The sequence below is a fragment of the Mesorhizobium sp. M8A.F.Ca.ET.207.01.1.1 genome (genome assembly GCF_004794715.1).
Taxonomy (GTDB): domain Bacteria; phylum Pseudomonadota; class Alphaproteobacteria; order Rhizobiales; family Rhizobiaceae; genus Mesorhizobium.
In genome coordinates this window covers 113,004-165,782 of record NZ_SRUS01000009.1, presented here as the reverse complement: position 1 = coordinate 165,782, position 52,779 = coordinate 113,004, and the positions used below count along the sequence as shown (strand labels likewise).

Annotated in this window: 65 protein-coding genes (2 of these 65 running past the window's edge); 31 read left to right on the top strand and 34 right to left on the bottom strand. The window is 64.0% G+C overall.

The window, feature by feature from the left end; all coding sequences use genetic code 11:
• A protein-coding gene (gene phaR, locus EN850_RS25245; protein WP_127277280.1) for a polyhydroxyalkanoate synthesis repressor PhaR crosses the window boundary here: on the top strand, positions 1-69 show its end. It extends 540 nt beyond the left edge of the window; 69 of the gene's 609 nt are visible here — the last part of the coding sequence; its start codon lies off the left edge, out of view; the stop codon is at positions 67-69.
• A 95-nt stretch (positions 70-164) separates the two neighbouring features.
• Here the strand turns inward: phaR and EN850_RS25240 are convergent, their stop codons facing one another.
• Positions 165-584: a rhodanese-like domain-containing protein gene (locus EN850_RS25240; protein ID WP_136092504.1), complete on the bottom strand. Its 420-nt coding sequence runs from the start codon at positions 582-584 to the stop codon at positions 165-167.
• A gap of 108 nt (positions 585-692) precedes the next feature.
• Between EN850_RS25240 and ftrA the strand changes: the two genes are divergently transcribed.
• Positions 693-1,691, top strand: coding sequence for a transcriptional regulator FtrA (gene ftrA / locus EN850_RS25235; protein ID WP_135882262.1), 999 nt, complete (start codon positions 693-695; stop codon positions 1,689-1,691).
• Positions 1,692-1,706: 15 nt separating this feature from the next.
• Here ftrA and EN850_RS25230 read toward each other — a convergent pair whose 3' ends face one another.
• Positions 1,707-2,849, bottom strand: coding sequence for a citrate synthase (locus EN850_RS25230; RefSeq protein ID WP_127872112.1), 1,143 nt, complete (start codon positions 2,847-2,849; stop codon positions 1,707-1,709).
• A gap of 93 nt (positions 2,850-2,942) precedes the next feature.
• Here EN850_RS25230 and EN850_RS25225 point away from each other — a divergent pair, with 93 nt between their 5' ends.
• From EN850_RS25225 to EN850_RS25205, 5 genes are all read left to right on the top strand, one after another.
• Entirely contained in the window at positions 2,943-4,031 is a 1,089-nt protein-coding gene (locus EN850_RS25225; protein WP_136092503.1) for a citrate synthase/methylcitrate synthase, read from the top strand.
• A gap of 249 nt (positions 4,032-4,280) precedes the next feature.
• Complete coding sequence (locus tag EN850_RS25220; RefSeq protein ID WP_127277270.1) at positions 4,281-5,411, top strand: patatin-like phospholipase family protein; 1,131 nt, start codon at positions 4,281-4,283, stop codon at positions 5,409-5,411.
• Between the two features lie 827 nt (positions 5,412-6,238).
• Positions 6,239-7,411, top strand: a complete 1,173-nt coding sequence (locus tag EN850_RS25215) for an efflux RND transporter periplasmic adaptor subunit (RefSeq protein ID WP_135919965.1) — start codon at positions 6,239-6,241, stop codon at positions 7,409-7,411.
• 79 nt (positions 7,412-7,490) lie between these two features.
• A complete protein-coding gene (locus tag EN850_RS25210) occupies positions 7,491-10,661 on the top strand; it encodes an efflux RND transporter permease subunit (protein ID WP_136092502.1) in 3,171 nt (1,056 codons plus the stop codon).
• A gap of 119 nt (positions 10,662-10,780) precedes the next feature.
• A complete protein-coding gene (locus tag EN850_RS25205) occupies positions 10,781-10,939 on the top strand; it encodes a DUF3309 family protein (RefSeq protein ID WP_127278628.1) in 159 nt (52 codons plus the stop codon).
• Positions 10,940-10,989: 50 nt separating this feature from the next.
• Here the strand turns inward: EN850_RS25205 and EN850_RS25200 are convergent, their stop codons facing one another.
• Positions 10,990-11,949, bottom strand: a complete 960-nt coding sequence (locus tag EN850_RS25200; RefSeq protein WP_136092501.1) for an SDR family oxidoreductase — start codon at positions 11,947-11,949, stop codon at positions 10,990-10,992.
• Between the two features lie 95 nt (positions 11,950-12,044).
• On the opposite strand from EN850_RS25200, the gene EN850_RS25195 reads away from it, so the two are divergent.
• A complete protein-coding gene (locus EN850_RS25195; RefSeq protein ID WP_136092500.1) occupies positions 12,045-12,959 on the top strand; it encodes a LysR family transcriptional regulator in 915 nt (304 codons plus the stop codon).
• Here EN850_RS25195 and EN850_RS25190 read toward each other — a convergent pair.
• From EN850_RS25190 to EN850_RS25180, 3 genes are all read right to left on the bottom strand, one after another.
• A complete protein-coding gene (locus EN850_RS25190) occupies positions 12,917-14,098 on the bottom strand; it encodes an MFS transporter (RefSeq protein WP_127278625.1) in 1,182 nt (393 codons plus the stop codon). The genes EN850_RS25195 and EN850_RS25190 overlap by 43 nt on opposite strands.
• Before the next feature lie 98 nt (positions 14,099-14,196).
• Positions 14,197-14,505 (bottom strand): DUF1244 domain-containing protein, encoded by a 309-nt coding sequence (locus EN850_RS25185; protein WP_127278624.1) that lies wholly within the window; start codon positions 14,503-14,505, stop codon positions 14,197-14,199.
• An 11-nt stretch (positions 14,506-14,516) separates the two neighbouring features.
• Positions 14,517-15,314, bottom strand: a complete 798-nt coding sequence (locus EN850_RS25180; protein ID WP_127278623.1) for an N-formylglutamate amidohydrolase — start codon at positions 15,312-15,314, stop codon at positions 14,517-14,519.
• Between the two features lie 287 nt (positions 15,315-15,601).
• On the opposite strand from EN850_RS25180, the gene EN850_RS25175 reads away from it, so the two are divergent.
• The 3 genes from EN850_RS25175 (at position 15,602) to EN850_RS25165 (ending at position 18,431) form a co-directional block, all read left to right on the top strand.
• A complete protein-coding gene (locus EN850_RS25175; RefSeq protein ID WP_245464385.1) occupies positions 15,602-16,048 on the top strand; it encodes a DUF1036 domain-containing protein in 447 nt (148 codons plus the stop codon).
• Positions 16,045-17,478, top strand: coding sequence for a pyruvate kinase (gene pyk, locus EN850_RS25170; protein WP_135882164.1), 1,434 nt, complete (start codon positions 16,045-16,047; stop codon positions 17,476-17,478). The genes EN850_RS25175 and pyk overlap by 4 nt, the downstream gene beginning before the upstream one ends.
• Positions 17,479-17,798: 320 nt before the next feature.
• A complete protein-coding gene (locus tag EN850_RS25165) occupies positions 17,799-18,431 on the top strand; it encodes a L,D-transpeptidase (protein WP_348642449.1) in 633 nt (210 codons plus the stop codon).
• A gap of 33 nt (positions 18,432-18,464) precedes the next feature.
• On the opposite strand, the gene EN850_RS25160 is transcribed toward EN850_RS25165, so the two are convergent.
• The 4 genes from EN850_RS25160 to ykgO all read right to left on the bottom strand — a co-directional run bounded on the left by EN850_RS25160 (position 18,465) and on the right by ykgO (position 20,966).
• The gene (locus tag EN850_RS25160; protein ID WP_127278619.1) at positions 18,465-18,929 is read right to left on the bottom strand and encodes a hypothetical protein; all 465 of its coding nucleotides are present in this window, start codon (positions 18,927-18,929) and stop codon (positions 18,465-18,467) included.
• Positions 18,930-18,971: 42 nt separating this feature from the next.
• Positions 18,972-20,039, bottom strand: coding sequence for an alpha/beta hydrolase (locus tag EN850_RS25155; RefSeq protein ID WP_127278618.1), 1,068 nt, complete (start codon positions 20,037-20,039; stop codon positions 18,972-18,974).
• Positions 20,040-20,122: 83 nt separating this feature from the next.
• Complete coding sequence (locus tag EN850_RS25150; RefSeq protein WP_135863162.1) at positions 20,123-20,731, bottom strand: hypothetical protein; 609 nt, start codon at positions 20,729-20,731, stop codon at positions 20,123-20,125.
• 109 nt (positions 20,732-20,840) lie between these two features.
• Positions 20,841-20,966 (bottom strand): type B 50S ribosomal protein L36, encoded by a 126-nt coding sequence (ykgO, locus tag EN850_RS25145; protein WP_006203764.1) that lies wholly within the window; start codon positions 20,964-20,966, stop codon positions 20,841-20,843.
• A gap of 243 nt (positions 20,967-21,209) precedes the next feature.
• On the opposite strand from ykgO, the gene EN850_RS25140 reads away from it, so the two are divergent.
• Positions 21,210-21,629: a lysozyme inhibitor LprI family protein gene (locus tag EN850_RS25140; protein ID WP_127281106.1), complete on the top strand. Its 420-nt coding sequence runs from the start codon at positions 21,210-21,212 to the stop codon at positions 21,627-21,629.
• Between the two features lie 16 nt (positions 21,630-21,645).
• Here EN850_RS25140 and EN850_RS25135 read toward each other — a convergent pair whose 3' ends face one another.
• The 11 genes from EN850_RS25135 to EN850_RS25085 form a co-directional block, all read right to left on the bottom strand.
• Positions 21,646-22,722 (bottom strand): 5-(carboxyamino)imidazole ribonucleotide synthase, encoded by a 1,077-nt coding sequence (locus EN850_RS25135; protein WP_136092498.1) that lies wholly within the window; start codon positions 22,720-22,722, stop codon positions 21,646-21,648.
• A complete protein-coding gene (purE, locus tag EN850_RS25130; protein WP_135863157.1) occupies positions 22,719-23,216 on the bottom strand; it encodes a 5-(carboxyamino)imidazole ribonucleotide mutase in 498 nt (165 codons plus the stop codon). Before purE ends, EN850_RS25135 begins: the two co-directional genes overlap by 4 nt.
• 98 nt (positions 23,217-23,314) lie before the next feature.
• Positions 23,315-24,223 (bottom strand): anti-sigma factor, encoded by a 909-nt coding sequence (locus EN850_RS25125; protein WP_127278471.1) that lies wholly within the window; start codon positions 24,221-24,223, stop codon positions 23,315-23,317.
• On the bottom strand, positions 24,220-24,759 hold the full coding sequence (locus EN850_RS25120; protein WP_135882158.1) for a sigma-70 family RNA polymerase sigma factor: 540 nt from the start codon (positions 24,757-24,759) through the stop codon (positions 24,220-24,222). The genes EN850_RS25125 and EN850_RS25120 overlap by 4 nt, the downstream gene beginning before the upstream one ends.
• A 46-nt stretch (positions 24,760-24,805) precedes the next feature.
• Positions 24,806-25,129, bottom strand: coding sequence for a hypothetical protein (locus tag EN850_RS25115; protein ID WP_127278469.1), 324 nt, complete (start codon positions 25,127-25,129; stop codon positions 24,806-24,808).
• 19 nt (positions 25,130-25,148) lie between these two features.
• On the bottom strand, positions 25,149-26,354 hold the full coding sequence (locus EN850_RS25110) for an aminotransferase class V-fold PLP-dependent enzyme (protein WP_136092497.1): 1,206 nt from the start codon (positions 26,352-26,354) through the stop codon (positions 25,149-25,151).
• A gap of 25 nt (positions 26,355-26,379) precedes the next feature.
• A complete protein-coding gene (locus tag EN850_RS25105) occupies positions 26,380-26,841 on the bottom strand; it encodes a RidA family protein (RefSeq protein WP_135919987.1) in 462 nt (153 codons plus the stop codon).
• Positions 26,842-26,878: 37 nt separating this feature from the next.
• Positions 26,879-27,673, bottom strand: a complete 795-nt coding sequence (locus tag EN850_RS25100) for an amino acid ABC transporter ATP-binding protein (protein WP_136092496.1) — start codon at positions 27,671-27,673, stop codon at positions 26,879-26,881.
• 4 nt (positions 27,674-27,677) lie between these two features.
• Positions 27,678-28,328: an amino acid ABC transporter permease gene (locus EN850_RS25095; protein ID WP_127278465.1), complete on the bottom strand. Its 651-nt coding sequence runs from the start codon at positions 28,326-28,328 to the stop codon at positions 27,678-27,680.
• Position 28,329: 1 nt separating this feature from the next.
• Entirely contained in the window at positions 28,330-28,995 is a 666-nt protein-coding gene (locus tag EN850_RS25090) for an amino acid ABC transporter permease (protein ID WP_135882154.1), read from the bottom strand.
• Positions 28,996-29,068: 73 nt separating this feature from the next.
• A complete protein-coding gene (locus tag EN850_RS25085) occupies positions 29,069-29,899 on the bottom strand; it encodes a transporter substrate-binding domain-containing protein (RefSeq protein ID WP_171892286.1) in 831 nt (276 codons plus the stop codon).
• 169 nt (positions 29,900-30,068) lie between these two features.
• Between EN850_RS25085 and EN850_RS25080 the strand changes: the two genes are divergently transcribed.
• Complete coding sequence (locus tag EN850_RS25080; protein WP_127278463.1) at positions 30,069-30,857, top strand: IclR family transcriptional regulator; 789 nt, start codon at positions 30,069-30,071, stop codon at positions 30,855-30,857.
• A gap of 19 nt (positions 30,858-30,876) precedes the next feature.
• Here EN850_RS25080 and EN850_RS25075 read toward each other — a convergent pair whose 3' ends face one another.
• Complete coding sequence (locus EN850_RS25075) at positions 30,877-31,080, bottom strand: YdcH family protein (RefSeq protein ID WP_127278462.1); 204 nt, start codon at positions 31,078-31,080, stop codon at positions 30,877-30,879.
• 238 nt (positions 31,081-31,318) lie between these two features.
• On the opposite strand from EN850_RS25075, the gene EN850_RS25070 reads away from it, so the two are divergent.
• From EN850_RS25070 to EN850_RS25050, 5 genes are all read left to right on the top strand, one after another.
• A complete protein-coding gene (locus EN850_RS25070) occupies positions 31,319-31,498 on the top strand; it encodes a YdcH family protein (RefSeq protein WP_127278461.1) in 180 nt (59 codons plus the stop codon).
• Positions 31,499-31,847: 349 nt separating this feature from the next.
• A complete protein-coding gene (gene ispG, locus EN850_RS25065) occupies positions 31,848-33,101 on the top strand; it encodes a flavodoxin-dependent (E)-4-hydroxy-3-methylbut-2-enyl-diphosphate synthase (protein ID WP_127872170.1) in 1,254 nt (417 codons plus the stop codon).
• A 5-nt stretch (positions 33,102-33,106) separates the two neighbouring features.
• Positions 33,107-33,961, top strand: coding sequence for a lytic transglycosylase domain-containing protein (locus EN850_RS25060; RefSeq protein ID WP_136092495.1), 855 nt, complete (start codon positions 33,107-33,109; stop codon positions 33,959-33,961).
• A gap of 57 nt (positions 33,962-34,018) precedes the next feature.
• Complete coding sequence (locus EN850_RS37255) at positions 34,019-34,120, top strand: hypothetical protein (protein WP_245491608.1); 102 nt, start codon at positions 34,019-34,021, stop codon at positions 34,118-34,120.
• The gene (locus tag EN850_RS25050) at positions 34,086-34,922 is read left to right on the top strand and encodes a Stf0 family sulfotransferase (RefSeq protein WP_246689272.1); all 837 of its coding nucleotides are present in this window, start codon (positions 34,086-34,088) and stop codon (positions 34,920-34,922) included. The genes EN850_RS37255 and EN850_RS25050 overlap by 35 nt, the downstream gene beginning before the upstream one ends.
• 15 nt (positions 34,923-34,937) lie before the next feature.
• Here the strand turns inward: EN850_RS25050 and EN850_RS25045 are convergent, their stop codons facing one another.
• Positions 34,938-37,271 carry a response regulator gene (locus EN850_RS25045; protein WP_136092494.1) on the bottom strand — a complete coding sequence of 778 codons (2,334 nt, stop codon included), beginning with the start codon at positions 37,269-37,271 and terminating at the stop codon, positions 34,938-34,940.
• A 172-nt stretch (positions 37,272-37,443) separates the two neighbouring features.
• Positions 37,444-38,361 (bottom strand): polyprenyl synthetase family protein, encoded by a 918-nt coding sequence (locus tag EN850_RS25040; protein ID WP_136092493.1) that lies wholly within the window; start codon positions 38,359-38,361, stop codon positions 37,444-37,446.
• 222 nt (positions 38,362-38,583) lie between these two features.
• Here EN850_RS25040 and EN850_RS25035 point away from each other — a divergent pair, with 222 nt between their 5' ends.
• The 3 genes from EN850_RS25035 (at position 38,584) to EN850_RS25025 (ending at position 40,320) form a co-directional block, all read left to right on the top strand.
• A complete protein-coding gene (locus EN850_RS25035; protein WP_136092492.1) occupies positions 38,584-39,345 on the top strand; it encodes a transglycosylase domain-containing protein in 762 nt (253 codons plus the stop codon).
• 141 nt (positions 39,346-39,486) lie between these two features.
• The gene (gene rpmF, locus EN850_RS25030; RefSeq protein ID WP_008834724.1) at positions 39,487-39,669 is read left to right on the top strand and encodes a 50S ribosomal protein L32; all 183 of its coding nucleotides are present in this window, start codon (positions 39,487-39,489) and stop codon (positions 39,667-39,669) included.
• A 249-nt stretch (positions 39,670-39,918) separates the two neighbouring features.
• Entirely contained in the window at positions 39,919-40,320 is a 402-nt protein-coding gene (locus EN850_RS25025) for a hypothetical protein (protein ID WP_127278211.1), read from the top strand.
• A gap of 3 nt (positions 40,321-40,323) precedes the next feature.
• Here the strand turns inward: EN850_RS25025 and EN850_RS25020 are convergent, their stop codons facing one another.
• From EN850_RS25020 to EN850_RS25010, 3 genes are all read right to left on the bottom strand, one after another.
• Positions 40,324-40,755, bottom strand: coding sequence for a heme-binding protein (locus EN850_RS25020; RefSeq protein WP_136092491.1), 432 nt, complete (start codon positions 40,753-40,755; stop codon positions 40,324-40,326).
• Positions 40,756-40,916: 161 nt separating this feature from the next.
• Positions 40,917-41,150, bottom strand: a complete 234-nt coding sequence (locus EN850_RS25015; protein ID WP_135863133.1) for a hypothetical protein — start codon at positions 41,148-41,150, stop codon at positions 40,917-40,919.
• 76 nt (positions 41,151-41,226) lie between these two features.
• Complete coding sequence (locus EN850_RS25010) at positions 41,227-41,748, bottom strand: helix-turn-helix domain-containing protein (protein WP_027141872.1); 522 nt, start codon at positions 41,746-41,748, stop codon at positions 41,227-41,229.
• Between the two features lie 94 nt (positions 41,749-41,842).
• On the opposite strand from EN850_RS25010, the gene EN850_RS25005 reads away from it, so the two are divergent.
• From EN850_RS25005 to EN850_RS24985, 5 genes are all read left to right on the top strand, one after another.
• On the top strand, positions 41,843-42,679 hold the full coding sequence (locus EN850_RS25005) for an alpha/beta hydrolase (protein WP_136092490.1): 837 nt from the start codon (positions 41,843-41,845) through the stop codon (positions 42,677-42,679).
• Between the two features lie 89 nt (positions 42,680-42,768).
• Positions 42,769-43,425, top strand: coding sequence for a glutathione S-transferase family protein (locus EN850_RS25000; RefSeq protein ID WP_136092489.1), 657 nt, complete (start codon positions 42,769-42,771; stop codon positions 43,423-43,425).
• Positions 43,426-43,430: 5 nt separating this feature from the next.
• A complete protein-coding gene (locus EN850_RS24995) occupies positions 43,431-43,754 on the top strand; it encodes a metalloregulator ArsR/SmtB family transcription factor (RefSeq protein WP_127278217.1) in 324 nt (107 codons plus the stop codon).
• A gap of 13 nt (positions 43,755-43,767) precedes the next feature.
• Positions 43,768-43,923 (top strand): hypothetical protein, encoded by a 156-nt coding sequence (locus EN850_RS36470; protein ID WP_189521848.1) that lies wholly within the window; start codon positions 43,768-43,770, stop codon positions 43,921-43,923.
• 50 nt (positions 43,924-43,973) lie between these two features.
• Positions 43,974-44,384 carry an SRPBCC family protein gene (locus EN850_RS24985; RefSeq protein WP_246689271.1) on the top strand — a complete coding sequence of 137 codons (411 nt, stop codon included), beginning with the start codon at positions 43,974-43,976 and terminating at the stop codon, positions 44,382-44,384.
• Positions 44,385-44,416: 32 nt separating this feature from the next.
• Here the strand turns inward: EN850_RS24985 and EN850_RS24980 are convergent, their stop codons facing one another.
• The 3 genes from EN850_RS24980 to EN850_RS24970 form a co-directional block, all read right to left on the bottom strand.
• Positions 44,417-44,680, bottom strand: coding sequence for a metalloregulator ArsR/SmtB family transcription factor (locus tag EN850_RS24980; RefSeq protein ID WP_019861642.1), 264 nt, complete (start codon positions 44,678-44,680; stop codon positions 44,417-44,419).
• 31 nt (positions 44,681-44,711) lie between these two features.
• Positions 44,712-45,959: an MFS transporter gene (locus EN850_RS24975; protein ID WP_135882146.1), complete on the bottom strand. Its 1,248-nt coding sequence runs from the start codon at positions 45,957-45,959 to the stop codon at positions 44,712-44,714.
• Positions 45,960-46,047: 88 nt separating this feature from the next.
• Positions 46,048-46,242 carry a DUF1192 domain-containing protein gene (locus EN850_RS24970; protein ID WP_027141877.1) on the bottom strand — a complete coding sequence of 65 codons (195 nt, stop codon included), beginning with the start codon at positions 46,240-46,242 and terminating at the stop codon, positions 46,048-46,050.
• 121 nt (positions 46,243-46,363) lie between these two features.
• On the opposite strand from EN850_RS24970, the gene EN850_RS24965 reads away from it, so the two are divergent.
• From EN850_RS24965 to EN850_RS24950, 4 genes are all read left to right on the top strand, one after another.
• Complete coding sequence (locus EN850_RS24965) at positions 46,364-47,374, top strand: NAD(P)H-quinone oxidoreductase (protein ID WP_135917167.1); 1,011 nt, start codon at positions 46,364-46,366, stop codon at positions 47,372-47,374.
• A gap of 181 nt (positions 47,375-47,555) precedes the next feature.
• Positions 47,556-47,696 carry a DUF1127 domain-containing protein gene (locus EN850_RS24960; RefSeq protein ID WP_064987068.1) on the top strand — a complete coding sequence of 47 codons (141 nt, stop codon included), beginning with the start codon at positions 47,556-47,558 and terminating at the stop codon, positions 47,694-47,696.
• Between the two features lie 262 nt (positions 47,697-47,958).
• Positions 47,959-49,041 carry a helix-turn-helix transcriptional regulator gene (locus EN850_RS24955; RefSeq protein ID WP_135917168.1) on the top strand — a complete coding sequence of 361 codons (1,083 nt, stop codon included), beginning with the start codon at positions 47,959-47,961 and terminating at the stop codon, positions 49,039-49,041.
• Between the two features lie 145 nt (positions 49,042-49,186).
• Positions 49,187-49,882, top strand: a complete 696-nt coding sequence (locus EN850_RS24950; protein ID WP_015315358.1) for a DUF1013 domain-containing protein — start codon at positions 49,187-49,189, stop codon at positions 49,880-49,882.
• A 64-nt stretch (positions 49,883-49,946) separates the two neighbouring features.
• Here EN850_RS24950 and EN850_RS24945 read toward each other — a convergent pair whose 3' ends face one another.
• The 4 genes from EN850_RS24945 to EN850_RS24930 all read right to left on the bottom strand — a co-directional run bounded on the left by EN850_RS24945 (position 49,947) and on the right by EN850_RS24930 (position 52,051).
• A complete protein-coding gene (locus EN850_RS24945) occupies positions 49,947-50,666 on the bottom strand; it encodes a YafY family protein (protein WP_013529238.1) in 720 nt (239 codons plus the stop codon).
• Between the two features lie 72 nt (positions 50,667-50,738).
• Complete coding sequence (locus EN850_RS24940) at positions 50,739-51,146, bottom strand: hypothetical protein (RefSeq protein ID WP_136092487.1); 408 nt, start codon at positions 51,144-51,146, stop codon at positions 50,739-50,741.
• 65 nt (positions 51,147-51,211) lie between these two features.
• The gene (locus tag EN850_RS24935; protein ID WP_136092486.1) at positions 51,212-51,802 is read right to left on the bottom strand and encodes a DJ-1/PfpI family protein; all 591 of its coding nucleotides are present in this window, start codon (positions 51,800-51,802) and stop codon (positions 51,212-51,214) included.
• Positions 51,803-51,883: 81 nt separating this feature from the next.
• Positions 51,884-52,051, bottom strand: a complete 168-nt coding sequence (locus EN850_RS24930) for a hypothetical protein (protein WP_136092485.1) — start codon at positions 52,049-52,051, stop codon at positions 51,884-51,886.
• A 265-nt stretch (positions 52,052-52,316) separates the two neighbouring features.
• Between EN850_RS24930 and EN850_RS24925 the strand changes: the two genes are divergently transcribed.
• Positions 52,317-52,779, top strand: the 5' portion of a protein-coding gene (locus EN850_RS24925; RefSeq protein ID WP_135917171.1) for a ring-cleaving dioxygenase. It continues 491 nt past the right edge of the window; 463 of the gene's 954 nt are visible here — the first part of the coding sequence; the start codon lies at positions 52,317-52,319; its stop codon lies beyond the right edge, outside the window.

The window sequence follows — 52,779 nt, the reverse complement described above, 5'->3', positions numbered from 1 at the left end:
CCCGACGATCTGCAGCAGCTGAAGGACCAGATCGCTGCCATGCAGCGCAAGCTCGACACAATGTCGTAGGGGCGGGGTCCAGGCCAAAATCCGCCGGTGTCTTATCGGTCGATGGTCGACTGCCACAGGTCGCGGATTTCGTCGGGTAGCCCGTCCAATGGGCATCATGGGCGCAGAACACCAGGCTCCTTGCCCGAAGCGAAGGGCAGGTCCTCATCCTGCCAGCCTGAAATGCCACCGATCATGATCTTGACCGGAAGACCGAGGCTGGCCAGTTTGAAGGCTGCCCGATCCGCGCCATTGCAGTGTGGGCCGGCGCAATAGACCACGAACAGCGTGCCTGACGGCCATTCTCCCATCCGCCCGGCCGATATCTCGCGGTGCGGCAGATGCAGCGCGCCCGGCACGTGGCGGCGTTCATAGGCTTGCGGCGATCCGACGACGTGCAGAAGCACGAAGTCCGGCTTTCCGCCACGCAGTGTCGCGGCGACATCGGAACAATCGGTTTCCACGGAAAGCCGGCGCAGGAAATGGTCCCGGGCAATCTCCGGCAATGCCGCCGGTATGTCTGTCACATAGCTCATCAAATTTCTCCATCTCTGATGGAGCTGTTCTCCATCGCTGATAGGTCTGAGGTAGCGCAGCGAGCCGGGCGATTGCAGCTGGCAGCTTTGCCATATATCGTCAAGATCATGCCAAACATGTCGCTTGCCAGTCCGCCCCCTGCCAACCCGCTTGTCGTCGCAATCGCCTATGACGGGCTGTGCACGTTCGAATTTGGCGTGGCGGCCGAGGTGTTCGCCTTGCCCAGGCCTGAGATGGGCCCGGATTGGTACCGTTTTGCCGTTGCCGGCATAGACGCCGGTGAAATGCGTGCGATGGGCGGCGTGCGCATCCTCGCCGATGGCGGACCTGACTTGATCAGCGAGGCCGGCACGGTCATCGTGCCGGGATGGCGCGGTGTGGATTGTCCTGTGCCGCCTTTGCTGATCGACGCACTTCGCAAGGCGAGCGAGCGGGGTGCGCGGGTTCTTTCCATCTGCTCGGGCGTCTTCGTGCTTGCCGCGGCCGGCCTGCTCAAGGGCAAGAAGGCAACCACGCATTGGCGCTACGGCGAAAGGCTGAAGGAGCGGTATCCCGACATCACGGTGGTACCCGATGTCTTGTACATCGACGAGGGCAATGTGCTGACATCGGCCGGCAGCGCGGCCGGCATCGACCTGTGCCTGCATCTGGTTCGGCGCGATTTCGGCACCAAGGCGGCCAACATGGTGGCGCGCCGCCTGGTCGTGCCGCCGCACCGCGACGGCGGCCAGGCGCAATATGTCGAGAGCTCGGTGCCCGAACCTCACGAGCGCAGTCGGCTTGGACCGTTGATAGACAGGATGCGCGCCGACATTTCCGCCGACTATCCGGTCGCCACCCTGGCCGGCCTGGCCGGGATGAGCGAGCGGACATTTCTACGCCGGTTCGCTGCCGCAACCGGCGTCACGCCGGCAAGCTGGCTCCTGTCCGAACGGCTTTCGCGGGCGCGTACGCTGCTCGAAGATACAAGCTTGCCGATCGACCGCGTTGCCGAGACGGCCGGATTTGGCGCGGCGGCGACGTTGCGGCATCATTTCCGCCGGCGGTTCGCCACGACCCCCGCCGCATACCGGGCGCGGTTCGGGGCCAACGCCAACTCTGGCTGACAACGTCTCAGGCCGTCACGTCAACAATCCCTCATAGCGGCCGCGCGGCCTGATGATGCTGCCGCTCACGATCTGTTCGACCATGTGCGCGGCCCAGCCGACGCTGCGTCCAAGCGCGAAGAGCTGGAACGGCGCATCGCGCGGCAGGCCAAGGCCGCGCGTCAGCACGGCAAGGGCAAAGTCGATATTCGCTGGAGCGCCGGTCGCGGCGATGGCGGCGGTTTCCAACGACCGCAATGTCTCGTCATTGTTGTCGATGGCCGCCAGAAGCGCCGTGGCGCGGGGATCGCCCTCGGGATAGAGTTGGTGGCCGAAACCCGGCAGCGGCCGGTCGTGGCCGAGCCAGCGCCGGATCGCGGCATCGGATCCATGACTTGCGGCGTCCTCCGCCAGTTGCATAACCGCCTCGCCGGCGCCGCCGTGGCGCGGGCCGGACAGCGTCGCCAGGCCCGCGAGCAGGCACGCGGCGGGCGAGGCGCCGGTCGAGGCCGCGACGCGGGCCGCGAAGGTCGATGCGTTGAGTTCGTGATCGGCGAGCAGGACAAGGGCACGGCGGATTGCTTCCGCGCCATCATCGTCCACCGACCAGCCCCGTGCCAATCGCCGATGCACTGGTTCCGGTCCCGCCACGGCACCGAGGGCGCCGGCCAGCACGCCGATCGCGTGCGCCGCGTCGGCGCATAGCGAGGCGGCACTTCGTCCCAGCGAAGGCCGCGCCTGGCCGGCAAGCAAGGCGAGTTGCGCAAAGGCCGGGGCGCGGCCGATCTGGCGCGCCGCATCCGGCGACGGCGTTTCGAAACGGACGGGGCGAGGCAGAGCCCAGAGCAGCCCAGCGGTTTCTTCCAGCGTGGCATGGTCGGACAGCGCTGCGGCGTCCCGGCCTCGATAGATGAGGTGGCCGTGCCAGACGGTCGAAACCGAAGTGACAATCGACGGCTCGCCCCAGGCGATCGCGCTCTCGGCGATGGCCGAGGGGCTGCGCCCGCGCGCCCTTCGCGTTGCCAGCGCCGCGATGTCGTCGGCGCGGTACTGGCTGCGGCGCGGATCGTCCCGATCCGGGCGCATGCCGATGCGTCCGCGGCTGACATAGGCATAGAGCGTCTGCGGCCTCACGCGCAGCCGTTCCAGCGCCTCTTCCCGCGACAACCATTCGGACATTTGGGTCTCTGATATTGATTCTATTGATCAAGATTGATGTAGATGGTGCCCACCCTTATCTCCCATCGGGAAAAGCTTCAAGGAGACAAGGCTATGGCGAATGGGCTCGATGATGTGGTGGCGGCCGAAACCGTGCTGTCCGATGTGGATGGTCTAGGCGGTCGCCTGACGATCCGTGGCCATTCGCTTGGGGAATTGGCAGGGCGATGGAGCTACGCCCAGGTCGTCCACCTGCTGCTGGACGGGTTCTTCGACGATCTGCCTGGCGATGCCGAACTGGCGGCAAAACTGGGTGAGGCTCGCGTCGAGGTGTTTGACCGGCTCGCGCCCGCGCTGCCCTTGCTGGCACCGCTCGACATCTACAGCGCCATGCGTGCGGGCATGGCACTGCTGCCGGATGGCGAGACGCTGACGGACGCCTTGCGGCTGATCGCGGCGCCGGCGGTGCTGACGCCGGCCCTGCTGCGCCTGCAGCGCGGCGAGCAGCCGATCGCAGCCGACAGCAAGGCGGATCATGCCGCCGACATGTTGAGGATGCTCAGGGGATCGGTTCCGTCGCCGGCCTTGGCCAAGGCGCTCGACACCTATCTGGTGACCGTGTGTGATCACGGGCTCAATGCGTCGACCTTCGCCACCCGCGTCGTCGCCTCGACCTTGGCCGGCCTGACATCGTCGGTGCTGGCGGGCCTCGGCGCGCTCAAGGGACCGCTGCATGGCGGCGCGCCCGGCCCGGTCATCGATATGCTCGACGCGATCGCCGCGCATGGCGATGCGGCCGGCTGGCTGCGCAATGAGATCGCGCAGGGCAGGCGCATCATGGGCTTCGGCCATCGCATCTACCGTGTGCGCGATCCGCGCGCTGATGTGCTGAAAGCGGTGGTGCGCAAGCTGGGCGGCGAGGGCGACACCGGCCGCCGGCTGGCCTTCGCCGAGACGGTCGAGCAGGCGGCGCTCGAGGTGCTTCGGATCGCCAAGCCACAGCGCTCGCTGCAGACCAACGTCGAATTCTACACAGCGCTTGTCCTGGAAGCGGCGGGCTTTCCGCCGCAAGCTTTCAGCAATGTCTTCGCCGCCGGGCGCGTTTCCGGTTGGGTCGCGCATGCGCGTGAGCAGCAGACGACCGGACGGCTGATCCGTCCGCAGTCACGCTATGTCGGGCCGGTGCCGGATCTCGTCGCCTAGCTCCAGTCTGCCAGGGTTCATGCCTGCTCCAGTCGGCCAGGGTTCATGCCTGTTTCGAAAGCTACGGCCTCTCCGCTTTGCAGCGGAGGGGCTTTTTCGACATGACCGAAATTTCATGTGATCACGCGACCGTGTTCGTGTTCTTGCCTTGGTCCGTCCTTATATGCTGCACTGCAACATAAGCCGGCGACAGCTGCTTCCTTTCAATGACGTAGGGGCAGGCCGGCGCATCAGGATGACAGGAACGCCATGACGAAGAACGGCAAGGCGGAGGAAAAGAAGAAGATCAACATCGCGCTTCAGGGCGGCGGCTCGCACGGCGCCTTCTCCTGGGGCGTGCTCGACCGACTGCTGGAGGACGGCAGGCTGGAGATATCGGCCGTTTCCGGCACCAGCGCCGGCGCCATGAACGCGGTGGCGCTGGCTGACGGCTTTGTCCGCGGCGGAGTCGAGGGCGCGCGCAAGAAGCTGGACGATTTCTGGCATGCGGTGGCGGCGAAGGGCCGGTTCAGCCCGGTGCAGCGCATGCCGTGGGATGTTGCCTGGGGCAACTGGTCGATCGAGAACACGCCGGGCTATGTCTTCTTCGACACCATGTCGCGGGTGTTCTCGCCCTATGTCGCCAATCCGCTCGGCCTCAATCCGCTGCGCGACGTCGTCGCGCGGGAGATCGACTTCAAGAATGTCCGCGCCTGCAAGTCGATGGAACTGTTCATCTCCGCCACCAATGTCGAGACAGGGCAATTGCGGGTGTTTTCCGATGGCGAGATCGACCTCGATACGGTGATGGCCTCGGCCTGCCTGCCGCAATTGTTCCGTGCCGTCGAGATCAAGGGTGTGCCCTACTGGGATGGCGGTTATGGCGGCAATCCGGCGCTCTACCCGTTCTTCAAGACGGCGGCGACCGAGGACGTGCTTCTGGTGCAGATCAATCCGGTGGTGCGCGAGGGGACACCTAGAAGCGCCAACGAGATCCAGAACCGCATCGACGAGATCACCTTCAATGCCGGGCTGCTGCGCGAATTCCGCTCGATCGCCTTCGTCAAGGAACTGATCGCCGCCGGGCGTCTGCCGCATGGCGAATACCGCGACATCCGCATGCATCGCATCGATGCCGACGAGGCGTTCAAGGATCTGTCGGCATCCTCGAAGGTCAATGCCGAGTGGGCCTTCCTGACCTATCTGCGCGACCTCGGCCGCACCGCCGCCAGCGATTGGCTGGAGGAGAATTACGATGCGGTCGGCAAGCATGCAACGCTCGATCTTTCGGGCGAACTCGATGACGGGTTCAAGCCGATGCGCGGTCCCGCACCGGGCCGTCGGGTGAAGGAATTTCTCGCCGTTCGCAAGAACCCGGAGGCGGAGCGCCGTCGGGCCTGAACCTGACGGAACTGGCTTCAAGAGGGGGCAGCGTTTGCCGGCACTCGTGGCGAAGCTTCCGGAGCAGCGCCTGGTTCAGCGTTGGTGTGACAGCAACCTTGGCGTGCGGGAGAGCCGTCATCATGCTGACGTCTGTTGCCACTGACGATCGGATGGCGCCGGCCCCGGGGGCGTTCTGAGGCATCGGGCGCAACGCTCGATCCAGAATTGCGAATGGGACGAAACACACCCGGCGTTCTCGCGCCAGTCTCGCGCCGACCCCGTCGTCGCGCGTATCAGGACACGATGAGCGGGACGTAATACTGTCAGCGCATTGGTGTTTTCAGCATCTGGTTCGACCTCGGCGCATCGGGATCGGCACGCCTGATCCGAAGCAGCTGCCGCGCCTTTTCCCGAGCGATTCCAGGATCTTGGCCCGGCGTTGTGGCGCCGCAGCCCCTAGTCCCTCGCCGATAGCGGCGACGCGGATTGTCGGTTCGTGCCTGCACTTCAATCAGCGAAGCGAAGCGGATCGCGGCTCTATGCTGGAGACGGCCATGGCGATCAGGGCTGGTCGCCCGTGGCCTCCGTTTCAGGCCGGATCGTGAGCCGGCGGGCCGCTTCGTCAAGTAGACTGGCAAGTCACGAAGAACCGTTTCATGGCGGCCACAGCTTGTGCGGCTACGCAATGCTGCTGCAACTTTCGGACTATATTGCGGTGCAACTTTGATGTAGAAGCGCGCTCGCCGATCACGGCAATTTGAACCCGGTCAGGCGCGCACCCATATCGGCGACGCGCCCGCATCATAAGACGCGGTGCTGGCCGAACCCGCAGTGGAAAAATGACGATGCCTAAAATCAGGTTTCACAAGCTTGCAGCCATTGTTGTGCTCATCGGTTTCGCGGCGTGGATGGCGACAGGCGAGTTCTCATCGGTTGGCAGCGTAGCGGCCAACAAGGCCAAGGCAGCCGAGGTCGAGGGCAAGGCGCCGGACGCGAGCAAGCCGAAGACGGCGGAAGCCGAACCCAAGGCCACGCTGCGCACCGTCGCGGTGGTGACACCGCCGCGCAAGACCTATGCGCGCGCCATCCGCATTTCCGGGCTGACCGAGGCCGACAAGCGCGCGGTACTGGCAACCCGCGTTGCCGGCGTCATCGACAAGCTGCCTGTCAAGCAAGGCGATCACGTCAAGACCGGCGACCTTGTGCTGATGCTCGCCGCCGAGGAAAAGATCTCGATGGTCGACAATGCCAAGCAGCTCGTGGCGCAGCGCAGGGCCGAGCTCGATGCGGCCGAGCGGCTGGCCAAGACAGGTAATTTGCCGAAGCTGCAGCTCGACACCGCCCGCTCCAATCTAACCCAGGCGCAATCCCAGCTGGACACCGCGCAGGCCGAGCTCGACCGCAACGAAGTGAAGGCTCCGTTTGACGGCGTCATCGACCGGGTGCCGGTGGAACTGGGCAGCTCCGTCATGCAGGGCGGCGAGGTGGCCACCATCCTCAAGCTCGATCCGGTGATCGCGCGCGGCGAGATCAGCGAGCGCGACCTCGGCTATCTCAAGATCGGTGACAAGGCCAGCGTTCGGCTGGTCAGCGGCCAGACCGTCGAAGGCACCGTGCGCTATATCAGCCGCGACGCCTCGTCGGCGACCCGCACCTTCCGCGTCGAGATCGCCATCCCCAATGCCGATGGCTCGGTGCCGGCCGGCATGACGGCGGAAATCCAGCTCAGCGCGTTGCCGACCGACGCCGTGCTTTTGCCGCGCTCGGTGGTGACGCTGGGCGACAAGGGCGATCTCGGCATCCGCGCCGTGGGCAAGGACAACAAGGTGGCGTTCTTCCCGATCGACCTGGTCGACGACACGCCGACCGGTCTCGTGCTTGGCGGCATCCCGGCGGATGCGCGCATCATCGTCGCCGGCCAGGAACTGGTGAAGGAAGGCGATGAGGTTAAGCCCGTCGAGGCCGACCAGGCGACCATCAACAAGCTGATCGGCGATGCCACCGCCGGGACGCAGTAGCGCCGGCGCCGGCGCCGGGCCTTTGCCCGGCGACAGCGTGTCCGTTCGCCACTCCCGAAGCCAACAGCAGGCATAAGTCATGGATATCGTCAGACTCGCAATCAACAATGCCCGCCTGACCATCTCGGTCCTGGTCTTCCTGCTGATTGCAGGCTGGGTCGCCTATCAGTCGACGCCGAAGGAAGCGGAGCCCGACGTTCCGATTCCGATGATGTATGTCAGCCTGATCTATCAAGGCATTTCGCCTGAAGATTCCGAGCGCCTTCTGCTGCGGCCGATGGAAAGCAAGCTGAAGAGCCTGAAAGGCCTCAAGGAGATGCGCTCGGCCGCTTTCCAGGGCGGCGGCTATGTGCTGGTCGAGTTCCAGCCGCAGACCAACCTGGCGACGGCGCTGCAGGATACCCGCTCCAAGGTTCAGGACGGCAAGGCCGACCTGCCGCAGGCGGCCGAGGAGCCCGTCGTCACCGAGGTCAACATTTCCGAATTCCCTGTGCTCGTCGTCACGCTGTCGGGCGAACTGCCCGAGCGCGTGCTGGCGGCCGCGGCGCGCGAACTGCGCGACCGTATCGAGGAAGTGCCCGGCGTCCTCGAAGGCTCGCTGCAAGGCTCCCGCGACGATCTGGTCGAAGTCGTCATCGATCCGATGAAGCTGTCTTCCTACGGCTTGCAACTCGAACAATTGATCGGCGCTGTCGGCGCGTCCAACAGCCTGGTCGCCGCCGGCAACATCGAGGGCTCGCAGGGTAAATACGCCGTCAAGGTGCCGTCGCTGATCGAGACGCCCGAGGATGTGGCGGCACTTCCCGTGGTCGCCGGTCCCAATGCCGTGGTTCAGGCCAAGGACATCGCGACCATCCGCTCGACCTTCGCCGATGCCACGACGATCACGCGCCTCAACGGCAAGCCGGCCATCGCCATCGAGGTCAAGAAGCGCATCGGCGCCAATCTGATCGACACGCTGACCAAGGTCAGGGAGGTGTCCGACACCTTCGTCAAGACCATGCCCGAAGGCATGCATGTGACCTACACGCAGGACAAGTCGGTCTTCGTCAACCAGTTGCTCGGCGATCTGCAGAACCACGTGATGATCGCGGTGATCCTGGTGTTCATCGTCATCCTATACGCGCTGTCCGGTCGAGCCTCGCTGCTCATTGGCCTCGCCATCCCGTCATCGTTCCTGATCGGCATCCTGCTGCTCGCCATGATGGGCTACACGATCAACATGATCGTGCTGTTCAGCCTGATCCTGGCGGTCGGCATGCTGGTCGATGATGCCATCATCGTCACCGAGTTCGCCGAGCGACGGATGAGCGAGGGCATGCCGAAGCAGGAAGCCTTCGCGCTCGCCGCCAAGCGCATGGCCGGTCCGGTCATCGCGGCAACGATGACCCGCATCGCCGCCTTCTCGCCGCTGCTGTTCTGGCCGGGGATCATTGGCGATTTCATGAAGTACATGCCGATCACGCTGATCGTCACGCTGTCGGCATCGATGCTCTATGCACTGGTCTTCGCGCCGACGCTGGGTGCGATCTTCGCCAAGGCGCCGCAGCATCACGAGGATGGCAATCGCGATGGCTGGTACATGGCTGTCGTCAAGCAGGCGGTGCGCTTCCCCATCACCGTGATGGTGCTCACCGTCGTCTTGCTGGCCGGCATCTTCGTCGGTTATTCGAAGTACGGTGCCGGCGTCGAGTTCTTCCCGAGCGTCGAACCCGATTACGGCCTGCTCTATGTGCATGCCCGCGGCAACCTTTCGCTGGCCGAAATGGATACCGCGACCAAGATTGCCGAAAACCGGCTGCTCGGCTGGCCGGGCGTGAAGTCGGTCTATACACGCGTCGGCAAATCCGACGGCGGTGGCCAGGACGTGCCCGAAGACGTCGTCGGCGTCATCCAGTACGAATTCATCGATTGGCGCGAGCGCAAATCGGCCAACGATATTCTGAACGACCTGCGTGGCGTCATGGCCGGCATTCCCGGCGTCGATGTCGAGGTTCGGGTGCCGGAAGCAGGCCCGCCGACCGGCAAGCCGATCCAGATCAGGCTCTCGGCCATCGATCCCAAGGGGCTCGACGAGAAGGCGCGCGCTGTCGCCGCGCGCATCGCCAAGGTGCCCGGTGTCATCGACATTTCCGATGGCTTGCCGCCGCGTGGCGTCGACTGGGCACTCGATGTCGACCGGGCCAAGGCAGCCCAGTATGGCATCAGCCCGACCTCGGTCGGGACGGTGGTGCAGCTCGTCACCAACGGCCTGAAGCTTTCGGAATACCGGCCCGCCGGCGCCGACAAGGCTGCCGACATCCGCCTGCGCTTGCCGGAGGACCGGCGCACGCTGTCGACGCTCGACGAGCTCAGGGTGCAAACCTCTCAAGGGTCGGTGCCGATCTCGAACTTCGTCGTCCGCAAGGCAAAGCCGAGCGTCGGCATCCTCAACCGTATCGACGGCGCCCGCACCGTGGTGGTGCAAGCCAACGTTGCCGCCGGCGCTCAGGTCGCCGCCGTGCAGCAGGAGGTCACCCAGGCCGTCACCGACATGAATCTTGGCAGCGGCATACGCTGGAAGCTGGCCGGCTCCAACGAGGACAGCGCGGAGGCCAGCGCCTTCCTCAGCAAGGCCTTCGGTGCCGCGATCTTCCTGATCTTCCTGGTGCTGCTGGCGCAGTTCAACAAGTTCACCAGCGTCTGGCTGGTGCTGTCCTGCGTGGTCATGGCGACGATCGGCGTGTTCCTCGGACTGCTGATAACAGGCGAGACGTTCGGCATCGTCATGTCGGGCATCGGCGTCATCGCGCTGGCCGGCGTGGTGGTGAACAACAACATCGTGCTGATCGACACCTATGACCGGCTGCGCGAGGAAGGCTGGGACAAGATGGACGCGGTGCTGCAGACCTGCCGCGAGCGTGCCCGCCCGGTGGTGCTGACGGCGGTGTCGGCCATTCTCGGCGTGCTGCCGATCGCCTTCGGGCTTGGGCTCGAAATCTTCCATCACGAGACGACGATCAACGCGCCGTCGACGCAATGGTGGATTTCGCTGTCCTCGGCGATCGTCTTCGGCCTGTCCTTCGCCACCATCCTGACCCTGGTGGTGACGCCGTCGATGCTGATGGTGTTCACGCGTGCCAAGATCAAGCCCGGCGAGCGGCGCGGTTGGTTCGGCCGCCTGTTCCGGCGTGGCAAGGGCGAGATCTCGTCGGACACGCCGGCAGCAGACGACGTGCCGGCGATCGCCTTCCCGAAAGCTGCGGAGTAGGCAGACTTCCCAATGAACGGCAAAGGCCGCCTGGAACAACCGGGCGGCCTTTTGCATTTTCCCCAAGGGTCAATGCCAAGCATTGTCTTGGAAGCACAACGCAGAGCGGGGAATTTGCCATGCCGATCAGCACCATCCTCATCATCGTCCTGATCCTTGTCCTGATCGGTGCGGTTCCGGCCTGGCCCCACTCGCGCTCCTGGGGATATGGCCCGTCGGGCGTTCTCGGCGTGGTGCTTGTGGTCGTCCTTGTGTTGCTGTTGGTGGGGCGGATCTGAGCGGCCGCTTCGTCCATCGACAGCCGCTGGCGGCTTGGCCGCGACGAGCCTCAGGCAGCTTCCGCGGCGCTATTCACCGTAGCGATCCCGATATCCTCAAGGGCCTCGGCGACCGCTTGATCGAGCGGTGTATGCGGGACCTCGCCGATGATGCTTTCCAGCCGCGTCGAGACCAATTGGTGGGGTTCGAAGCGCAGATAGGACATCGAGACGATCTCACGCCACATCGCCACGAACGGACTGCCGGCGCGCAGCACCCACCAGGGCATCGCCGTCATCTTCAACTGGCGGCCAATGGCTTTCTCGGCGGCGGCTTTGATCTCGAGATCGGTGATGGCGTGGCCTGGAAAATTCAGCGCCTCATAGAAGCCGAGCTTGTCGAGATTGCTGGCCAGCGCGACGAAGCCGACCGCGAAGTCCGGCAGATAGGCCCATTCATGCACAAGGTCGGCCGGACCGGGCGCTGTGTAGATGCCCTTGTTGATCTTGGCGGCAACGACCAGGTCGAACCAGGAGCCGCTGCCGGTACCGCCGAAAAAATCGCCGGCGCGCAGAAGGATGGTGCGCACGCGGACCGCCTCGGCCTCACGACGGAACAAATCCTCCATGGCGCAGCGAATGCGGCCTTTTTCAGTGGTCGGGTGGAAGGGGGTGTCTTCCGTGATCACCGCCGGCATGGGCGAGCCGTAATTGTAGACCGTGCCGGGGAAGAGATGCACCGTGCCATTCGCATGGCAGGCGGCCATGACATTTTCGGCCATCGGCAGGCACTTGCCCCAGTCGGTGTAGATCGGGTTCAGCCCGTTGAAGATGATGTCGACGTCCTCGGTGGACCGGATCAGCGATTGACGGTCCAGCGCATCGCCAGCAACCGCGGTGGCGCCTGCGAGCTCTGCCGGCACCTTGCCGGTGCGAGTGACGGTGCGGACGTCGAAGCCGGCGTCGATGAAGGCTTTGGCAACGACGCGGCCGAGCCGGCCATTGGCACCGAGGATTGCGATCTTGGTCATTTCAGGTCTCCGTGTTGGTGTTTGCAGCTCGAATATGATTGCCTCATCTCCGAATGAAAATTGACTAGGAATGGAGTTTTGATATTCATAAATGAATGGATGATATCGATTGGAACCTGATCAAGAGTTTCGTCACCGTGGCGGAAACCGGCAGCCTGTCGGCTGCGGCGCGCAAGCTCTCGGCCAGCCAGCCGACGCTTGGCCGTCATATCGGCGAACTCGAGCAGGCGCTGGGCGTCACCTTGTTCCGGCGCGGACGACGCGGCTATGAACTGACGGAAGCCGGCAGCACCCTGTTCGAACGTGGCAAGGCCGTAAGCGAACAGGCAAGCGCCTTCTCATTACTGGCGCTGGGTTCGGTCGAAGCGATCGAAGGCACGGTGCGGATTGCCGCCAGCGAAGTGGTGGCCGCCTATGTGCTGCCCGGCATGATGGCACGGCTCGGCATCGAGGAACCCGGCATCGAGGTCGAGATCGTTGCCTCGAACCAGGTCGAGAACCTGCTGCGCCGGGATGCCGACATCGCCATTCGCATGGTCAAGCCGGCGCAGAACGAACTGATGGCACGCAAGGTCTGCGATATCGAGCTCTGCGCCTGCGCGGCCATCTGCTATCTGGAGAGGCACGGGCGCCCGCTGGAGCCTGCCGATCTCGTCGATCACGCGCTGATCGGCTTCGATCGCAGCGACGAGATGATCCGAGCCTTTTCCCAGTATGGCGCCCCGGTCACCCGAAACAGTTTTCGTTTCAGGGCGGACAATCAGGTCGTGCTCTGGGAAGCCGTGCGGGCGGGAAACGGCATTGGCCTTGGCCAGGAGCCGTTGGCAGACCGCGATCCGCTGGTGGAAAAGCTGTTGCCAGGCCTGCCATTGCCTGCCCTGCCGGTATGGCTGGCCATGCATCGCGACGTGCGCGGCAGCGTGCGTATCCGCCGCGTGGCGGATTTTCTCCACGAGGAACTGAAACGCTATTCGGCGGGCGCGGCATCCGGAGCGAATTCGGCGCGGTGAGCCAATCCGGCCATCAGAAGAACGACGATCAGCAGAGCCGACATGGCGATGAAGATCGGGCCGAAGCTGGAATGTTCGGCGACGAAGCCGATCGCCGACGGCGCCACCAGAATGCCGGAATACCCCATGGTGGTGACGACGCTCATGCCGGTGCCCGACGACATGCCCTCCTGGTTGCCGCCGGCCGAAAAGATGATCGGCACCATGTTGGCGATGCCGAAGCCGCACAGCGCGAAAGCTGATATGGCGAGCCAGGGCGAGGGTGACAGGCCGGCGATCAGCATGCCGGCGGCCGCGACGATGGCCGAGCCGCGCAGTGTCATCACCGCGCCGAAGCGGTTGCGGACGCCATCGCCGAAAAAGCGCATGATCGCCATGACGCCGGAGAAGGCGGCGTAGGCAAGGCCGGCGACGGCGAGGTCGGCGCCGAGTTCCTGCCGCAGATACAGCGCCGCCCAGTCGAGCACCGCGCCCTCGGAAATCATCGTCAGTAGGGCCATCAGGCCGATCAGGTAGACCAATGGGTTTGCCGGCAAAGCGAATTTATGATGCTCGGTCGCCTGCGGTCTGTTTTCGGCCACGATATGGGGCACCGCCGCCGCGATTGCCGCGAAGGCAAGCGCGGTCACCACCGAAGCATGGGCGAGGTGGCCATAAGTCTGGATGGCAAAGCCGCCAAGGGCGCCGCCGGCGAAACCGCCGAGGCTCCAGAAGCCGTGCGAGGAGGACATGATGGCGCGCCCCAGCCGCCGTTCCACCACCACAGCATTGGCATTCATGGCCACGTCCATGCCGCCGATCGAGCCGCCGAAGATGAACATGGCGACGGCCGCCAGCGGCACGTCGGGCGCCAGTGCCACGATCAGAAGGCCGAGGCTGCCGCAGAGACCGAACCAGCGCAGCACGGTGCGCGAGCCATGTTTGGAGATCAGGTGGCCGCACCATGTCATGGCGGTGACCGCGCCGGCGCCGAACAAAAGGATCAGCAGGCCGAGCGTGAATTTCGAGATATCCAGCCGCGTCAGGAACACCGGAATCTGCGGCGCCCAGCTGCCGGTCAGGAAGCCATTGGCGAGGAAAATGGCCGCCACGGCCCAGCGGCCGCGAATGGCAGTCTGCATGGCGTTAGGCGCGTTCATAGGACGATTCCGGTCAAAAAATGGCTTTGCGCGGCAAATTAGATCGATTCAATTTTCAGTCAAGCGCACTTTCGAGAAAGCATTTGGGCCAAACGGCCTCAGTGATCCTTGGGACGCCGGGCTTCGAATTCGGCCTTCTTGGCGTCCGAAGCCTCTGTCTGGTTGAGCGCTTGCCACTCGGCATAGGGCATGCCGTAGACGATCTCGCGCGACTGATCCTTGCCGAGGTTGACGCCCTTGGCTTCCGCTGCCTCGCGATACCAATTCGACAGGCAGTTGCGGCAGAAGCCGGCGAGGTTCATCAGGTCGATGTTTTGCACGTCGCTGCGTTCGCGCAAATGCCTCACCAGCCGGCGAAAGGCGGCGGCCTCGAAGTCGCGCTTCTGCTCGTCGCTGAGTTCGGTCATCGAAACCTCCGTCATAGCGGCCCGGTGCGCGAGCCGAACATCTTTACCGCATGTATATCGGGACGGTGGTCGATGGCGTCAACGATCGGCGCCAGCCGTTGGGCCCAGGCGAGGGCGCCCTGCTGGTCCGCTATCAGGTCCTGGCGGATTTCGAGCAGCGCGTGGGCATATCCATTGACGATGGCATGCTTGAACATGGTGTCGCCGCGCAGAGCGCCGTCATACGGTTCGTTGTCGCCAACGATGAGGTTTTTGTCCTCGGCCAGCATGTCGATCAGCGGCCGCGCCACCCGGTCGTCTTTGTCCCACAGGATGCCGACATGCCAGGGGCGTTTGATGCCCTGCATGACCGGTGTGAAGGAATGCACCGAAAAGATGAAGGGCGCCTGCCCCGAAGCCTGAACGACCGAAGCGATCATGGCGCCGACCGCGTCGTGGTAGGGCCGGTAGAAGCGGTCGAGACGCCTCTCGCGTTCTTCCGGCGCCATCGGATAGTTTCCCGGCACGATCGTGCCGTCGTAAAGCTGGCGAATGAGCGTCGGGTCGTCCTCACCGCGATTGGGATCGATCAAGAGCCGCGAGAAATTGGCGATAAGTGCCGGCACGCCAAGCAAGGCGGCCAGTTCGCGCGTCACCGCTTCGACGCCGATGTCATAAGCGATATGGCGGTCGAATTCGGCCGACGGCAGCCCCAGGCTGCCATACTCCTCGGGCAGGTCGCGGCGGGCATGATCAGCCAGCAGCACGATGCTTCGCTTGCGGTCGCCCTCGACGATGTCGAAGGGCGCGAAAACTGTGGATCGGGTCATTGGCGGAAAATGGTCGTTCGCTGGCTTTTGGGGAGGATGCTATCGTCATTCCACGAAGACGACGCGTGCGCAATGCCGTTGTTTGGCCAAGGTTTCCCGGGAAATCTGGCAAGGGGCGACGGATCGTGCGCCGGGAGCCTTCCTAAATCGATTGGAATTGGACAAAACGGCGCGTTGACATGCGCCCGGACTTTTCCGAAAAGGGGCGCAGAGAGATGCTGATGTGGTTCTTGAGGGGTTTTGGAATGGGTTCCGCCGGCAGGCAGCGCATGCGCTCCGGCTTTGCGATGCCGCTCCTGATCCTGACCGGTGGCGTGTCGGCAATGGTCATGGCCTCGCCGGCGCACGCCGATTTCCGCGTCTGCAACGCCACGCAGAACCTGGTCGGTGTCGGCATCGGCTATCGTGCCAAGGCCGGCTGGATCACCGAGGGCTGGTGGCACATCGAAGGATCGAGCTGCAAGACGTTGATTGAAGGGCCGCTGTCATCAAGGTTTTATTATCTTTATGCAGAAGACGCCGAGCGCGGTGGACGCTGGGACGGCCCGATCAACATGTGCGTGGCTGAAAAAGAGTTCAAGATCGCGGGCGTAAGCGACTGCGTCGCCCGAGGCTTCCAGCGCGCTGGATTCCAGGAATATGACACGGGCGAGCAGGCAAGCTGGATGGTCCAGCTCACCGATGAGCCCGCAACGGGAGGCGCCCCAGCCGCCCCGGGAACGAACAGTCAATGAGACGTAGCCGCAAGGTCAAGATCCTAGCCACAATCGGTCCGGCCTCCTCGTCCGAGGAGATGCTGCAGAAGCTGTTCGAAGCCGGTGCGGATGTTTTCCGCATCAATATGAGCCATACCGATCATGAGCTGATGCGCACGCTGGTCGCACGCATCCGGTCCGTCGAGGAAAAAGTCGGCCGGCCGATCGGCATCCTGGCCGACCTGCAAGGTCCGAAGCTGCGCGTCGGCAAGTTCGCCAACGGCAAGGAAGTGCTGACGCTGGGCCAGACCTTCACGCTCGACGACAATCCCGAGCCCGGCACCTCGACCAGGGTCTACCTGCCGCATCCCGAAATCCTGAGTTCGGTCGAGGCTGGCCATCGCCTCCTGATCGACGACGGCAAGCTCGAGCTGAAAGCGGTGAAGAGCGACGGCAAGTCGATCGTGTGCACCGTCATTGCCGGCACCACGATTTCCGACAAGAAGGGCGTCAGCCTGCCCGACACCGACCTGCCGGTGGGCGCGCTGACCGAGAAGGACCGCAAGGATCTCGACGCGGTGCTGGCGACCGGCGTCGACTGGGTCGCGCTGTCCTTCGTGCAGAGGCCCGAGGATCTGGCCGAAGCGCGCAAGATCGCGCGCGGCCGGGCGCTGATCATGGCCAAGATCGAAAAGCCGCAGGCGGTCGCCCGACTGGCCGAGATCATCGAACTGTCGGATGCGCTGATGGTCGCCCGCGGCGATCTCGGTGTCGAAATGCCGCTGGAAGCGGTGCCCGGCATCCAGAAGCAGATCACGCGCGCCGCGCGCCGTGCCGGCAAGCCGGTGGTGATCGCCACGCAGATGCTGGAATCGATGATCACCGCCCCGGTGCCGACCCGCGCCGAGGTCTCCGACGTTTCGATCGCCGTCTTCGAAGGCGCCGACGCCATCATGCTGTCGGCGGAATCGGCGGCGGGCGCTTATCCGGTCGAGGCGGTTGCCATGATGAACCGCATCGCCGCCAAGGTCGAAACCGACCCGACCTATGCCGGCATCATCAACGCGCAGCGCTCCGAGCCGGAAGCGACCGGCGCCGACGCCATTTCGCTGGCCGCCCGCGAAATCGCCGAAACGCTGAAACTGTCGGCGATCGTCACCTACACGGCATCAGGCACCACCGGCCTGCGCGCCGCGCGCGAGCGCCCGCAAGTGCCGATCATCGCGCTGTCGCCGATCCTCAATACGGCGCGGCGCCTGTCACTTTTATGGGGCACGCATTGCGTGGTCTCGCCAGACGCCACCGATCTCGACGACATGGTCAACCGCGCCTGCCGCATTGCACTGGAAGAGGAATTCGGCAAGCCGGGCGACCGCGTCATCATCACCGCTGGGGTGCCGCTCAGGACGCCGGGATCGACCAACATGCTGCGCATCGCCTATGTCGGATCGGAAACAGCCGGACGGTAAGCCTTCTCGAGGGAACACCGCGCGAACCGAGGTCACTTTTGGGCGACATGCATTGGCGCAGAGCCCACTGCGGCCGCAGTGCTACAAAAGTCTGGACAATCATCGCCGCCCTTGTCTCGACACAGGGCCGCCGCGATCCACTCTACAAGACGCGGTGAGGCGGCGTTAACAGCCGCTTCGCAACCGCCTGAATTTCCCTTCGCTTGAAAGTATATTGAATGTCATTTGCCGTTTCACGCCGGTCCCTTCTGACCGGGCTTTCGCTTATTGGCGTTTCGACCGTCTCCGCCTGTGCCCAACTGCCCAGGCAATCGATCAGCTTGGCGAGCACGCCTACCCCGGTTCCGCTCGAACCGGCACCGGAAAAGGCGCCCATCGAAGCTGCCGCGCCTGAAACCGTAAGCCCGGCGTCGCCCGACTATGCGGGCATGTACAGCGCGGTCGAAGACGGCGGCCATGCGCTGCCGGCAATCCCGTTCGCCAAGGTCGACGGGCGGTTCCTGAGGCAGAGCGTCGACGATCCGACAGGCGAAAAACCCGGCACGATCGTGGTCAATACGACCGACAAGCACCTTTACTGGGTGCTCGAGGACGGCAAGGCCATGCGCTACGGCGTCGGACTGGGGCGCCAGGGCTATTCCTGGAAGGGCCGCGCGATCGTCCAGCGGAAACGAAAATGGCCGACCTGGACGCCGCCTTCGGCGATGATCCGCAGGGATCCGAAGCTGGAAAAATGGCGCCAGGGCATGCAGCCCGGCATCAGCAACCCGCTCGGGTCGCGTGCGCTCTACATCTTCAAGGACGGCGTCGATACGCTCTACCGGATCCATGGATCGCCGGATTGGAAATCGATCGGCATCGCCGCGTCATCCGGCTGCGTGCGCATGTTCAATCAGGACGTCATGGACCTCTACGATCGGGTTCCCGGCAAGACGCCGCTGCTTGTTATCTAGCGGCTGGCGACGCCTGCCTAACACCTGATGGCCTCATACCGTCGCGGCTCCGAGCGCCCTTGCCGCGGCTTCCGCGTGATTTCTTGCCTGGAGAAACCGGCGCGCGCGAGGAATAGGATCGTACAGATACTGATCCGGGCCCAGTATCTTTCGCCGGTTGAGTTCGGTCGTATCGAGCAGATCGAAATCGACCCGCGCGATGGTGCAATGCCATCCGGTGTGGCGCGAAGCCCAGCCTCTCGCATGGTGTTCGAGCAACCGCTCTCGAGCGCAATAGCCGTGGTAGTCGAAAGCGATCACGCCGTTCGTCACGTAGATATGGTTTCCGGAAAAGCCTTCGCCGGGAATGATACGTTCGCCGTAAAATCCCTCCAGAGGCGGATGCTTGAGAAAGGTGCCGGCGAGAATGGCGCACGCGCCGTGACCGAAGAAGATGCGATCCGGCAGTGCCCATCGCTTTTCGGGATTTTTCTTTATGCCGTGTTTCAGGACATACATGCCGCTCTGTTCCCAATAGCGTCTTGCGATGGCTTCGGATTGTCAGGTCGGGGCGAGCTCGGCCCGTGGCTCCTTGATGTCGGCGCATTTGCCCACGCCATAGGCATCGTCGGCAATCCGGGCTTCCACCGTCGTGGCGATTGCTTCCAGGTCGATAGCCTTGCCGGCAACCTTCTCGATGGCGCCGACGACGAGGTCGGAGGCGATCCAGTCCGGCTTGTGGCCAAGATTTTGCACCCAGACCAGCTCGGCGCCTGATATGTCGCGCACTAGGCCGACGGAGTGAATGCGGGCATAGACCACCTTGTCGCGATCGCCGGAGATGACCACGGTCGGCGCCGTTATCACTTTGTAATGCGGTGCCGCGCCAAGCGCATACCGATAGAGCCCGGCGACGTCGGTGGCATTGGCGCGGAAGGCCGACGGCCGCAGCACCAGCGGGATCGCGGCTGAGGCGAGGTAATTTTCCGGCACTTTGTTGGGCGAGAAGACGCAGGTCGTGGCGTCCGCCATCTGCAGCGTTCCCGCAGGATAGCTCAGGGTCTCGGAGAACAGCCGGCCGATCACCGGAATGATGGTCAGGTCGTAGTACCAGGACGTCGCGCCGCCCGGCCAGGGATGGCTCGCCGGCGCCAGGAAGACAAGGCCGAGCGTCTTGTCGGCATGCTCGCGGCCGAAGGCCGCCGTCACCACGCCGCCGAAGGAATGGCCGACAATGATGGCCCGCTTGATGCCGAGACGGTCCATCAGCGCGGCGATGGTGTTGGCCTGTGCCGACGGATTTTCATTGTTGCCGGGGCCGCGTCCCGACCAGCCGGCTCCCGGCCGGTCGAAAAACAGCATTTCGGCACGGCCTTCGAGCAGCGGCCTGAGCGGCAGCATCTGGTCTTTCAAATTGGCGCTGGCGCCGTGAATGAAGACGATCGGTGGCAGATCCGCACCAACTGACGCGGGAACGTGGACATAGTGGATACGGGCACCGCCAATGTCGACGAACGCGCCGACCGGCGGACCGCGGCGCTCGATCAGCCATGAGCCGACGCGAGTGACGCCGACAAGGGCAAGGACGAGTGCGAAAAGGAAGGCGAGCGCGGCGTAGATCAGGTTCATGGGGGATATACGGGAAGGGAGGTTGATAAGTTGTAGGGCGGCAGTAGGGAAGCTCAAGCGCCTAATGCCTATTGCCTAGTCTATCAAATTCCCTCGCCGGCAAGCTCTTCCGACAGGGTCGCGACCTGGTTCTGGGCGCTGCGCATCATGGGATAGATGGCCAGCACCTTCTGCCAGGCCTCGAGCGCCGATTGCTTGTGACCGGTCTCCGCCATGATCTGGGCCAGGCCCGACAGCGCGCCGAAATGGCGTGGCTCGAGCTGCAGCGTGCGGTCGATATCGGCCATCGACTTGCCGTAGTTCTTCATCATGAAATGCACGGTGGCGCGGCGGTTCCAGCCTTCGGCATAGCTCGGCTGCAAGGTCACCACCTGGTCCAGGAAATCGAGCGCGACGTCGAACTTCTGATCGTTCATCGCATTTTGCGACCACTGCATCATCAGGTCGATCGAGGCGCTGCCGGACTGGAACCATTCGTTCCAGATGTTGCCGGCAATGCGCTCGGCGGCCTTTTCGTTGCGCTCGCGCTTCAGGTCGGAGAACAGCCTGTCGAGCCGGGCCTGTTTCGTCATCGGCGGGGCCGGAGTGTCCGGGGCCGCCGGCTGGGCCGCCTGATCGTTCGCTGCCCTGGCCGCTATGCTAACGGCACCGGAAAGAGGGAAAGCGATCAAAAATGCAAAAAGAATCCGCATCGCCCGACTCTAGTCCCGGGCGGCGGAACATCAAAGTGAATTCAACGTGGGAAGGTCGGCTCGCCGACAAGCATCAATGGGCGGAGGCAAAAAGCCTCCGGCCGAAAACTCAACCCTGGCGCGCCTTATAGCGCGGGGCGGTCTTGTTGATGATGTAGATGCGGCCCTTGCGGCGAACCAACTGGTTGTCGCGGTGACGCGCCTTCAGCGCCTTGAGCGAATTCTTGATCTTCATGGTCTTGCCTGTCGGTGTGGACCCGGTTCCGGGTCGAAATTATAAGGCGCGCCAGAAGACGCGCCTTTTGAACGGTGGGTGGCTCATAAACGAGGAGCCTTGCCCATGTCAACCGTAAGTCAACGGCAAGCGTGCTCCGCGTCCTGATATCATCAAATATCCGCCATGTCGGCACCCGTGGCATTGCGCGACCACGAGTCGGCTGGGATGATGCCGCGACAAGCAAGTGATTTGGGGACAAAGATGCGTCGAATTTTCCTGTTCGCCTGCCTCGCCGTCCTGGCGGCAGGCGCGGTCGCCCGCGCTCAGGAATGCGACCGTTCCGACGACAGCCAGCAAATGATGAACATCTGCGCCGGCGAGGATTATCAGGCCGCCGACGCCAGACTCAACGCAGCCTATCAGGCGCTGATCGGCTCTGATGATGCGGGTGGCAAGCGATTGCTTCAGGTGGCGCAGCGCGCCTGGATCAGCTTCCGGGATGCCGAATGCGCGCATAACACCGCAGCCAGCGCGGGTGGCTCCATCCACGCGATGGAAGTTTCGCAGTGCCTGACCAGGCTGACCAATGATCGCATCAAGCAACTCGCCGCCTCCGCCAATTGCGAGGAAGGCGATGCAAGCTGCGCCGGCCCCGGCGAGGACAGCGGCGAGGTGCAATAGGCTCGTGTCCCGCGAACTAAGTACGTGAACTGATGCGGGTGAAGTGGCCCATCTTGCGGCCAGGCCGCGCCTCCGCCTTGCCGTAGAGGTGCAGCATCAGGTCGGGCTCGGCGAGCAGGGCTGGAACGCGCAGCACGTCGTCGCCGATCAGGTTCTCCATCACGCAATCGGAGTGGCGATTGGGGCTGCCCAGCGGCAGGCCGGCAATGGCGCGGATGTGTTGCTCGAACTGCGAAACGATGCAGGCGGCTTCGGCCCAATGGCCTGAATTGTGGACGCGGGGCGCGATCTCGTTGGCCAGCAGCGAACCATCGGCCAGCACGAAGAACTCGACACCGATGACGCCGACATAGTCGAGCGCGGACAATATCTTCGACGCGGCGACCTGCGCGGCTACCGCCGTTTCGGGTTTGATGCCGGCCGGCAAGGTCGATGTGTGCAGAATGCCGTCGCGGTGCACGTTTTCGGCCGGATCATAGGCGGCGACCGCCCCATCGATCCCGCGCGCGGCGATGACGGAAACCTCCCGCTCGAAGGGCACGAAGCTCTCCAGGATAAGCGGCACATTGCCCATCGCCTCGCAGGTGCCGGCAAAGCCACCCGTCTCCATGTTGCGGAAGACGCGCTGGCCCTTGCCGTCATAGCCCATGCGCCGCGTCTTCAGGATGCCGCTGCCGCCGAATGCCTTCAGCGCCGCCGTCAACTCGTCGTCCGTGTCGACCGGACGGAAATCGGCGGTGGCGATGCCGATGCTGTTGAGGAATGTCTTTTCGCTCACCCGGTCCTGCGCCACGTCAAGCGCACGCGCTGGCGGATAGACCGCCACCTTGGCGGCAAGCGCGGTTGCAGCGGCCACCGGCACGTTCTCGAACTCGTAGGTGACGACGGCGCTGGCCGCCGCCAGTTCGGCAAGCGCGGCCGGGTCGTCATAGGGGGCCGTAATCTGCTTGTTGGCGACCTGGGCGGCCGGGCAATCCGGTTGCGGCTCCAGCACGGCGGTGCGGTAGCCGAGGCGGGCAGCGGCCATTGCAAGCATGCGGCCGAGCTGGCCGCCGCCAATGATGCCGATCGTCGATCCCGCGGGCAGGCTCACGGCGTGTCCGTCGGTTCGGCCGCGACCTTGGCGGTCTGCGAGGCGCGCCAGGCGTCGAGCCGCTGGGCAAGCTTGTCGTCGTTCAGCGCCAATACGGCGGCGGCCAGGAGGGCGGCGTTGGCCGCGCCTGCCTTGCCGATCGCCAGTGTCCCGACCGGAATGCCGGCCGGCATCTGGACGATGGAGAGCAGAGAATCTTGGCCCGACAGCGCTTTCGATTCCACCGGCACGCCGAACACCGGCAATGGCGTCATTGCCGCCGTCATGCCGGGCAGATGCGCCGCACCCCCGGCTCCGGCGATGATCACCTTGTAGCCGGCCGCCTTGGCGCCCTTGGCGAATTCATAGAGCCGGTCGGGCGTGCGGTGCGCCGAAATGATCAGCCTTTTATGGGGAACGCCAAGCGCCTCCAGCGTTTCGGCCGCCTGGCGCATCGTCGCCCAGTCGGATTGGCTGCCCATGATGATGGCGACGTCGGCGCGTTGATGGTTCAAGCTTCTGCTCCCCGGCGACAAAGGCGCGCCTTAGCGGAATTCGCGCGGGGCCGCAAGGATATGCGGCCATCGGCGAGATGCCGACGGCCACATCCGGCTCATACCGCGGCCTTGCGGAAGCGGGCGACGAAGTCGTCGAGCTCGGGGCGTTCCATGTCGGAGATCGCCCAGTAGGAGAAGGCGCCGTCGCTCCAGTGCACCATCGAGAAGCCGCCCGAGGAAAGATCGTCCGGCTGGGTGGCCTTGCCGCCCTGCTGCGGTTCGGCGACCAGCGTGATCAGGTGCTCGCGATGGCGGTAGACCAGTGCCGGTACCGGCCGGCCTGATATCACCTCGACCCGGCCGCCGATCAGCGCGAAGCCGTCCTGGGCAAGGTCGGGCGCCGGCGGCGAGACACCGATGCGGGCGTCGAGCCACGGCTTGACCGTATGGCGGTCGGAGGAAACGATGTCGATCGGACTCGCGGCGAGCAGGCTGCGGCGATGGCCGCTGGCGACAGCGGCGGCAAAGCCGTCCTCCGCGCCGTTGAACATCACCCATTGCGTCGCGCCGCTGGCCAGCACCGCGCTGATCATGATCGACGCCGCCATGGCGCGCCAGTCGAACGAGCCGAAGCGGCGTGCCCTTGGCGATGTGCGCGCCTGCGAAGGACGCGTCCCGGCTTCCCGTCTCTGGCCTGCGCCGGCGCCCGTGATCAATCCCGGCAGCGCCGACGGCGTGCCGCGCTGCGGCTCGGTCGCCTCTGCGTCGCCTTGCCGTTCGGTATCCGCCATGCCGATTGCCGCGATGCGGGCCAGAAACGCGTCGCTGACTTCGGGGCGGGGCAGGCGGCTGACCGCGCCTCGCAAGGCGACAATGCGGGCATGTTCGGCGGCAAGCCGGGGGTCGGCGGCGATGCGGCGCTCCACGGCAAGGGCGGCCGCGGCATCGAGTTCGCCATCTACAAGGGCGTGGATCATCAGTCTGATACCTTCGGGATCATCGGGCAGTCCGTCGTCGTGCGTCATGACGCTCTCCCCAAATCAGACGTCAGCAGGCCGCGGGCGCGGGCAAGCCTGGACATCACCGTGCCCATCGGCACGTCGAGCATGGCCGCTATTTCACGATAGCTGAGGCCGTTTATGTCGCGCAGCACCAGCGTCTCGCGAAACGGCTGCGGCAGGGCAGCGATCGCAGCCTCTAGTGCCGCCGTATCGGCCCTGGCGATCAGGCTCGCCTCCGGCCCGTCCTCGTCGGGCAGGCTGGTGCCATGGGCCGCCGCCATGTCGTCGAGATCGCCGAGATCGCCGACAGCCATCATGCCGCGCGGCCGGTTGCGCGCCATCCAGGTGTAGGAGGTGTTGCGCACGATGGTCAGCAGCCAGGCACGGGCATTGCCGCCGGCATAGCCTGATATGCCGGCATGCGCCTTGATGCAGGCGTCCTGCACGACATCCTCGGCGTCGGCGGCATTGCCGGTCAGCCAACGGGCCAGCGCCAGCGCATCGCCGAGATGCGGCAGCACCACCTGATTGAAGCGCTCTGCCAAGGCCCTCTCGCTCAAAGCAGCACCATGATCCGATACTCCGGGACGGACTGGGCGCGCCGCCTCAAGATGCGACAGCGATTTTGCCTTGCTTGCGGGAGGAAAGCCGCCGGAAACGGACAAAGTCGCCTGCCGTGCTGAAAGTGAATTCATCTGCATCACCGGTGTCAAGCGCCACAAGGGAGAGCCTGACGACCATCATGCTTGCCAGCGCACGGCGACGGCCGACGCCGCAACCATGGTCGCTGGCCTGGCAATGATGCGGCATGCCGATCTCCTCAACGCCGGAAGTGGCGTATGTCGAGAAGACTTGTCGAGGAGACGATTTATTCCCGCGTGGGCAAATCCGGCTGTTCACAGTCATGTGATCAGCCGGTGCTTTCGGCATTGTTGGTTCGGTTTGGCGATCAATCCGGCCAGCGCGAGACGCCTAACGAATCCTTGCGGGCGACCTTCATCGCGTCGGCCGGGCGCTCCTTCGCGGTCAGTACGGCGCGCAGGCGCTCGGCGACGATCTCCGCTTCGCCGGGGTGAAGGTTGCAGGGGTCGAGGAAGAAATGGCCGCGCTCGACCTCGTGGTTGCGCACGATGATCGGCGGCGCGCCCGCGGCAAGTGCCGAGGCGAGACCGGCGGCGGTGAAGCGGCTCTCGGGCGAGACGAATATCTGCAGCCGGTCGAGCGGATTGGCGGTGGGATCGGGAATGATGATGGCGGCGATGCCGGGCAGTCCCTGCAACGCATCCTTCCACAGGTTCAGCGCTGCCTCCTCGCGCCGGCGGATGCCGGCATGGTCACGCTTCTCCCAGGCTTCGAGCGCGGCCATGGTGCCGGCGATGCTTTCCTTGCCGACCTTCATGGCGCGCGCGACGCCGCGATTCTGAAGATAGGCGGCCCGTATCAGATCCTTGCGGCCGGTGACGATTCCGCTGGTCGGTCCGCTCAGAAATTTGTGGCCGCTGTAGATGACGACGTCGGCGCCGCGCGCCAGAAAACCGCGCAGATCGTATTCGGACGCGGCATCGACAATCACCGGTACGCCCTTGGCGTGGCAGATCTCGCAGAATTCCTCCAGCGACAGCATGCCGTACTGCACCGTGTGGTGGGCGACGACATAGAGGCCCGCCGCCGTGCGTTCGTTGATCGCTTCGCGCACATGATAGTCTTGGGTGACGCTGACCGTGCCGGCGGGCACCACCTTGGCGCCGGCGACGCGGACCGACTGGTCGATCGGCGCGCCGTAATTGACGATATGGCCGAGCTGGATGACGACTTCCGACTTCAGCCCTTCGGTATCATCGGGCAGGCGCTCGATGGCGAGCAGGTTGGTCCCCGTCATCGCACCGGCGATCGCCATGGTGATGCCGCTGGCGCAGCAGGCGGTGATGAATCCGGCCTCGCCGCCGGTGAGGCGCGCGACAATCGTGCTCGCGGCGCGCTGCAGATCGTCCATCTCCACCCATTGCGAGGCCATTTCGGCCATGGCGCTGATCGCCTCGGGAACGATGATCGAGGCGCCGAGCGCGGTCATGGTGCCGGAGACGTTGATGATCGGCCGCAAGCCCAGCCGTTCGCGGATGGTGGTGTTGGAGCCGGTGTCGGAATAGGTTTTCATGTGAGCACATCCCGTTGGTGGCAGGTCAGGCGGCGATCTCGACGACCGCTTCGATTTCGACGGTGATATTTCCAGGCAGCGAGCCGACGCCGATCGCCGAACGGGCATGGCCGCCGATTTTGTCGAAGACATCGGCGAACAGGTCCGAACAGCCATTGACCACCCGTGGGTGGTCGCTGAAGGTCGGCGTCGCGTTGACGAAGCCGAGCAGCTTGACGACGCGCACGATGCGGCCGAGATCGCCGGCTGCCGCATGCATGACGGCAAGCAGATTGAGCCCGGTCAGGCGGGCATGCTCATAAGCCTGCTCGACCGTCACATCCTCGCCGACCTTGCCGGTGCAAAGCGTGCCGTCGGCGCGCAGCGGTCCCTGGCCGGAGAGGAAGATCAGCCGGCCGCTCTCGGCATGGGTGACGAAGTTGGCGATGGGCGTCGGCGGCTCGGGCAGTGTCAGGCCGAGTTCGGCGAGCCTGGTATAAGGCGTCATGGATAAGGCTCCTTGGGGCGGCTTTGGCCGCCTGATGTCAGAAATGCGAGGCCCGGAAACGCGCCAGGAAAGTGCGGAGGCGTTCGTTGGTGGTCTCCGCCGCAAGGATCTCCTTCGGCGGCCCGATGGCGCTGACGCCGCCATCGGCCATGAAGACGATGCGGCTCGACGCGTCGCGGGCAAAGGCCATTTCGTGGGTGACCATCAGCATGGTCATGCCGTCCTCGGCGAGGCTGCGCACGACGGCCAGCACCTCGCCGACCAGTTCGGGATCGAGGGCGGAGGTGATCTCGTCGAGCAGCAGGATCTTCGGCTCCATGGCCACGGCGCGGGCGATGCCGACGCGCTGCTGCTGGCCGCCGGAGAGCTCGGCCGGCAGGCTGTCGGCCTTGTGGGCAAGGCCGACGCGGCCGAGCCAGTGCTCGGCGATCGAGCGTGCCTCGGCCTCGTTCTTACCCCGCACCTTGGTCAAACCCAGCATGATGTTGCCGGCTGCCGTCAGGTGCGGGAACAGGTTGAAGCTCTGGAACACCATGCCGGTCTCGGCGCGCATGGCGGCCAAATCGCGTTCGCTGCGGCGCTGGCGCGTTCCGGCCTCGCGATAGCCGACCTCCTTGCCGTCGATGCGGATCGAGCCGCTGTCGTAGCTCTCCAGGAAGTTGACGCAGCGCAGCAGCGTGGTCTTGCCGCTGCCGGAAGGGCCGATGACGGTCACCACCTCGCCGCGCTTCACCCGAAGGCTGACGGAGCGCAGCACCTCGACGGCGCCGAAGGCCTTGGAGACATCGCGTACGTCGAGCAATGCGGGATTGGCGTTCGAGGCTTCGGACATCGTGCTATTCCCGGATGAAGGAGAAACGCCGCTCCAGCCGCCGGCTGGCGAGCGAGAGCGCGTAGTTGACCGCGAAATAGATGAGCGCCCCCAGTATATAGAGCGGCATCGCCTCATAGGTGCGGCCGATGACCTGGTTGATGGCCTGCATCAAATCGGTGATGCCAAGCAGCGACACCAGCGCGCTGCCCTTGACCGCGTCGGTGACGCCATTGATCCAGGGCGGCAGGAAGCGCCTGAAGGCCTGCGGAAAGATGACGTAGGTGAGCCGTTGGCGAAAGGTCAGCCCGATCGCCATCGCGGCTTCGGACTGTCCCTTCGGGATGGAGCCGACCGCGCCCCTGAGATACTCGATGACCTGTGCCGTCTTGAACAGGGTCAGCGCCGACACCGCGGCCCAGAACGACGGCAGATGCAGCCCGATCGCCGGCAGGCCGTAATAGACGAAGAACATCAGCACCAGGATCGGAATGCCGCGAATGGTGTCCGAGAAGATGCGCACCGCCCAGCGCAGCGGCGCCGGTCCATAGACCAGGCCGACGCCCAGCAGGACGCCGGCGATGAGCGACAGCACCACGACCAGCAGCGATACCCACAAGGTCACGGCGAAGCCTTGGGCGAGGAAGGGCAGCGCGTAGAGGATCTGGCCAAGCATGTCAGCGCGCCGCCCTGAACCGGCGCTCGACGAGCCGCAGCCCAAAAAGCATGATGTAGCCGGTCACCAGATACATCGCGGTGGTGACCAGGTAGACCTCGACGATGCGGAAGGTGTTGAAGTTGATCCACTGGGCGCCGAAGGTGAGTTCGGGCACCGAGATGACGGAGGCGATCGAGGTGTCCTTGAACAGCGAGATGAAGGTGTTGGACAGCGCCGGCAGCGTGATGCGCAGCATGGTCGGCAGGCGCACGTGGAGCAGCCTTTGCCAGGGCGTGAGGCCGATCGCCTTGCCGGCGTCAAGCTGGCCGCGCGGGACAGCCTCGAGGCCTGAGCGAAACACTTCGACCAGATAGGCACCGCTATAGACCGACAGGGTCAGGACAAACGAGGTCGGTGCGCTGTAGGCCAGGTCGACCACGGTCGGCAGGCCGTAGAAGACGAGATAGACGAGCAGGATCAGCGGCACGTTGCGGATGAACTCGACATAGGCGGCGATCAGCGCCCGCACCACGCGTCCTGCGGAGACGTACCAGACCGCGAGCACCAGCCCGATGACGACGCCGATGGCGATCGAGATCACGGCAAGCTCGAGGCTGAGCAGCAGGCCGCCCCACAGCTTGTCGAAATGTCGCCAGATCAGATTGAAATTGAGGGCATAGCCCATGCGTCCGCCTCGGTGTGAAGGGCGTCGAGTCGATTACGGAAGGGCTGGAATGCCGCCCTTCCGTAATCCGGGATCAGATGACCGGGAAGCCGGGATGACGCGCCGGCGGTTCCTGGCCGAAATAGTCCTTGAAGGCAGCGTCGTAGAGCGCCGATTCATGGCCGAACATGGCGATGGTGAAGGTCTGGTCGACGAAGGTCAGCCAGTCGAGATCGCCCTGCCGAAGTGCCGCGCCATAAAGCATCGAATACCAGCTCTTGCCGGCATCGAAATATTTGTCGGGATTGCGCGAGGCGAGCCAGCGCACGGTGGACAGATCGACCGCGGCGGCGTCGGCGCGTTTCGATTCCAGCGCCTGCAGCACGTTGGCCTGGGTATCGATCTGCAGCACCTGGGCCTGCGGCAAAGCGTAGTGGACCGAGCTTTCGGCGTCGACATTCTGCAGGATCGAAATGCGGGTTGCCGAACCACCGGCGAGCAGTTTGTCGAAGGTCTTGTTCTCGGCGGTCGGCAGCGTCAGCAAGGCAACGCCTTCGACATAGTAAGGCCGGGAGAAATTGATCAGCTGCGAGCGTTGCGCCGTCATCGTCATGAACTGGATCGTGATGTCGACCTTGTTGGTGGTCACGTTGGGAATGCGCTGCGCCGGGTCCTGCATGACGAACTCGACCTTGGTCGGATCGTCGAAAAGGCCCTTGGCGAGGATGCGGCCCATGGTGATGTCCATACCCACAAGTTCGCCGGCATCGTTCTCGAAGTGCCAGGGCGCGTTGGTGCTGCCGGTGCCGACAATCAGCTTGCCTCTGTCGAGCACGGTGCGCAGAAGACTGTCGGATGCGGCTTGCGCGGCGGCCTTCTGGGCATCGACGGTTGCCAGCACCCCGGCGGTGGCCAGTCCCGCCATTCCCAATTTCAGAAAATCACGTCTTCCGGATGTGTCGTTCACGGCGACCTCCTTTCGTGTTGTGTTCCCCTATGCACAGGTCCTACACGCGATGGCGATTATCAAAATTGTCTCTTACAAGAGACGCATGTATCCTGTACAAGACAGATACTAACACCGGGAATCGACAATGCAAGATGGCAATGCCCCAGCAATTTCGGCGGACGAGAAGACGACCGCCTCCCGCGAGAAAGGCCTCAACCGCGTCCTGGAGATCCTGGAGTTTCTTCACACCACGCAGCGGGCGATCGGCATTGGCGATCTTGCCAAAGGGGTGAACGCGCCGCGTTCGACCACCTACACGCTGGTGCGGTCGCTGGTCGATGCCGGCCTGCTGGAAATGGCCGGCGACGGCAACCGCGTCTATTTCGGCAAGAAACTCTATCTCTACGGAATGGACTATGTGCGGGGCAACGATTTGTTGCGGCGCGGGCGCCAGGAGGTCGATCATCTGTCGCGCGAGACCGGCGAGACCTCGGAACTGTGCATGCTGCAGAGCGGCCGCTACACGATCGTCCATTCCAGCCCTGGCACCAGGCCGTTCCGCATCAGCTCCGCCACAGGCCTGCAGATACCGCTGCCCTGGACTGCCTCGGGACGGCTGCTTCTTGCGGGGCTGGATAGAGCCGCGATCGAGGCCATGGTGTCCGACGACGACCTCGTGCTGCCCGATGGCCGCAAGCTGCGGCTCGACGATTTCATCGCCGACATCGCAAAGGCCGGGGTGACCGGTTACTGCGTCACTTCGGGCCTGGTCGACGCCTATACGAAATGCCTCGCCGTGCCGGTCTTTTCAGCGCCAGGCAAGGTCGAGGCGACGATGTGCCTGGTGGTTCCGATCGACACGTCGGAGGAGCGGACCGCGGATCTCATCGGCCTGCTGCGCGGCCGCGCCGCCGGGCTCTCGATCGGCGGATAGGCGGAAAAGCGTTCGCGTCTCAGGCGATGATGTCTGGAATGATCTTGTCTTCCAGCTTCATCAGCCGGTCCTTGAGGACAAGCTTCTTCTTCTTCATGCGCTGGATCTGCAGCGGGTCGCAATTCATGGCGATCATCGCGTTGATCGCGGCATCGAAATCGGCGTGTTCCTGCTTCAGCCGGGAAAATTCGAGGCGAGTATCGGCCTGTTCCTGATCGGACATTCTCTACCGTCTGCACGTCTGCGGCGCCCAAAACTGGGCCTGGTTGGGCGGGGGCGGCAATTTCTGCCACCGGCGCGCAGCCCATATCACATTTCATGTTGTCGTGGAATGCTACCACGCAGCATTCGACATCGCCGTCTGATGGTGGCACACTGTCATTGTGCCGTCACAGATACGACCTGCGGTGGACGTGCCTTGGCGGCTGCAATCGAGGAAACCATGAAAGGGAGAACCAATCATGTCTCTTGCATCCCATCTTGATGAGTTGCAGCGGAAACACGGCGACATTGAACGCGAAATCGATGACGCGATGAACCACCCGTCGGTGGACGACCTCGAAATCGTGAATCTCAAGCGACGCAAGCTGGCACTCAAGGATGCGATTGAGAAATTGAGGGCGCAACCAACCACGCATTGATCCTCACGTGATATAGCCGCTCACCACTGGCGGTTTTCCTTGCCGGCGGCGCCAGCCGCCGGTGCAGTGGTTTTAATTTCAGCGATTCCACAAGCCGAAGCTAATATTCGTCAGGGCCGTTTATGCCGGGCCGCCGTAAGGTCGTGCGCTGTTTCAGGGTCCTGGCCGGCACCAATTGCTGCCAGTGGCGACCTGTCGCCATTGACAAGCCATCTTTGCTCCTCCACCTCATGCCCGGACTTCAGCGCATCGGACCCGGCTTGTGCGTCCAAGCGGACGCACGGGCTTCAGAGAGACGCATAGCGCTCCAGAGAGACGCATGGCGCTCCAGAGACAAAAGGCTGCCGGCATGACCGGGTATTTTTCCTTTCCCTTCCCCCGCCGCACCTCGGTCGGCGTCGATGTCGGCGGCGTGGTCGTCGGCGGCGGCGCGCCCGTGGTCGTGCAATCGATGACCAATACCGATACCGCCGATGTCGATCAGACGGTCGCGCAAGTCGCGGCGCTGCACCGCGCCGGCTCCGAGATCGTGCGCATCACCGTTGACCGCGACGAGAGTGCCGCCGCCGTGCCGCGCATCCACGAGCGACTGTTGCGGCTCGGCATCAACGTGCCGCTGGTCGGCGATTTCCACTATATCGGCCACAAGCTGCTGGCCGATCACCCGGACTGCGCCGAGGCGCTTGCCAAGTACCGCATCAATCCCGGCAATGTCGGCTTCAAGGACAAGAAGGACCGGCAGTTCACCGATATCGTCGAGATGGCGATCAAGCACGACAAGCCGGTGCGCATCGGCGTCAACTGGGGCTCGCTCGACCAGGAGCTGTTGACGCGGCTGATGGACGACAACCAGGACAAGGGTTTTCCCCTGACCGCGCAGGAAGTCACGCGCGAGGCGATCGTGCAGTCGGCGATCCTGTCGGCCGAGATGGCCGAAGAGATCGGTCTTGGCCGCGAAAAAATCATCCTGTCGGCCAAGGTCAGCGGCGTGCAGGATCTGATCGCCGTCTACACCGAACTCGCCACCCGTTCCAACCACGCGCTGCATCTCGGCCTCACTGAAGCCGGCATGGGGTCGAAAGGCATCGTTGCTTCTTCCGCCGCCATGGGCATCCTCTTGCAGCAAGGCATCGGCGACACCATCCGAATCTCGCTGACGCCGGAGCCGAATGGCGACCGCACCCGCGAGGTGCAGGTGTCGCAGGAACTGCTGCAGACCATGGGTTTCCGGCAGTTCGTGCCGATCGTCGCGGCCTGCCCCGGCTGCGGCCGCACCACCTCCACCGTGTTTCAGGAACTGGCGCAGAACATCCAGGCGGACCTGCGCAAGAACATGCCGGTGTGGCGTGAGAAGTACCCGGGCGTCGAGAACCTCAAGGTCGCGGTGATGGGCTGCATCGTCAACGGTCCGGGTGAGTCCAAGCACGCCGATATCGGCATTTCGCTGCCCGGCACTGGCGAGACGCCGACAGCGCCCGTCTTCGTCGACGGCAAGAAAGCAGCGACCCTGCGCGGGCCGTCGATCGCGGCGGATTTCGAGAAAATGGTCGCCGACTATATCGAACAGAGGTTCGGTCAGGGCGGCAAGGCGGCGGCAGAGTAGGCCAAATGCGGCGTTTCCTGTGGGCGACGCTGATTTTCCTGTGCGGCATGGCCTGGTCGACGCTTGCCCAGGCCGATCCGCCGCAATCGGCCAAGCAGCGGCTGATCGACAAGGTCTGCAACCTGATCCAGGCGAATGCCGACCAGAACGCTCTGCCCCGGGACTTCTTCGCCCGCCTTATCTGGAAGGAAAGCCGTTTCGATCCCAATGCCGTGAGCCCCGTCGGCGCCGAGGGCATCGCCCAGTTCATGCCGGGCACCGCCAAGATGCGAGGGCTTGCCGATTCCTTCGACATCAACCAGGCGATCCCGGCGTCGGCTAGATATCTCGCCGAAATGAAGACCAGTTATGGCAATCTTGGCCTAGCGGCGGCCGCCTACAATGCCGGCGAGAGCCGGGTGTCGCGCTGGCTGAATTCCGGCGGCTTCCTGCCGATGGAGACGGAAAGCTATGTGTTCGACGTCATGGGCGAGCCGGTCGACAAGTTCACGGACCCGGCCTATGCCGGCAAAGTCGAGCCGCTCGATGCCAAGCTGGATTTCGCCGTCGCCTGCCGCAAGCTGCCGGTGATCATGTCGCGGACGGTCGCAATGGCCTCGATCAACATCAAGCCATGGGGCATCCAGGTGGCGGGCAATTTTCGCCGCAGCGCGGCGATCGGCCAGTGGCTCAGGGTGCGGGGCCGCTTTCCGGCCCTGCTTGCCGGGCATGATCCTGTGGTGAGCCGGGTGCGCACGCCGATCGGCCGGCGCGGCATCTACGCCGTCAGGATCGGGATCGACGACCGCGCCGCCGCCAATGTCATCTGCCAGAAGCTGCAAAGCGTCGGCGGCGCCTGCGTGGTGGTGCGCAACCGGTAAGGGCCGAGGGCGCGAACCGCTGCGCCGACAGGTTGGCAGGGCTGGCGCGCTGGCAATATGAGCGTCCACAACCGGATACGCTACGATCTCGAAGTCGAGACGAACGCCCAAACGCCGCTGCAATGTGCCCGTCGCATCGAGCAACGGTTTCAGCTATAGCGGCGGCCACCATCTCTCCTTGGGCAGCAGCCCTGTCATGCGAGCGCCCATGTTCGACGGATACATCATCTGCGGCACGCCCAGAACCGGCAGCACCTTGCTGTGCAAGCTGTTGGCGGCCACCGGAACGACCGGTGATCCCCACTCATTCTACCGGCGGCAGGATGTGTCGGAGTGGGCGCAGGATTGGGGATTGCCCGATCGCGACACGATGGGCGAGCGTGAATTCCAGCTTGCCTATCTCAATGCGGCGATCGGTGCCGGCAAGGGCGATACTGAAATTTTCGGCTTGCGCCTGATGCGGGAGAACCTGGATGAGCTGTCGGCGATCCTCGATCAGGTCTATCCCGGGCTTGCGTCAGACACAGCGCGTTTCGAACGAGCCTTTGGCCGACTCCTCTACATACACCTGTCGCGCGAAAACAAACTCGCGCAGGCCGTCTCCCTGGTCAAAGCCCGGCAAACCGGTCTTTGGCATATCGCCCCCGACGGAACCGAAATCGAAAGGGTGGGACCTGCCAGGGAACCTCACTATGATTTCAAGCGCATCAAGGGCGAGGTCGAAGAACTGGAAGCCTATGATACGGCGTGGAACATCTGGTTCGCACAACAGGGCATAGCACCATTGCGGATCGGCTATGAGCACCTTGCCGCCGAGCCGGCCGTGGCATTGCTGCGCATCTGCGAAGCCCTGGGCGTCCCGGCGCCGGATGCCGGGCATGTCAGGCCCGGCGTCGCGAAGCTCGCCGACGAGACAAGCCTGGACTGGATGCGCCGGTTTCATCTGGACGCGGCCGTCTGAGGCGTTGGTGGGTGGTCAGGCGGTCTTGGCCACCACCGTCTCGCTGAGCCAGGTGCCGATCTTGGCGCCGAGGCGATCGGGCGAAACGGGCTTGGGCAGATAGTCGTCCATGCCGGCCTCGATGCACTTGTCGCGGTCGCCCTTCAGCGCATGCGCGGTGACGCCGATGATCGGGATGTGGCCGCCCGACGCCGCTTCGATCGCCCGGATGGCGCGTGTTGCCTCGTAGCCGTTCATTTCCGGCATCGAGACGTCCATCAGAACCAGCCTCGGATGCAGCGACCGGTACATCTCGACCGCGGTGCGCCCATTGCCGGCGATGCGGTAGATCAGGCCGAGCCCATTGAGGATCTGGCCGAACACCATCTGGTTCACGTCATTGTCCTCGGCGATGAGGATGTCGATCGGGCTGTTCGGCGCGGCATTCGATTCCGGCACCGTCGCGACTGGTACCGCCGGGCCACGGATAACCGTGAAGGCCGCAGTCGCCTGCATCGGTTGGACCGGTTCGCGAATGAACTGCGCCTTGCCGACCTGCGAGCGCGCCTTCTGGATGACCGAGATGACCGTGCCGAGCAGGACCGCCGACCGTGCAGGCTTGGTCAGGTGCGCCGATATGCCGAAGTCGATGATCATCTTGCCGAAATCGACCTGGTCGACAGAGGTCAGGATCACGACCGGGATGGCGGACAGCCGGCTGTCGGCGGCGATGGCCCGGGCGACATCGGCGCCGTTCATGCCGGGCATCTGATAGTCGAGGATGATGCAGTCGACGCTGGCACCGAGTTGGCAGGCGCGATCGAGGAAGGCGAGGCCCATTGCGCCGCTTTCGGCGGCGGCGCAGTCGAAGCTCCAGCTTCTGAGTTGTTCGAGCAGGATCTCGCGGTTGACCGGATTGTCGTCGATGACCAACACGCGCGCGCCGGTGACGTCCACCGGTACGATAGCGTCGCGCGCCTCGGCACGGTGGACCGGCAGCGGCACGGCGAACCAGAAGACGGAACCACGGCCGATCTCGCTCTCGACGCCGATCTTGCCGACCATCAGGTCAACGAGACGGGCGGCGATGGCGAGCCCAAGGCCGGTGCCTTCATGACGGCGGGTCGAAGACCCGTCGACCTGGGCGAATTTCTCGAACACGTTTTGCAATTTCTCGGCCGGGATGCCGATCCCGGTGTCCTCGACACGCAGCTTGAGCTGGACGACGTCGTTGACGATTTCGCCGCCGACATCGATCAGCACATGGCCCTTCTCGGTGAATTTCACCGCATTGCCGACCAGGTTGGTGACGATCTGCCGAAAGCGGCCGGCGTCGCCGACGACATAGGCCGGCAGCCTCGGGTCGACGCGCACGATGAGTTCCAGGTTCTTCTCGGCGACGCGTGCCGAGACCAGTGTAGCCACATCCTCCACCGCTTCCGAAAGGCGGAAAGGGGCAGGATCGAGCGTCAACTGCCCGGCATTGATCTTGGAGAAATCGAGGATGTCGTTGATGATGGTGAGAAGCGCGTTGCCCGATTTGACGATGACGTCGGTGAAGGTCTTCTGGCGCGGGTTCAGCTCGGTCTTGGCCAGCAATTCGGCCATGCCGAGCACTCCGTTCATCGGGGTGCGGATTTCGTGGCTCATATTGGCCAGGAATTCCGACTTGGCGCGGTCGGCCGCCTCGGCCTTGAACAAGGATTCGGCCGACTGGGCAAAGGCGCGGCGGATCGCCTGTTCCATCGGCCGGAAGATCCAGAAGGCGACGATGGCGAGCACGGCAAACAACAGGCCACTCGCCCACAACAGCAGCCGGTCGCCGGAGGCGTCCGCGAGATGGCGTTCGTCGTCCATCGCGGTGCGGACACGCACCAGCATGGGCTGAACGAACAGGTCGTTCTGGTTGCGGATTTCGCGAGAACTCCATTCATCGGTCTTTTGCGCCACCGCCATCAGATTGAAGTTGCGAACCATGTCACGCGGCGACCAGAACAGATCGCCATTGACGGAAGCGGCTGCGAGTTCGTTGACGGTCTTGGCCGACAGGCGCGGGCGGATCGCGGCGAGCTGGGCGCTCAGTGTCTCGATTTCGCCGGTCAGGCGCTCGGAATGGTCGCGCGCCGAAGCCGTCAGCGCATCGCGCGTCTCGATCCGCCAGGCGGAACTGGTTGTCTCGGCGAAGCTGGTGGCGTTGCGCAGGTCGCGGGTGAAAAGGACGAGATTGCTGCTCAGCGCATCGATTTCATGGCGCAAGGAATTGACGCGGTTGAGCGCAACCATGATGGCGGCCGAAGCCAGCGCGAAAACCAACAATCCCGAAAGATAACGTATCCGGACGGACCGGATGAAGGAAGAATATTCCGGCATGCGCAACCCCAACACATACGCATTATTTTAATGGTCGGGATTACGCTTCATTTACATTAAGATTTCGTTGGCGCACCGCAGGTCAATGCATGCGCTGGCGGGGACGCGGCGGATCGGATCGATGCGGCGGCGCCGAGCGGTCGACCATGCGCAACCCGATATGGGCCTGCCGTCAGCTGTTGCGGGTTGCCACGAAGGTCGCGGCGGCCTTCAGCAGGGCGGCCTTTTCGCCATAGGGTTCGAGCAGCGCATGCGCCTGGCCGACGAGACCGTCGAGCTGCTTGCGAGCCCAATCCGCGCCGTGCAAGGCCACCAGCGTACCCTTGCCCGCGGCGGCATCCTTGCCGGTCGCCTTGCCCATCTGCCTGGCGTCGGCCGTCAAATCCAGCAGGTCGTCGGCGAGCTGGAAGGCAAGGCCGATCGCCGAACCGAATTCGGCCAGCCTTTCCAGGTCTTCCGCGCGTGCACCGGCCAGGATCGCACCCGCCTCGCAGGCGAAACGGATCAGCGCGCCGGTCTTCATCGCCTGCAACCGGATGATGCCGGCCTCGTCCGGTCGCACCTGCTCGGCATCGAGATCGAGCTTCTGGCCGCCGACCATCCCGCCGGCCCCGGCGGCGCGGGCGAGCGCCACCACAAGGGCTGCGCGCCGCTCGGCCGGCAGCGCGGTCGCCTCGCCGGCGAGGATGTCGAACGCGAGCGTCAGCAGTGCGTCGCCGGCAAGTATCGCGGTGGCCTCGTCGAAGGCCTTGTGCACGGTCGGCTGGCCGCGGCGCAGGTCGTCGTCGTCCATCGCCGGCAAGTCATCATGGATCAGCGAATAGCAATGCACGCATTCAAGTGCGGCCGCGACGCGCAGCGCCGCTTCGCCATCGGCGGAAAACAAGGCAGCACTTTCCATGACCAGGAAGGGGCGCAGGCGTTTGCCGCCGTTCAGCACGCCATGGCGCATCGCCGCCATCAGGCGATCGGGCCTCGCGATCTCGCCCGAAAGCGGGCGGTCGTCGAGCAACCGACGCAGCATCACCTCGACGGCGGCCGCGCGTCTGATGAGCGCCATTTCGAACGCCATTTCGTCGTCATTCGTCATGGCCGGGACCGGTAGCCGACACTCAGACGTTGCGCAAGAAGGCAAGCGCCATTATGCCGGAGCGGTAAGAGCCCGTTTGGAAACTCACCTCCTGCGGTCATCTGAAGGCATTTTCCGCGCTTCCGGTGCTCACGTACTCGAATGTACGCTCCGCTCCGGTGCTCGAAAACACCGTCTTATGACCCTCGGGAGCGCGTTTCGAGACGAGCTTCGTGGCACGGGTTGGGCGGCTTGGCGGAACCGATCGTCGATCATGAGACCGAAAAGCTGGACATGGCGACGAGATCGCGAGGCGTGAACCGCCGCAATCTCAGGCGCTGGGTCCGGCGCGGCATCGTCGTGGCCGCGGTGCTGGCGCTTGTCCCGGTGGTGCTGACCTTTTTCTACCTGCCGTCCTTCGTGCATCCGGTGTCGACGCTGATGCTGAAGGACCTGGCGACCTTCTCCGGCTACGACCGGCGCTGGGTGTCCATCGATGACGTGGCGCCCGTGCTCGCCCATTCGGTCATCATGTCGGAAGATGGGCAGTTCTGTTTCCACCGCGGCGTCGATCTCGGCGAGCTCAGGGGCGTCGTCGACGATGCGCTGGCCGGCGAGGCGACGCGCGGCGCATCGACCATCACCATGCAGACGGTGAAGAACCTCTTCCTCTGGTCGCGGCCGCTGGGCTCGGTGCGCAAGGTCGTCGAGCTGCCGCTGGCCGTCTATTTCGACGCGGTGATGTCGAAACGGCGCATCATGGAAATCTATCTCAACATTGCCGAATGGGGGCCGGGCATCTATGGCATCGAGGCGGCGGCGCAGCACCATTTCGGCATTCCGGCAAAACAATTGTCCAGACGGCAGGCGGCCCTTCTCGCCGTCACGCTGCCCAATCCGATCGCCCGCAATCCCGCAAAACCCGGGCCGGGCCTCAGGCGGCTGGCCAACCTGATCGAGCGGCGCGCCGGCCGCTCGGGCGCCTATGTCGGCTGCCTGGACTAGCCGGCACAAAAAAGATTCACCGCAGCGCTGGCCAAAACGGTGTCAGGCGTGTATAGGCACCCGACTTTCTCAGATTTAGGCCCCGACATGGCCCTTTCACGAGGGCGGGCGGGGCTTTTGACCATGTAGTGGAGCATATCCATGGCCGTTCCGAAACGCAAAACCTCTCCGTCCAAGCGCGGCATGCGCCGCTCGGCCGACGCCCTCAAGGCCCCGACCTATGTCGAGGACAAGAATTCCGGCGAAATGCGCCGCCCGCACCACATCGACCTGAAGACCGGCATGTATCGCGGTCGCCAGGTGCTGACCCCCAAGGAAAGCTGAGCCCAGCTTTTCCCTGGATTTGAGCTACAAAAGACCGGCCTCTGGCCGGTCTTTTTGCGTTTGGGACGCCGTGCGCGCCGGCTATTTCAAGCGCTGAGCTTCCCTGTCTCGTTTTCCATGTCGGCCGGGCAATCGGCTGACATGGTTGTTGCATCCGGTCTTCGACCGTGTTTGCGGCCGCGCACGAAAAATCTTGACGCCGTGCCTGTGGAGCATTCTACAGAAGGTGCCCCCATATGGAGACGCCAGATGTTCGGTGCCGTCCCGCTTTTGATCGTGCCTTTCGTGCTCTACAATCTCGGCCTGCTCGGAATATTCGGCGGCGGCGACGATCCGTGGGCGAGTGAGATCTTCTCGTTCCGCATGATGTCGGGCGGGGTGTTCTCGATGACGCTCGGCGACCTGATTGTGCTGATCGGGCTGATCTTCCTGTTCCTCGAAATGGTGAAGTCGGCGCGCACGACCACGGCCTCGATCATGGACCATCTTCTGTCGATGCTGGTCTTCGTCGCTTTCCTGGTCGAGTTCCTGCTGGTGAAGGGTGCCGCGCACTCCATCTTCTTCACGCTGATGATCATCGCGCTGTTCGACGTGCTGGCCGGGTTCGCGGTGTCGATGCGGTCGGCCAGCCGCGACATCAATTTGAATTGAGGCTCAGCCCGGATCGGCGGTGAAGCCGGCGGCTTCGATGCCGGCAATCGCGGCTGCCTCGTCATTGTCGGATGTATCGCCCGAAATACCGACGGCACCGATGATGCTCCCTGCCTTGTCGCGGATCAGCACGCCGCCGGCGACCGGCAGCACGCGTCCTCCCGACACGTCGGAAATGCCGGCAACCAGATGCGGACGTTCCTTGGCGAAGGCCTCGACCTTGCGCGAGCCCATGCCGATGGCCAGCGCGCCATAGGCCTTGCCGGCCGACATTTGCGGGCGCAGGAACGAAGCGCCGTCCTGGCGCTGGAAGGCGACGAGATGCCCGCCGGCGTCGAGCACCGAGACGCCGAGCGGCTTGAGCTTGAGATCGGTGCCCCTGGCGAAGGCGGCATCGATGATCTCGACGGCTTTTTCGAGCCGCAGCGCGGTCATGGCAATCTCCTGTTGAACAGCCCGATCATCGGCGGTCAGCCGGGCGAGGCAATCCCGGTTTCGGTTGAAATTGCTTCCTGTGAAGCAGCGGGATGAAGGCGCCTGACCGGTGGCGTCACCACAGCTCGATTCAGGGCGAGGAATTGGCGGAGGGGGAGACGTTACTTTTTCTTGGCGCGGGCCGGCTTCTTGGCAGGTGCGGCAGGCGTGTTGGCCAGATCTTCGGCTTCCTTGGCGAGCCGCAGCGCCCGCAGCTTGTCGGTCTTGGCCTTGCGGGCATCGCTCTCGGCGACATACTCGGCCATGGCTTTCTGCCGGACCGTCGCCGCCTCTTCCTGCTTCTTGAAGCGCAGATCGGCACGCGCGCGGGCAGTGTCCCTAGAGTTCTCAACCAAGAGTCTATCCAATCCCATCACGTGTGATTTTCGTCCCTTGTAGCAGAGCCGGCCTTTCAACGGGGAAAATAGTTGGTCAGCCGGCCGGGCTGGCGTTGAGGGCCTTTTCGGCAACCACCGCTTCATAGGCGGCCCGCAGCGTTGCACGGACAGAGGGGCCGGGCGCTGTATCGAGAGGGGTGCCGAGATGCTCATGGCGCAACTCGGCCATGAATTTCTCCCACATTGGCGGCCCGCCCTTTTCAAGGAGTTCGGCGCGGATCGAAAGCTCCTCGCTGGTCGGCAGCCAGACGCGGCCCCAGGCGCCGAGATGGGCAAGGATGGGCACCAGTGTGATGGCCATCTCGGTCAGGCTGTAGATCGCCTTCTGCTTGTGACTGGGGTCGTCCGCCTTGGTCAGCATGCCGAGTTCCATCAGCCGCTTCAGCCGGTCGGCGAGGATGTTGGAAGCAATGCCTTCCATCGACCCGTTGAGCAACTCACGAAAATGCCGCCTGCCGCCAAAAATCATGTCGCGCAGGATGATCAGGCTCCAGCGGTCGCCGAACACCTCGAGCGAGAGGTTGATCGGGCAGCCTGACCGGCGATCGAGGGTCATTCGATGTTCTCCACGCAAAACCAGTTGCATTATCGTATCGGTTTTATTATCGTGCAACCGATTGCAAAATGCAAGCAGGTTGGGAGGCCAGCAAATGACAACCAAGGACTGTCCCGAGATCATATCCGAAACCTTTGGCGATCCGGCGGACCCCGCGCTGCTGTTGATCATGGGCGCTATGGCCTCGATGCTTTGGTGGCCCGAGGCGTTTTGCCGGAAACTCGCGGATGCCGGCCTCTACGTGATCCGCTACGACAATCGCGACACCGGCCGGTCGACCAAATACCCGGTGGGACAGCCGCCCTACACTTTCGACGACATGGCCGACGACGCGATTGCCGCTCTCGACAGCCGCGGCATCGGCAAGGCGCATGTCGCGGGAATGTCGATGGGCGGCATGATTGCCCAGTTCGTGGCGCTCAGGCACCCCTTGCGCGTCGCTTCGCTGACCGTGATCAGCAGTTCGCCCGTGGGGACCGACACTTCGCATCTGCCGAAAACGACCGACGCCTATCTGGAGCATTCGGCCGATGGAGCCAAAGTCGACTGGACGGATCGCCGCCAGGTCATCGACTTCATGGTCAGGGATGCGCGGGCGATCGCCAGCACCGCCCATCCGTTCGACGAGGCGGGGATGAGAGCGTTCATCGAACGGGATTACAGCAGGTCCGGCGGCTTCCTGAGCGCCACCAATCATTTCATGCTCAAGGGCGGTAACCAGTGGAAGGGCCGCCTGCCCGAAATAGCGGCGCCGCTTCTGGTCATCCACGGCACGTCGGATCCGATCTTTCCGGTCGAGCATGGCGAGGCCCTGGCCCAAGCTGTTGCCGGCGCGAAACTGCTTCGCATCGAAGGCGGCGGTCACGAACTGCATCCGGATGACTGGCCTGACATAGAGGCCGCCATCGTCGCGCACGTCCGATCCAGCTGAGACTTCGCGGGTGGGCCTTGACGAGCGAGGTTCACCGCAATAGTTAAGCAAATGCTTCAGTGTTACCACAGAAACAGACGAGCACAAGAATGTCCCTGACGCTGCATTTCCATCCGCTGGCTTCCTTCTGCTGGAAGCCGCTGATCGCGCTTTACGAGAACGCCACGCCTTTTGCGCCGGTCATTGTCGATCTCGGCGACGAGCAATCACGCGCGGCCTTCCTGAAGATTTCGCCGACCGGCAAGATGCCGGCGCTGCGCGACGACGCGCGAGACCGCACTGTGCTGGAATCGACCATTGTCGTGGAACATCTGGCCGCGCACTATCCGGGACCGGTCGAACTCGTTCCCGCCGACATCGACCTGGCGCTGGCGGTCCGTCAGGCCGACCGCTTCTATGATTTCTATGTGCAGGAGCCCATGCAGAAGATCGTCGGCGACAGGTTGCGGCCGCTCGACAAGACCGATCCATTCGGTGTCGAACAGGCGCGCGGCCAGTTGCGCAATTCCTATGCCATCATCGAACAGGAAATGCAGTCCAGGGAATGGGCTGTAGGCGATGCCTTCACCATGGCCGATTGCGCGGCGTCTCCGGCGCTCTTCTACGCCAACAAGGTCGAGCCGTTCGGCGACAAATATCCCGCCGTGAAGCGCTATCACGACCGCTTGCTGCAACGCGCCGCCTTCATCAGGGTGATCGAGGAGGCGCAGCCCTACTTCAAGTTCTTCCCCTACAACAACGGCTGATCGCGATGCTGCACGATCCCGCCCAACTCGACCTGATGTTCCAGGCGCTCGCCGATCCGGCGCGGCGGCAGATGGTCGACCGGCTGTCACGCGGCCCCGCCTCGGTGAGCCAGCTGGCCGAGCCGTTGGCGATGTCGCTGTCGGCGGTCGTCCAGCACCTCAATCTGCTGGAAGCGAGCGGCCTCGTGCGCACGCAGAAGGTCGGGCGGGTGCGCACTTGCCAGATCGATCCAAGGGCGTTGCGAGCGGCCGAGCACTGGATCAATGAGCGGCGCCTCTCGTGGGAGCGCCGGCTGGATCGGCTCGGCGATTTCCTGGCCGAAAGCTAGAGAGGAAAATGTCATGTCGAAGACCAAATCCGAACTGGTGCGCGGCTATTTCGCCGCCTTTCAGGCCGGAGACCGCGCCGTGATGGGTTCAAGCATGCTCCCGAAGACCGGCCTCCGGTTTTCGGGGTCACGTTCCGGGCAATTCAATCCACCAAGGAAGGTTTCATGACTGAGCGATCCGTTGTCCATTCCACCTTTGTCGTCGAGCGGAGCTATCCGGTGGCACCGGCGAAAGTTTTCTCCGCATTCAGCAGCCCGGATGCCAAGCGGCGCTGGTTCGTCGATCCCCATGACCCAGTGCCCACCCGGCACGAAATGGACTTCCGCGTCGGCGACAAGGAGGTCAATGCCGGCTGCCCGAGCGACGGGCAAATGCATTTCTTCAACGCGGCCTATCAGGACATCGTGCCGGACGAGCGCATCGTTTACAGCTATGAGCTGCTGTTCGGCGAAACCCGCGTGTCGGTGTCGCTGGCGACGATCGAGTTTGTAGCGGAAAGCGGCGGCACGCGGCTTGTGATGACGGAGCAGGGCGCCTTCTTCGACGGCCACGACACCTCAGCCACGCGCGAGCATGGAACGAGCGAACTGCTCGACGCGCTCGGCGCCTTCGTGAATTCGCAATGCTGACCGGGTTGCTCAAGTGCCGGAGGCAGAAACGATCAGGCTTCCCAAAATTGATCGAGCCAGATGTTGAGTCTCAGGAAGCCGGCATTGCTCACCGTATAGACACGCCGCGTGCCTTCAGCCTTGGCGTTGACCAGCCCGGCGTCGAGCAACACTTTCAGATGCTGTGATACGGCCGGGCGGGAGACTGGCAGTCCGGACGCCAATTCGTTGACGGTCTTCGGACCGCGTCGAAGTTCTTCCAGAAGATGGCGCCGATTGGGGTCGGCGATCGCCATGAAGGCGTCGGAAAACATCATGCCTCATTTGTGAGGCAAAGTTTTTCAAATCTCAACTGTTTGCTTCTGCTTTTCTTCTCGGATCGAGCCGCAATGCTTCGGGGGTCACCGAACGGTCGGCCGGCTGCGTCTTGAAGGCGTCGCGATCCTCGATCGGCACCGGAGCGCGGCGGCTGATGCGCAGCAGCGTGTAACCCGCCAGGGACAGATGCGCCAATGCGGTCGCCAGGAACAGGCCCTCCGGGCGCATCCAGCCCATCAGGGCGGCGGCCAGCAACGGCCCGATCATGGTGCCGAAGCCGTAAAGCAGCAGCAGGCCACCCGATACCTTGACGAAATCCTCGGAGCGGGCGTGGTCGTTGGCATGCGCCACGGCAATCGAATAGAGCGTGTAGGCGAAAGCGCCGTAGGCGGCGGTGAAGACGAGGACGAAGACTGCTGAGCGCGGCTCGAACAGGAAGATGAGAAGCGCAAACAGCGCCGCGCCGAAGGCAGCACCGGCCAGCACGAAACGGCGGTCGGTCTTGTCGGAGAGACGCCCGGCCGGAAGCTGCATGGCGGCACCGGCGACGACCACCAGGCTCATCATCAAGGCGATCTCGGCGGTGGAGATGCCGATGCGGGCACCGTAGACCGCGCCGAGCGTGCCCCAGGCGCCGTTGGCGATGCCGATCAAGAGGCAGGCGATCGCCGACACCGGCGAGTTGGCGTAGAGCCCCCTGACGTCGAGCTTGACGTCCTGCAGCGGCTTCGGGAGGGAAGCGCTCGAAACCGCTGTCGGCAGAAGCGACAAGCAGAACAGGATGCCGGTGATCATGAACAGCGACGCCGATTTCACGTCGCCGCCGGCGACGATCATCTGTCCGCCCATGATCGAGGCATAGGTGACCATCATATAGAGGCCGAAGACGGTGCCACGGTTCTCGTTGGTCGCCTTCTCGTTCAGCCAGCTCTCGATGACCATGAAGGCGCCGGCCATGGTGAAACCGGTGAAGGCACGCAGCAGGATCCAGACATATTCGTCGATGACCAGGCCCGTCAGCAGCGCCACGATGGCGCCGGACGCGGCAAAGGCGCCGAAGGCGCGCACATGCCCGGCACGGCGCACGATGCGCGGCGCAAAGAAACAGCCGGTGACGAAGCCGCCGGCCCAGGCCGTGCCCATCAGGCCGAGCGAAGCGGTCGAGAACCCTTCCAACTGGCCGCGCAGGGGCAACAGCAGCCCGTGCAGTCCCGATGCCGCCAGAAGGAAGGCGGTGCCGCGGAGCAGGGAAAGGATCGGTCTGTAGGCTGCGAGCATTTTTTGATCCGGCTGAGGGCTGGGAGGGGCGCAGGTTTGAAGACAGTCGCATTCGGGCTTTTCGGCGGCGAACGGTTACCTCAGCGAATTATCCGCGGCGGAACAGCGCCTCGGCCGCCGACTTGGTGTTGTCCTTGGTCTTGAGTTCGGCCTCCAGCCGGGCGATCTCGTCGCGCAGGATGCCGATGCGCTCGGACAGTTCACCGACGGAAAGCAGCGACAGGTCTTGCCCGATCTCGTGCGGGCGTGCCTTCTTCTTGGGTTCGTCGTCGAAGATCGCCATCGTCGCTCCTCCTACGCCAGACCAGATTGGCCATTTGCCTGATTTGGCAATCAGCATACATAGGGCAGGGGCATCGATGCAAACAGCCGGTAAAAGCCGGCTAGGAAAGACGGGAAACTTCATGGCGAGCGGACAGAAAATTCCGGCACGGATGACGGCGATCGCGATTTCGGAACCGGGCGGGCCCCGGGTGCTGAAGCCGGAAACGCGCGACGTGCCGCTGCCCGGCCCCGGAGAAATCCTGATCAAGGTGCATGCCGCCGGCGTCAACCGGCCCGACGTCCAGCAACGCAAGGGCGCCTATCCGCCACCCCCCGGCGCATCGGACCTGCCCGGCCTCGAAGCGTCGGGCGAGGTGGCGGCGCTTGGCGACGAGATATCGCGCTGGCGCATCGGCGACCGGGTCTGCGCGCTCACGCCCGGCGGCGCCTACGCCGAATATGTAAGGGTTCACGCAGGCAGCGTTTTGCCGCTGCCGGCGGGCTTCACCCATACCGAAGCGGCGGCGGTGCCGGAGAACTACTTCACCGTCTGGCACAATGTCTTCGAGCGCGGCGGCCTGAAGAAGGGTGAGACGCTGCTGGTGCATGGCGGCTCGTCCGGCATCGGCACCACGGCGATCCAGCTCGCCTCGGCCTTCGGCGCCTATGTCATCACCACTGCTGGCAGCAAAGAGAAATGCGACGCCTGCCTGAAAATCGGCGCCGACCGCGCGATCAATTACCACGAGCAGGATTTCGTCGCCGCGGTCAAGGAGGCGACCGAAGGCCGGGGCGCCAACGTCATCCTCGACATGGTCGGCGGCGACTATGTCCAGCGCAACTACGAGGCCGCCGCGATCGAAGGCCGCGTCGTGCAGATCGCCGTCCAGGCAGGTGCCGTGGCGAGCGCCGACTTTTCCAAGATCATGGTCAAGCGGCTGACCCATACGGGTTCGACGCTGAGGCCGCGCACCGTGGAATTCAAGGCAGCGATCGCGGCCGCGTTGGAGGCGCAGGTGTGGCCGCTGCTGGGCACGCGAAAGGTGGCGCCGGTCATGGACATGATCTACCCGCTCACCGATGCCTGGCGCGCGCATGAGCGAATGGAGGAGGGGGATCATATCGGCAAGATCGTGCTCGACGTCGGCTAGGCCCGTATCACCTAAAATCTCGACACCGTCCCCCGGTGCGCGCCCTGCCTGCAAGATGAACAGAAGCTTAATGGTGCAATGCAGCATTTGCATCATTGCTATGCAAAATCAGCCGTTCAAGTCCTCATCGATGATCACTATTTGAGCATCATCGAAACGAACCCAATTCAGGAGGACTACCATGAACCCGATCCGCGCTTTCCGTAACTGGCGCATGTACAACGAGACCGTTCGCGAATTGAACCGCCTCAACGCACGTCAGCTCAGCGACCTCGGCATCAACCGCGCCGACATCGAAAGGATCGCCCGTCAGGCGATCTGATTGCAAGCGCGACCCCGCCGCAAGGCAGGGTCGCAATGCAGAGCCGACGCAGACGCCTTGTTCGTCGCCGGTTCCGAACCCGCTGGACCCTGTCCGGCGGGTTTTGTCTTTTGGGGGGCCAGTCGGCGTGAGCCACCGTCACCCGTGTCAAGCACCAGGCGGCTTGACCTCTGTTTTCAGCATGGCATCTTGACGAATGGGGACCGGTTGCCGCGTGAGCGCGTGGCTGGCAGGGCAGGCATCGACGAAGGCTTCCACGCTCATGTTGGATGATCTTACCGACAAGATCTACGAGGCTGCTTTCGTTCCGGACCTATGGCCGGAGGTACTGGAAGGCATAAATAGCGCCTCGGACTCGGTGGGCGGCGCCGTGTTCCTGTTTGCCGACGAGCAGCCGGTGCGCGGAAGGACGGTGCCGTTGCTGCAGGACTTGCTGAGCGAATTCCTTCTGGGCGATACGCTGCAGTTCTCCACGGCGGTCTCACGCATGTGCGCGGTGCAGCCGGCGAGTTTCGTCGATGTCGAGAGTTTCCTGACAGCCGAGGAAATCGAGAACGATCCCATCCGGGTCCGCCTGCGCGCGCTCGGGATTGGCGCGCATACCTGTACCGCCATCCCGATGCCGAGCGGCGAACTGGCCATCTTCGTCTTCCAGCGAAGGCTTGGCGAGGGCCGCTACGACGCCGGGAGCTTCGACATTCTCGACGGTTTGCGGCCGGCCATGGCGCGCGCCAGCCTGATCGCCGGACGGCTTGGCCTGGAGCGGGCCAAGGGAACCGTTGCCGCCATGACGGCCATGGGGCTGCCGGCGGCCATTCTCTCATCGAGGGGGCATGTGCTCGCCGCCAATCAGCTGTTCGAGAGCATGGGCTCTATCTTCCTGCCGGTCGCCTTTGGCGGCATGGCAATCGTCGATGCGGATGCCAATCGCCTGTTTCAGCAGGCCGTCGTCGCTGCGCGGGGGGACGCCGAACCCTCGGTCCGGTCCATCCCTGTTCCGGCCGCCGCCGACAGGTCGCCACTGATCCTTCATGTCCTGCCGCTGCGCCGCTCCGCCCACGAGATATTCTCGGGCGCCGACATCCTGGTCGCGGCGACGGCGGTGAACGCCAGTTCCATGGTGCCATCGCCAACACTGCTTGCCGGACTGTTCGACCTGACGCCGGCCGAGGCGCGCCTGGCCTCGGCACTTTCGCAAGGGCGAACCCTGACGGAGGCGGCGGCGAGCGCCAACATCACCGTTAAGACCGGGCGAACCTATCTCGAACGGATATTCGCCAAGACCGGAACGCGCCAACAGAGCCAGCTTGTCGCGCTGCTCAAGGGCACGGAGCCGTTCCGGTAACCGCCGGTTCGCGGTTTTCGGCGGGCTTTTCCAAAAACATTGCGAAGCGGCCAGGGAACGGTTATACAGGCCCCGAATTTCCCATTTTGGTGGCTCTAAACCACCGCCCGCGCGGGAACGCGGGCGAACGAGAAGGATTTTTGCAATGGCCAATACGCTGCTGATGCCCAAGGCGACCGCCGTCTGGCTGGTCGACAACACCGCGCTTTCCTTCGAGCAGATCGCGCAGTTCTGCGGGCTGCATCCGCTCGAGGTCAAGGCGATCGCCGACGGCGAATCGGCGCAAGGCATCAAGGGCATGGATCCGATCATGACCGGCCAGCTGACCCGCGACGAGATCGCGCGCGCCGAGAAAGACCCGAACCAGCGCCTCAAGCTTTCCGACCCCAAGGTGCGGGTGCCGGAATCCAAGCGCAAGGGTCCGCGCTACACGCCGCTGTCGAAGCGCCAGGATCGGCCGAACGCCATTCTGTGGCTGGTGCGCAACCATCCCGAACTCAAGGACGCGCAGATTTCGCGCCTTGTCGGCACCACCAAGTCGACGATCGAGCAGATCCGCGAACGCAAGCACTGGAACTCGGCCAATCTGCAGCCGATGGACCCGGTGACGCTGGGTCTCGCCTCGCAGATCGACCTCGACATGGAGGTCAACCGCGCCTCGCGTGGCCGCGAACAGGCGCAGCCGGTCGGCGATACGCTGCTGCCGGCGGCATTGACCGAGCGGCTGGTGCCGGCGCCGGAGAAGCCGAAGGACGAGGACGCCGAGCTCGACGCCAACGCCGTCTTCGCCAAGCTGTCAGCGCTGAAGTCGAAGGACACCGATACGGACGACGAAGAATAGGCTTTTCGCCAATTCGACAAAAAAGCCCGCTTCGAGCGGGCTTTTTTGTGCGGTCGGGCAAATCTCAGCTTCGCGCCGCGCGGTCGGGCGCCATGCCGTAGTCCTCGCTGCGCTCCACCGCCCGGTAGAAATCGGCGAGCTGCTTGCCGCGTTCCGGCTTGAAGATGCGGCCGGCGATGACCACCGAGGCGATGCGGTCGATGCGGAAAGCGCGAAAATCATCACGCATCTCGCACCAGGCGACCAGCGTCCAAACCTTGCCCCAGAACCATAGGCCGAGCGGCCTGATATCGCGCGCGGTACCGCGACCGGCTTCGTCCGAGTAGTCGATGGTCAGCACCTGGCGTTTTTCGACCGCGCGCTCGATCAGGTCGATCGCCTCGCGGGCGGCGTCGCTGACCACCCACATCGGCGTGTGGATCTCGGTGCGGGCGATGCGATCCTTTTCGGCATCGGGCAGTACGGCACCGATCTTGACCAGCGCCTCGTCGGCGGCGCGCGCCATGGCAGCGCCGCCAAAGGCGCGCACCATGCGGGCGCCGGCAACCAGCGCCACGATCTCGTCACGCGTGAACATCAGCGGCGGAAGGTCGAAACCCTCCCTCATCATGTAGCCAACGCCAGCCTCGCCGTCGATCGGCACCCCGGTCGACTGCAGGTCGGCTATGTCGCGATAGATGGTTCGCTCGGAAACCTCGAGCCATGTGCCGAGCTTCTGGGCGGTGACCAGGCGGCCACCACGCAGATGCTGCACGATCTGAAAGAGCCTGTCGGCGCGGCGCATCGTTTGCTTCCCCAGTGTCTTTCCCATGCATGCCGTGGCTCCCGGACCGGATCCACTTCCACGTGACATGCATTACGGTTTCAGCCCTTCGCGCTTACGCTGCGCGGCAACGAATTCCGCGCCGAAGGACAGTTTCCTCGTTGTCGGCGTCTTCGCATCAAGCACGCGCCAGAAGGGAGCGATGTCGCAGAGCGTCATGCCGCGTTCAAGGTCCTCCGAGGCCGCCTCGGCGACCGTGCGCAGATGATAGCCTATGGTGACCGGGCATGTCACTTCGGCGCCGTGCTCGATGGCGAGCGCGGTGCGCAACGCGCGAACGTCCATCTCGACACCTTCAGCAATCGAGCGGATGAAATCATCGACCTGGCGCGCGGTTGGCACCAGCATGGGCTGGCCCTCGACGACGTCTCCCATCGTGCGCGGCGTTGGTTTCACGCCGTTGATGCCAGGCGTGTTCAGCCTGTCGTTCCAGCTTTTCATCGATCGTCCTCTCGGCCGGCCATGCGCATCAGTCACCATCGCACGCGCCTCCTGACAGCATACTGTCAGGAGGCTTCACCATACTCTTTGGCGAACAGCGTCCGCATCTGCGCGAGATCGCTGCCTTTTTCGGGATAGAGCGTTTGTAGAAAGGCAAGGGCGAAGGTGCCGGGCGCAGAGCCCGGCGCGGAAACGATCCTGCCGTCGGCCACGGCATGCGGCACGTCCTGATAATTGCCATCGCCGGCATAGCCGGCTTCGTGGCGGTTGATCCAGTCTCGGCCATTGCTGGTATGCCTGGCCTTCTCGAACATGCCGGCTCGGGCCAGCGCCAGCGTCCCGGCACAAATGCCGCCAACGACACCGCCGCGCGCCGCGACGGCCGTCAGCAGTTCGGAAGCATCCGGCGGCGCCTTGCCCGCCCACTGGTCGGAACCGATGACGGCCACGGCATCGAGATCGATATTGTCATCGGCGTCCGCCGAACGGTCCGGTGTCAGGCGAAAACCGCTGATTCCGGTCACCGGCTTGCCTCCCGGCGTCAGCGACACGGCGCGAGCGCCGAACCACTCGACCGCCGAGGCCGCCAGCAACCCATATTCCCAGTCGGCAAAGCCCTCGATGAAAAGGAAGCCGATTGTCTTGTTCTCGGGCATGAGCTCGCTCCATCCCTCGCGCCGGACCTGATATCTGGGTGCTGACGTGTCAGCCTCCAACCGCTGGCTTGAAAATTCTGCTCAATTGCCGTGATGGCGACGCTCGGCATACATGTCGGGCCAGCCGATATCCTTGCGAATGTCGGCGGGCAGCGCGTTCATGAACCGCTGCGTGCGGATCTCGGTGCGCATAGTGCGGATCTTGCCGACATAGTGCTGCATGCCACGCAGAATGGTAAAACCGTTCATGACCAATCTCCTCTCTCTAACTGGAGGCAGTATCGCATACCCCTCCTGACAGCAGTCTGTCAGGAGGATGGCAGGTCGTATCGCGACAGTTCCGTTCTCGCCATGACAGGTCCTGCGGGTGCGGGTCGTTCACCAAGGTCAGGCCAATCTGGCCGTATTGTTCATCGCCTGTCGACAAACTGTCGGGACAGGCGGCCTTAAGCGGGGTGACCGGAGTTCTGATATGAAAGGAGAAAATTCTTCCCCAAAAAACAGGGAGACGACCATGAGCATGCAACTGACAGGAATTCACCATCTGACCGCCATCACCGCCAATGCGCCCGGCAATCTGCACTTTTACACGAAGGTGCTGGGCCTGCGGCTCGTCAAGAAAACGGTGAACCAGGACGATACCTCGGCCTACCATCTCTTTTATGCCGACGGCGAGGCAACACCGGGTACGGACCTGACCTTCTTCGACTGGCCGGTCGGCCGCGAACGGCGTGGCACGCACAGCATCGCGCGAACCAGCCTCAGGGTCGGCAGCCAGGAGAGCCTTGCCTGGTGGAAGCAGCACCTTGCCAGCGAAGGCATCGTGACAGGAGAGATTGTCGATATCGGCGGCTACAAGTCGCTGGATTTCGAGGACCCCGAAGGCCAGCGCCTGCGGCTCGTCAGCGATGACGGAAAGGGCGGCAGCCATCCCTGGGCGCAAAGCCCGGTGCCGGCCGAACATCAGATCCGCGGGC

What these genes read in the sequence shown, in the direction of transcription:
- EN850_RS25240 (WP_136092504.1), bottom strand. Translation starts at nt 584, where the DNA reads ATGAGCTATGTGACAGACATACCGGCGGCATTGCCGGAGATTGCCCGG.
- ftrA (WP_135882262.1), top strand. Translation starts at nt 693, where the DNA reads ATGCCAAACATGTCGCTTGCCAGTCCGCCCCCTGCCAACCCGCTTGTC.
- EN850_RS25230 (WP_127872112.1), bottom strand. Translation starts at nt 2,849, where the DNA reads ATGTCCGAATGGTTGTCGCGGGAAGAGGCGCTGGAACGGCTGCGCGTG.
- EN850_RS25225 (WP_136092503.1), top strand. Translation starts at nt 2,943, where the DNA reads ATGGCGAATGGGCTCGATGATGTGGTGGCGGCCGAAACCGTGCTGTCC.
- EN850_RS25220 (WP_127277270.1), top strand. Translation starts at nt 4,281, where the DNA reads ATGACGAAGAACGGCAAGGCGGAGGAAAAGAAGAAGATCAACATCGCG.
- EN850_RS25215 (WP_135919965.1), top strand. Translation starts at nt 6,239, where the DNA reads ATGCCTAAAATCAGGTTTCACAAGCTTGCAGCCATTGTTGTGCTCATC.
- EN850_RS25210 (WP_136092502.1), top strand. Translation starts at nt 7,491, where the DNA reads ATGGATATCGTCAGACTCGCAATCAACAATGCCCGCCTGACCATCTCG.
- EN850_RS25205 (WP_127278628.1), top strand. Translation starts at nt 10,781, where the DNA reads ATGCCGATCAGCACCATCCTCATCATCGTCCTGATCCTTGTCCTGATC.
- EN850_RS25200 (WP_136092501.1), bottom strand. Translation starts at nt 11,949, where the DNA reads ATGACCAAGATCGCAATCCTCGGTGCCAATGGCCGGCTCGGCCGCGTC.
- EN850_RS25195 (WP_136092500.1), top strand. Translation starts at nt 12,045, where the DNA reads ATGGATGATATCGATTGGAACCTGATCAAGAGTTTCGTCACCGTGGCG.
- EN850_RS25190 (WP_127278625.1), bottom strand. Translation starts at nt 14,098, where the DNA reads ATGAACGCGCCTAACGCCATGCAGACTGCCATTCGCGGCCGCTGGGCC.
- EN850_RS25185 (WP_127278624.1), bottom strand. Translation starts at nt 14,505, where the DNA reads ATGACCGAACTCAGCGACGAGCAGAAGCGCGACTTCGAGGCCGCCGCC.
- EN850_RS25180 (WP_127278623.1), bottom strand. Translation starts at nt 15,314, where the DNA reads ATGACCCGATCCACAGTTTTCGCGCCCTTCGACATCGTCGAGGGCGAC.
- EN850_RS25175 (WP_245464385.1), top strand. Translation starts at nt 15,602, where the DNA reads ATGCCGCTCCTGATCCTGACCGGTGGCGTGTCGGCAATGGTCATGGCC.
- pyk (WP_135882164.1), top strand. Translation starts at nt 16,045, where the DNA reads ATGAGACGTAGCCGCAAGGTCAAGATCCTAGCCACAATCGGTCCGGCC.
- EN850_RS25160 (WP_127278619.1), bottom strand. Translation starts at nt 18,929, where the DNA reads ATGTATGTCCTGAAACACGGCATAAAGAAAAATCCCGAAAAGCGATGG.
- EN850_RS25155 (WP_127278618.1), bottom strand. Translation starts at nt 20,039, where the DNA reads ATGAACCTGATCTACGCCGCGCTCGCCTTCCTTTTCGCACTCGTCCTT.
- EN850_RS25150 (WP_135863162.1), bottom strand. Translation starts at nt 20,731, where the DNA reads ATGCGGATTCTTTTTGCATTTTTGATCGCTTTCCCTCTTTCCGGTGCC.
- ykgO (WP_006203764.1), bottom strand. Translation starts at nt 20,966, where the DNA reads ATGAAGATCAAGAATTCGCTCAAGGCGCTGAAGGCGCGTCACCGCGAC.
- EN850_RS25140 (WP_127281106.1), top strand. Translation starts at nt 21,210, where the DNA reads ATGCGTCGAATTTTCCTGTTCGCCTGCCTCGCCGTCCTGGCGGCAGGC.
- EN850_RS25125 (WP_127278471.1), bottom strand. Translation starts at nt 24,223, where the DNA reads ATGACGCACGACGACGGACTGCCCGATGATCCCGAAGGTATCAGACTG.
- EN850_RS25115 (WP_127278469.1), bottom strand. Translation starts at nt 25,129, where the DNA reads ATGCCGAAAGCACCGGCTGATCACATGACTGTGAACAGCCGGATTTGC.
- EN850_RS25110 (WP_136092497.1), bottom strand. Translation starts at nt 26,354, where the DNA reads ATGAAAACCTATTCCGACACCGGCTCCAACACCACCATCCGCGAACGG.
- EN850_RS25105 (WP_135919987.1), bottom strand. Translation starts at nt 26,841, where the DNA reads ATGACGCCTTATACCAGGCTCGCCGAACTCGGCCTGACACTGCCCGAG.
- EN850_RS25100 (WP_136092496.1), bottom strand. Translation starts at nt 27,673, where the DNA reads ATGTCCGAAGCCTCGAACGCCAATCCCGCATTGCTCGACGTACGCGAT.
- EN850_RS25095 (WP_127278465.1), bottom strand. Translation starts at nt 28,328, where the DNA reads ATGCTTGGCCAGATCCTCTACGCGCTGCCCTTCCTCGCCCAAGGCTTC.
- EN850_RS25090 (WP_135882154.1), bottom strand. Translation starts at nt 28,995, where the DNA reads ATGGGCTATGCCCTCAATTTCAATCTGATCTGGCGACATTTCGACAAG.
- EN850_RS25085 (WP_171892286.1), bottom strand. Translation starts at nt 29,899, where the DNA reads ATGGCGGGACTGGCCACCGCCGGGGTGCTGGCAACCGTCGATGCCCAG.
- EN850_RS25080 (WP_127278463.1), top strand. Translation starts at nt 30,069, where the DNA reads ATGCAAGATGGCAATGCCCCAGCAATTTCGGCGGACGAGAAGACGACC.
- EN850_RS25075 (WP_127278462.1), bottom strand. Translation starts at nt 31,080, where the DNA reads ATGTCCGATCAGGAACAGGCCGATACTCGCCTCGAATTTTCCCGGCTG.
- EN850_RS25070 (WP_127278461.1), top strand. Translation starts at nt 31,319, where the DNA reads ATGTCTCTTGCATCCCATCTTGATGAGTTGCAGCGGAAACACGGCGAC.
- ispG (WP_127872170.1), top strand. Translation starts at nt 31,848, where the DNA reads ATGACCGGGTATTTTTCCTTTCCCTTCCCCCGCCGCACCTCGGTCGGC.
- EN850_RS25060 (WP_136092495.1), top strand. Translation starts at nt 33,107, where the DNA reads ATGCGGCGTTTCCTGTGGGCGACGCTGATTTTCCTGTGCGGCATGGCC.
- EN850_RS37255 (WP_245491608.1), top strand. Translation starts at nt 34,019, where the DNA reads ATGAGCGTCCACAACCGGATACGCTACGATCTCGAAGTCGAGACGAAC.
- EN850_RS25045 (WP_136092494.1), bottom strand. Translation starts at nt 37,271, where the DNA reads ATGCCGGAATATTCTTCCTTCATCCGGTCCGTCCGGATACGTTATCTT.
- EN850_RS25040 (WP_136092493.1), bottom strand. Translation starts at nt 38,361, where the DNA reads ATGACGAATGACGACGAAATGGCGTTCGAAATGGCGCTCATCAGACGC.
- rpmF (WP_008834724.1), top strand. Translation starts at nt 39,487, where the DNA reads ATGGCCGTTCCGAAACGCAAAACCTCTCCGTCCAAGCGCGGCATGCGC.
- EN850_RS25025 (WP_127278211.1), top strand. Translation starts at nt 39,919, where the DNA reads ATGTTCGGTGCCGTCCCGCTTTTGATCGTGCCTTTCGTGCTCTACAAT.
- EN850_RS25020 (WP_136092491.1), bottom strand. Translation starts at nt 40,755, where the DNA reads ATGACCGCGCTGCGGCTCGAAAAAGCCGTCGAGATCATCGATGCCGCC.
- EN850_RS25010 (WP_027141872.1), bottom strand. Translation starts at nt 41,748, where the DNA reads ATGACCCTCGATCGCCGGTCAGGCTGCCCGATCAACCTCTCGCTCGAG.
- EN850_RS25005 (WP_136092490.1), top strand. Translation starts at nt 41,843, where the DNA reads ATGACAACCAAGGACTGTCCCGAGATCATATCCGAAACCTTTGGCGAT.
- EN850_RS25000 (WP_136092489.1), top strand. Translation starts at nt 42,769, where the DNA reads ATGTCCCTGACGCTGCATTTCCATCCGCTGGCTTCCTTCTGCTGGAAG.
- EN850_RS24995 (WP_127278217.1), top strand. Translation starts at nt 43,431, where the DNA reads ATGCTGCACGATCCCGCCCAACTCGACCTGATGTTCCAGGCGCTCGCC.
- EN850_RS36470 (WP_189521848.1), top strand. Translation starts at nt 43,768, where the DNA reads ATGTCGAAGACCAAATCCGAACTGGTGCGCGGCTATTTCGCCGCCTTT.
- EN850_RS24980 (WP_019861642.1), bottom strand. Translation starts at nt 44,680, where the DNA reads ATGATGTTTTCCGACGCCTTCATGGCGATCGCCGACCCCAATCGGCGC.
- EN850_RS24975 (WP_135882146.1), bottom strand. Translation starts at nt 45,959, where the DNA reads ATGCTCGCAGCCTACAGACCGATCCTTTCCCTGCTCCGCGGCACCGCC.
- EN850_RS24970 (WP_027141877.1), bottom strand. Translation starts at nt 46,242, where the DNA reads ATGGCGATCTTCGACGACGAACCCAAGAAGAAGGCACGCCCGCACGAG.
- EN850_RS24965 (WP_135917167.1), top strand. Translation starts at nt 46,364, where the DNA reads ATGGCGAGCGGACAGAAAATTCCGGCACGGATGACGGCGATCGCGATT.
- EN850_RS24960 (WP_064987068.1), top strand. Translation starts at nt 47,556, where the DNA reads ATGAACCCGATCCGCGCTTTCCGTAACTGGCGCATGTACAACGAGACC.
- EN850_RS24955 (WP_135917168.1), top strand. Translation starts at nt 47,959, where the DNA reads ATGTTGGATGATCTTACCGACAAGATCTACGAGGCTGCTTTCGTTCCG.
- EN850_RS24950 (WP_015315358.1), top strand. Translation starts at nt 49,187, where the DNA reads ATGGCCAATACGCTGCTGATGCCCAAGGCGACCGCCGTCTGGCTGGTC.
- EN850_RS24945 (WP_013529238.1), bottom strand. Translation starts at nt 50,666, where the DNA reads ATGCGCCGCGCCGACAGGCTCTTTCAGATCGTGCAGCATCTGCGTGGT.
- EN850_RS24940 (WP_136092487.1), bottom strand. Translation starts at nt 51,146, where the DNA reads ATGAAAAGCTGGAACGACAGGCTGAACACGCCTGGCATCAACGGCGTG.
- EN850_RS24935 (WP_136092486.1), bottom strand. Translation starts at nt 51,802, where the DNA reads ATGCCCGAGAACAAGACAATCGGCTTCCTTTTCATCGAGGGCTTTGCC.
- EN850_RS24930 (WP_136092485.1), bottom strand. Translation starts at nt 52,051, where the DNA reads ATGAACGGTTTTACCATTCTGCGTGGCATGCAGCACTATGTCGGCAAG.